52 protein-coding genes and 1 riboswitch are annotated in these 48,815 nt (G+C 36.9%); of the genes, 12 read left to right on the top strand and 40 right to left on the bottom strand.

Annotated elements, in window-relative coordinates; genetic code table 11:
* Positions 1 to 230: 230 nt before the first annotated feature.
* From K9V48_RS08725 to K9V48_RS08715, 3 genes are all read right to left on the bottom strand, one after another.
* Positions 231 to 668 (bottom strand): hypothetical protein, encoded by a 438-nt coding sequence (locus K9V48_RS08725; protein ID WP_224138384.1) that lies wholly within the window; start codon positions 666 to 668, stop codon positions 231 to 233.
* A 191-nt stretch (positions 669 to 859) separates the two neighbouring features.
* Positions 860 to 2,182 carry an ATP-binding protein gene (locus tag K9V48_RS29395; protein WP_224138383.1) on the bottom strand — a complete coding sequence of 441 codons (1,323 nt, stop codon included), beginning with the start codon at positions 2,180 to 2,182 and terminating at the stop codon, positions 860 to 862.
* Positions 2,183 to 2,587: 405 nt separating this feature from the next.
* Complete coding sequence (locus K9V48_RS08715) at positions 2,588 to 3,340, bottom strand: (S)-benzoin forming benzil reductase (protein WP_224138381.1); 753 nt, start codon at positions 3,338 to 3,340, stop codon at positions 2,588 to 2,590.
* Between the two features lie 170 nt (positions 3,341 to 3,510).
* On the opposite strand from K9V48_RS08715, the gene K9V48_RS08710 reads away from it, so the two are divergent.
* Entirely contained in the window at positions 3,511 to 3,756 is a 246-nt protein-coding gene (locus K9V48_RS08710) for a DUF2164 domain-containing protein (protein WP_224138378.1), read from the top strand.
* Positions 3,757 to 3,851: 95 nt separating this feature from the next.
* Here K9V48_RS08710 and K9V48_RS08705 read toward each other — a convergent pair whose 3' ends face one another.
* The gene (locus tag K9V48_RS08705; protein WP_224138410.1) at positions 3,852 to 4,451 is read right to left on the bottom strand and encodes a sulfite oxidase-like oxidoreductase; all 600 of its coding nucleotides are present in this window, start codon (positions 4,449 to 4,451) and stop codon (positions 3,852 to 3,854) included.
* A 110-nt stretch (positions 4,452 to 4,561) separates the two neighbouring features.
* Here K9V48_RS08705 and K9V48_RS08700 point away from each other — a divergent pair, with 110 nt between their 5' ends.
* Entirely contained in the window at positions 4,562 to 5,149 is a 588-nt protein-coding gene (locus tag K9V48_RS08700; RefSeq protein ID WP_224138376.1) for a biotin transporter BioY, read from the top strand.
* A gap of 398 nt (positions 5,150 to 5,547) precedes the next feature.
* Here K9V48_RS08700 and K9V48_RS08695 read toward each other — a convergent pair whose 3' ends face one another.
* Both K9V48_RS08695 and K9V48_RS08690 read right to left on the bottom strand, forming a co-directional pair.
* Positions 5,548 to 6,144, bottom strand: a complete 597-nt coding sequence (locus K9V48_RS08695) for a DUF6241 domain-containing protein (protein ID WP_224138375.1) — start codon at positions 6,142 to 6,144, stop codon at positions 5,548 to 5,550.
* 367 nt (positions 6,145 to 6,511) lie between these two features.
* Positions 6,512 to 8,017, bottom strand: a complete 1,506-nt coding sequence (locus K9V48_RS08690) for a leucyl aminopeptidase (RefSeq protein ID WP_285871451.1) — start codon at positions 8,015 to 8,017, stop codon at positions 6,512 to 6,514.
* Between the two features lie 485 nt (positions 8,018 to 8,502).
* On the opposite strand from K9V48_RS08690, the gene K9V48_RS08685 reads away from it, so the two are divergent.
* Together K9V48_RS08685 and K9V48_RS08680 are read left to right on the top strand one after the other, a co-directional pair.
* Entirely contained in the window at positions 8,503 to 8,982 is a 480-nt protein-coding gene (locus tag K9V48_RS08685) for a divergent PAP2 family protein (RefSeq protein ID WP_224138373.1), read from the top strand.
* A gap of 16 nt (positions 8,983 to 8,998) precedes the next feature.
* A complete protein-coding gene (locus K9V48_RS08680) occupies positions 8,999 to 9,802 on the top strand; it encodes a cobalamin-binding protein (protein WP_224138372.1) in 804 nt (267 codons plus the stop codon).
* Positions 9,803 to 9,914: 112 nt separating this feature from the next.
* Here the strand turns inward: K9V48_RS08680 and K9V48_RS08675 are convergent, their stop codons facing one another.
* The 5 genes from K9V48_RS08675 to K9V48_RS08655 form a co-directional block, all read right to left on the bottom strand.
* Positions 9,915 to 10,541 carry a GyrI-like domain-containing protein gene (locus K9V48_RS08675; protein WP_224138371.1) on the bottom strand — a complete coding sequence of 209 codons (627 nt, stop codon included), beginning with the start codon at positions 10,539 to 10,541 and terminating at the stop codon, positions 9,915 to 9,917.
* Positions 10,542 to 10,777: 236 nt separating this feature from the next.
* Positions 10,778 to 11,515 (bottom strand): stationary phase survival protein SpsC, encoded by a 738-nt coding sequence (spsC, locus tag K9V48_RS08670; RefSeq protein ID WP_224138370.1) that lies wholly within the window; start codon positions 11,513 to 11,515, stop codon positions 10,778 to 10,780.
* A gap of 391 nt (positions 11,516 to 11,906) precedes the next feature.
* Positions 11,907 to 12,227: a YuiB family protein gene (locus K9V48_RS08665; protein WP_224138369.1), complete on the bottom strand. Its 321-nt coding sequence runs from the start codon at positions 12,225 to 12,227 to the stop codon at positions 11,907 to 11,909.
* 126 nt (positions 12,228 to 12,353) lie between these two features.
* Positions 12,354 to 12,476: a YuiA family protein gene (locus K9V48_RS08660; RefSeq protein WP_224138368.1), complete on the bottom strand. Its 123-nt coding sequence runs from the start codon at positions 12,474 to 12,476 to the stop codon at positions 12,354 to 12,356.
* A 183-nt stretch (positions 12,477 to 12,659) separates the two neighbouring features.
* The gene (locus K9V48_RS08655) at positions 12,660 to 13,874 is read right to left on the bottom strand and encodes an NAD(P)/FAD-dependent oxidoreductase (protein ID WP_224138367.1); all 1,215 of its coding nucleotides are present in this window, start codon (positions 13,872 to 13,874) and stop codon (positions 12,660 to 12,662) included.
* Between the two features lie 364 nt (positions 13,875 to 14,238).
* Here K9V48_RS08655 and yumC point away from each other — a divergent pair, with 364 nt between their 5' ends.
* On the top strand, positions 14,239 to 15,231 hold the full coding sequence (yumC, locus tag K9V48_RS08650; RefSeq protein ID WP_224138366.1) for a ferredoxin--NADP reductase 2: 993 nt from the start codon (positions 14,239 to 14,241) through the stop codon (positions 15,229 to 15,231).
* 72 nt (positions 15,232 to 15,303) lie between these two features.
* On the opposite strand, the gene K9V48_RS08645 is transcribed toward yumC, so the two are convergent.
* Positions 15,304 to 15,666: a HesB/IscA family protein gene (locus K9V48_RS08645; RefSeq protein ID WP_111616765.1), complete on the bottom strand. Its 363-nt coding sequence runs from the start codon at positions 15,664 to 15,666 to the stop codon at positions 15,304 to 15,306.
* A gap of 111 nt (positions 15,667 to 15,777) precedes the next feature.
* A complete protein-coding gene (dapF, locus tag K9V48_RS08640; protein WP_224138364.1) occupies positions 15,778 to 16,638 on the bottom strand; it encodes a diaminopimelate epimerase in 861 nt (286 codons plus the stop codon).
* Positions 16,639 to 16,867: 229 nt separating this feature from the next.
* Here dapF and K9V48_RS08635 point away from each other — a divergent pair, with 229 nt between their 5' ends.
* Together K9V48_RS08635 and K9V48_RS08630 are read left to right on the top strand one after the other, a co-directional pair.
* On the top strand, positions 16,868 to 17,560 hold the full coding sequence (locus K9V48_RS08635; RefSeq protein ID WP_224138363.1) for a DUF2225 domain-containing protein: 693 nt from the start codon (positions 16,868 to 16,870) through the stop codon (positions 17,558 to 17,560).
* Between the two features lie 464 nt (positions 17,561 to 18,024).
* A complete protein-coding gene (locus K9V48_RS08630; RefSeq protein WP_224138361.1) occupies positions 18,025 to 19,089 on the top strand; it encodes an NAD(P)/FAD-dependent oxidoreductase in 1,065 nt (354 codons plus the stop codon).
* Between the two features lie 229 nt (positions 19,090 to 19,318).
* On the opposite strand, the gene K9V48_RS08625 is transcribed toward K9V48_RS08630, so the two are convergent.
* Positions 19,319 to 19,669: a YuzD family protein gene (locus K9V48_RS08625; protein ID WP_224138404.1), complete on the bottom strand. Its 351-nt coding sequence runs from the start codon at positions 19,667 to 19,669 to the stop codon at positions 19,319 to 19,321.
* A gap of 170 nt (positions 19,670 to 19,839) precedes the next feature.
* On the opposite strand from K9V48_RS08625, the gene K9V48_RS08620 reads away from it, so the two are divergent.
* Entirely contained in the window at positions 19,840 to 20,076 is a 237-nt protein-coding gene (locus tag K9V48_RS08620; RefSeq protein WP_224138359.1) for a NifU family protein, read from the top strand.
* Positions 20,077 to 20,147: 71 nt separating this feature from the next.
* On the opposite strand, the gene thrB is transcribed toward K9V48_RS08620, so the two are convergent.
* The 4 genes from thrB to yutH form a co-directional block, all read right to left on the bottom strand.
* Complete coding sequence (gene thrB, locus K9V48_RS08615) at positions 20,148 to 21,068, bottom strand: homoserine kinase (protein WP_224138358.1); 921 nt, start codon at positions 21,066 to 21,068, stop codon at positions 20,148 to 20,150.
* The gene (gene thrC / locus K9V48_RS08610; protein WP_224138401.1) at positions 21,065 to 22,123 is read right to left on the bottom strand and encodes a threonine synthase; all 1,059 of its coding nucleotides are present in this window, start codon (positions 22,121 to 22,123) and stop codon (positions 21,065 to 21,067) included. Before thrC ends, thrB begins: the two co-directional genes overlap by 4 nt.
* On the bottom strand, positions 22,123 to 23,421 hold the full coding sequence (locus K9V48_RS08605; protein ID WP_224138356.1) for a homoserine dehydrogenase: 1,299 nt from the start codon (positions 23,419 to 23,421) through the stop codon (positions 22,123 to 22,125). The genes thrC and K9V48_RS08605 overlap by 1 nt, the downstream gene beginning before the upstream one ends.
* A gap of 533 nt (positions 23,422 to 23,954) precedes the next feature.
* The gene (yutH, locus tag K9V48_RS08600) at positions 23,955 to 24,953 is read right to left on the bottom strand and encodes a spore coat putative kinase YutH (protein ID WP_224138354.1); all 999 of its coding nucleotides are present in this window, start codon (positions 24,951 to 24,953) and stop codon (positions 23,955 to 23,957) included.
* A gap of 428 nt (positions 24,954 to 25,381) precedes the next feature.
* On the opposite strand from yutH, the gene K9V48_RS08595 reads away from it, so the two are divergent.
* Positions 25,382 to 25,882, top strand: a complete 501-nt coding sequence (locus tag K9V48_RS08595) for a phosphatidylglycerophosphatase A family protein (RefSeq protein ID WP_224138352.1) — start codon at positions 25,382 to 25,384, stop codon at positions 25,880 to 25,882.
* Positions 25,883 to 26,168: 286 nt separating this feature from the next.
* Here the strand turns inward: K9V48_RS08595 and K9V48_RS08590 are convergent, their stop codons facing one another.
* The 3 genes from K9V48_RS08590 to K9V48_RS08580 all read right to left on the bottom strand — a co-directional run bounded on the left by K9V48_RS08590 (position 26,169) and on the right by K9V48_RS08580 (position 28,918).
* Positions 26,169 to 26,942, bottom strand: a complete 774-nt coding sequence (locus tag K9V48_RS08590; RefSeq protein WP_224138351.1) for a 5' nucleotidase NucF — start codon at positions 26,940 to 26,942, stop codon at positions 26,169 to 26,171.
* A gap of 343 nt (positions 26,943 to 27,285) precedes the next feature.
* The gene (locus K9V48_RS08585; RefSeq protein WP_224138350.1) at positions 27,286 to 27,732 is read right to left on the bottom strand and encodes a DUF86 domain-containing protein; all 447 of its coding nucleotides are present in this window, start codon (positions 27,730 to 27,732) and stop codon (positions 27,286 to 27,288) included.
* A 13-nt stretch (positions 27,733 to 27,745) separates the two neighbouring features.
* Positions 27,746 to 28,918, bottom strand: a complete 1,173-nt coding sequence (locus tag K9V48_RS08580) for an EAL domain-containing protein (protein WP_224138349.1) — start codon at positions 28,916 to 28,918, stop codon at positions 27,746 to 27,748.
* Positions 28,919 to 29,410: 492 nt separating this feature from the next.
* On the opposite strand from K9V48_RS08580, the gene K9V48_RS08575 reads away from it, so the two are divergent.
* Positions 29,411 to 29,677, top strand: a complete 267-nt coding sequence (locus K9V48_RS08575) for a DUF3055 domain-containing protein (RefSeq protein WP_224138348.1) — start codon at positions 29,411 to 29,413, stop codon at positions 29,675 to 29,677.
* Positions 29,678 to 29,793: 116 nt separating this feature from the next.
* On the opposite strand, the gene K9V48_RS08570 is transcribed toward K9V48_RS08575, so the two are convergent.
* Complete coding sequence (locus tag K9V48_RS08570; protein WP_224138347.1) at positions 29,794 to 30,069, bottom strand: YutD family protein; 276 nt, start codon at positions 30,067 to 30,069, stop codon at positions 29,794 to 29,796.
* Positions 30,070 to 30,178: 109 nt separating this feature from the next.
* Between K9V48_RS08570 and K9V48_RS08565 the strand changes: the two genes are divergently transcribed.
* The gene (locus K9V48_RS08565) at positions 30,179 to 30,862 is read left to right on the top strand and encodes a YhcN/YlaJ family sporulation lipoprotein (protein WP_224138400.1); all 684 of its coding nucleotides are present in this window, start codon (positions 30,179 to 30,181) and stop codon (positions 30,860 to 30,862) included.
* Positions 30,863 to 31,064: 202 nt separating this feature from the next.
* Here K9V48_RS08565 and lipA read toward each other — a convergent pair whose 3' ends face one another.
* Entirely contained in the window at positions 31,065 to 31,961 is an 897-nt protein-coding gene (lipA, locus tag K9V48_RS08560; protein WP_224138346.1) for a lipoyl synthase, read from the bottom strand.
* A 162-nt stretch (positions 31,962 to 32,123) separates the two neighbouring features.
* Here lipA and K9V48_RS08555 point away from each other — a divergent pair, with 162 nt between their 5' ends.
* A complete protein-coding gene (locus tag K9V48_RS08555) occupies positions 32,124 to 33,116 on the top strand; it encodes a M23 family metallopeptidase (RefSeq protein ID WP_438803877.1) in 993 nt (330 codons plus the stop codon).
* A gap of 92 nt (positions 33,117 to 33,208) precedes the next feature.
* On the opposite strand, the gene yunB is transcribed toward K9V48_RS08555, so the two are convergent.
* The 17 genes from yunB to gcvH all read right to left on the bottom strand — a co-directional run bounded on the left by yunB (position 33,209) and on the right by gcvH (position 48,679).
* The gene (yunB, locus tag K9V48_RS08550) at positions 33,209 to 33,946 is read right to left on the bottom strand and encodes a sporulation protein YunB (RefSeq protein WP_224138345.1); all 738 of its coding nucleotides are present in this window, start codon (positions 33,944 to 33,946) and stop codon (positions 33,209 to 33,211) included.
* A gap of 236 nt (positions 33,947 to 34,182) precedes the next feature.
* Positions 34,183 to 34,485, bottom strand: coding sequence for a YunC family protein (locus K9V48_RS08545; RefSeq protein WP_224138343.1), 303 nt, complete (start codon positions 34,483 to 34,485; stop codon positions 34,183 to 34,185).
* A gap of 80 nt (positions 34,486 to 34,565) precedes the next feature.
* Positions 34,566 to 35,957, bottom strand: coding sequence for a bifunctional metallophosphatase/5'-nucleotidase (locus K9V48_RS08540; RefSeq protein ID WP_224138341.1), 1,392 nt, complete (start codon positions 35,955 to 35,957; stop codon positions 34,566 to 34,568).
* Between the two features lie 194 nt (positions 35,958 to 36,151).
* Entirely contained in the window at positions 36,152 to 37,015 is an 864-nt protein-coding gene (locus K9V48_RS08535) for a DUF72 domain-containing protein (RefSeq protein ID WP_498043118.1), read from the bottom strand.
* 295 nt (positions 37,016 to 37,310) lie between these two features.
* Positions 37,311 to 38,708, bottom strand: coding sequence for a Fe-S cluster assembly protein SufB (sufB, locus tag K9V48_RS08530; RefSeq protein ID WP_224138339.1), 1,398 nt, complete (start codon positions 38,706 to 38,708; stop codon positions 37,311 to 37,313).
* A 48-nt stretch (positions 38,709 to 38,756) separates the two neighbouring features.
* Entirely contained in the window at positions 38,757 to 39,194 is a 438-nt protein-coding gene (gene sufU, locus K9V48_RS08525; RefSeq protein WP_111616746.1) for a Fe-S cluster assembly sulfur transfer protein SufU, read from the bottom strand.
* Entirely contained in the window at positions 39,187 to 40,404 is a 1,218-nt protein-coding gene (locus K9V48_RS08520) for a cysteine desulfurase (RefSeq protein ID WP_224138338.1), read from the bottom strand. The genes sufU and K9V48_RS08520 overlap by 8 nt, the downstream gene beginning before the upstream one ends.
* Complete coding sequence (gene sufD, locus K9V48_RS08515; RefSeq protein WP_224138336.1) at positions 40,404 to 41,705, bottom strand: Fe-S cluster assembly protein SufD; 1,302 nt, start codon at positions 41,703 to 41,705, stop codon at positions 40,404 to 40,406. Before sufD ends, K9V48_RS08520 begins: the two co-directional genes overlap by 1 nt.
* Before the next feature lie 28 nt (positions 41,706 to 41,733).
* Positions 41,734 to 42,513 carry a Fe-S cluster assembly ATPase SufC gene (gene sufC, locus K9V48_RS08510; RefSeq protein WP_224138335.1) on the bottom strand — a complete coding sequence of 260 codons (780 nt, stop codon included), beginning with the start codon at positions 42,511 to 42,513 and terminating at the stop codon, positions 41,734 to 41,736.
* An 830-nt stretch (positions 42,514 to 43,343) separates the two neighbouring features.
* A complete protein-coding gene (locus K9V48_RS08505; protein ID WP_224138334.1) occupies positions 43,344 to 44,198 on the bottom strand; it encodes a MetQ/NlpA family ABC transporter substrate-binding protein in 855 nt (284 codons plus the stop codon).
* 11 nt (positions 44,199 to 44,209) lie between these two features.
* Positions 44,210 to 44,878 carry a methionine ABC transporter permease gene (locus K9V48_RS08500; RefSeq protein WP_224138333.1) on the bottom strand — a complete coding sequence of 223 codons (669 nt, stop codon included), beginning with the start codon at positions 44,876 to 44,878 and terminating at the stop codon, positions 44,210 to 44,212.
* Positions 44,871 to 45,896, bottom strand: a complete 1,026-nt coding sequence (locus tag K9V48_RS08495; RefSeq protein WP_224138395.1) for a methionine ABC transporter ATP-binding protein — start codon at positions 45,894 to 45,896, stop codon at positions 44,871 to 44,873. The genes K9V48_RS08500 and K9V48_RS08495 overlap by 8 nt, the downstream gene beginning before the upstream one ends.
* Before the next feature lie 245 nt (positions 45,897 to 46,141).
* Positions 46,142 to 46,250, bottom strand: a riboswitch (SAM riboswitch).
* A gap of 211 nt (positions 46,251 to 46,461) precedes the next feature.
* Positions 46,462 to 46,779: an SCP2 sterol-binding domain-containing protein gene (locus K9V48_RS08490; protein WP_224138332.1), complete on the bottom strand. Its 318-nt coding sequence runs from the start codon at positions 46,777 to 46,779 to the stop codon at positions 46,462 to 46,464.
* A gap of 139 nt (positions 46,780 to 46,918) precedes the next feature.
* Complete coding sequence (locus K9V48_RS08485; RefSeq protein WP_224138331.1) at positions 46,919 to 47,224, bottom strand: thioredoxin family protein; 306 nt, start codon at positions 47,222 to 47,224, stop codon at positions 46,919 to 46,921.
* Positions 47,225 to 47,247: 23 nt separating this feature from the next.
* Positions 47,248 to 47,595 (bottom strand): toprim domain-containing protein, encoded by a 348-nt coding sequence (locus K9V48_RS08480; RefSeq protein WP_224138330.1) that lies wholly within the window; start codon positions 47,593 to 47,595, stop codon positions 47,248 to 47,250.
* 407 nt (positions 47,596 to 48,002) lie between these two features.
* Positions 48,003 to 48,275 (bottom strand): YusG family protein, encoded by a 273-nt coding sequence (locus K9V48_RS08475; protein ID WP_224138329.1) that lies wholly within the window; start codon positions 48,273 to 48,275, stop codon positions 48,003 to 48,005.
* Positions 48,276 to 48,295: 20 nt separating this feature from the next.
* Entirely contained in the window at positions 48,296 to 48,679 is a 384-nt protein-coding gene (gene gcvH, locus K9V48_RS08470) for a glycine cleavage system protein GcvH (RefSeq protein ID WP_224138328.1), read from the bottom strand.
* Positions 48,680 to 48,815: the final 136 nt, after the last annotated feature.

The following is a 48,815-nucleotide window of genomic DNA, read 5'->3' as shown; positions in this document are numbered from 1 at the left end:
TCAATCTCTACATTTGAATAGGTGAAATACATACAAAAATCCCTCGTTTTCATTTGATTTACGAGGGATTTTATCGAGATTTTCGCATTTTGTCCATAGACAATTTTGTTTTTCAACAGTATGAAAAAGAGACAAATACGTATTTGTCTCTTTTTGTCCCATTCTTAACTGGCAGTAAAACTACTAGCTCTAGATGCAAAGTAGTTAATCCTCCAATGTCGGATGTCTCTTTATGAGGTTTTTTCCTGAAGTTTTTGATTTCGCTCTTTTAATCTTGTTAACATATTGTTTAACAATTTATCAACTTTTTCTTCGTCCCCATTTTCTGCCGCAGCTTTCAACTCTCTCATTTCTTCATGCTTTTTCTGTTTGATTTTTTTCCATTGCTTTTCGTCCAAGTGTTTATGATGTCTTTGCCATTCATCTTTATCCACTTTTGATAATAAAGCGTTTCTTGTCGCAATGGCTTCCTTCCATTCGTCAAGCGTTTCAGGTGAATATTTTTCAACCATTTGGAGGATTTCCTTTTGTCTTTCCTCTCTTTTCTCCATCCAATCCATACCCGGCTTTTGTTGCTCTTCTACTGTAGGATTCTCTTCCGCTGCCGTTATAGTTGGAATCGTGAGCGTGATCAACATCAGCGCAAGCATTCCGTTTCGTATTTTCATGATTATCACTCCTTCACAATTACTTTCTCCAAAACCTTCCAATATATTAGGTTTTTTTCTAAGAAAGGCGCGAACACTTGACAAACCTAAAGCCTATCGGGATAGTTTCCCCTCCGTAAACAAGCATTAAAACTACATTATTAGAGTATTTTCATCCACGCAAAAAGAAGCTACCAAATTGATAGCCCTCTTTAAGATTTAACTGGGATTTTCACTATGAAGGTTGTTGAATTTTTGTTCGATTGAACGTCAATCTCTCCCCTATACCTGTTTACTACTTCTTTTACAATACTTAGCCCATCGCCTCTAGGTACTCCACGTCGTTCTTCTTTAGTTGAGAAACCTACATTAAATATTTTATCCTTCAATTCTTCTGGGATTGTTGGACCAATATTTTCTACCTTAAACAAATACATCGTCTGAGTAAATTTAACTTCAATATTAATAAATCGTTCTGATTCAAGTAGTAACAATGTAGCATCGAAAGCATTATCTATTAAATTAGATAATATCTTTATTAAATCAATAGATTTTATTTTTTGAAAGTGGTGATCGTCTACGAGTAAATGCATATCCACCTTATCATTCTGAGCCCGCACCCACTTAGACTGTAATAATATTAACAGTGCTGGATTCTTTACCTTTATCGGTAACTCGATTGATTCTACTTCATTCGTTAATGAATTCACATACTCAACAGCCCTGTCTTCTCTTCCGATTTTTAACAAACCCTGAATCACTTGGATATGATTAATAAAATCGTGACGAATCGATCTCATTGTCTGAAGCATAGAATGAAATTCAACTTGATAGGTTTCTTCCGTTTCTCCTACTTCTACTTTGACATCTCTACGTAACCAAAGCTGAAAGAGTAAGAAAATGCCGAATGAAAAAAGGACAAACAATCCACTAAAGACAAAAAAGGGAATACTACTTTTCATCACCTCATCTGTTATTTTATCGACTGTTGCAACACTTTCATTAACGACTAGCGAACCAATAATTTCCTTATTACTTCCTACAATAGGTACACCTGCTGTAACGTTCGTTCCACTAGAATTATTTTCAATTCTAGTAAAAAATGGCTTATTTTCCACAAAAACTTTCTTAAGTTCATTAGAAAGGATGCAGCAATCGCCGTTGTTTTCCCCCGAATCTTCCGGTCGTAAACCATCTACTATTAATTGTAGTTGATTTTCTTCATTAGCCTTAAGAATATAAGCATATTTAGCATCTGAATAATTTTTCGCGTCACTTAGTTCATAATCAAGCATCTGAAGCTTTTGTGATGATCCTTCGTCTTTCAGATATTCTTCAAAGATATGTACATCGAAATGATTTAACACAGTTTGTGCTGTTAACATTCCTTGATTCGCAATCGTTAATTCGATTGTTTTACGAGTATTATAATAGGTCGCATATAAGTTTAATGAAGAAAGTAAAATGATTATTAAAATTGTCATGGTAATGATGACTGTAAACTTTTTTTGTTTTTTCCGATTAATCTCAGTCACCTCTAACTGTATACTATGTATTAGACGTTTTTATATAAAGAACTAGACAAATTTGAGCTAAAATTCTGCCGTGCGAACAAAACAAACTTGTTCTTCCTTTATTGAAACTTAATTCGTCCAAGATTGAAATAGGTGTTAACAACATTAAAGTGAGACTTACCCTTTCTTTCACTAGCAGTTATCTCCCATATTTACTTCTCTGATGCACAAAAAGCATAGAGGTAAAATCATTACAACCAGTAAGTAAAGGTTAAATTTTTCTAGTCATTTCGTACCCATTTTCTTTATATAAATATTATTGCATCAGTTAACAATTTTTGCGAATCTTTTTTTAAGTTTTCTATTCTATTATACCATCTATCTCGCAAAATGAACTGTAGTCAATAAAAAACACATGGCTATCGTCTAGATCCATTCTTTTATATCGTATATTCGTCCATTTTCTAAAGGAGTTGCCAAAAGATCGACTAGTACTTTTGCAACAAATTCTGGTGCTCTCAATAGGCCCTTTTCATGATATTCTTTAAACTGATCTATCGAGGAAAAATCTTCTTTACCTGCAGTACGAATTGTACTTTGCATGTCCGTGTCCATAATACCAGGTGAAAATGCAATAGCCATTACTTTATTCTCATGTTCTTCTTGTTCAAGACCTATTGTTTTCGTAAACATATTTACTCCAGCCTTTGTACTTCCATATAAACTCCATCCAGCTGTAGGTCGGTTTGCAGCACCAGACGTAATATTTACAATGACAGTTTGACCCGTAAATTCTTTTGTTTCCTTTATAAAATAATCACTAAGAAGCACCGGTGCAAGTAAATTCACATGAACATTTGCGATGATGTCTTCAGCATCTGCGTTACCTACGTTTTTAATCGGATCAACCATTCCTGCATTGTTAATCAATGTAATCTTATTTGCCTGCTTAAGGTCTATCTTTAAAAATAACTTTTTCATGACGTTTCCTAATTGATGAACTTCTGAAAGATCACATTCTTCAAAGTAAAGTGGTGTATGTTTACTTGCAGCAAGTTCCTCCAAAGCTAGATTATTCGTTCTAGATACATAATAGATAACATTATTTATGTCGAACAATTCTTTGACAATCGCTTCCCCTAATCCACGGGATGCGCCTGTTATTATATAATAGTTCATATTATTTCCTCCCTTTGATTCAAAGCATTTTTAGCACAGCTTTCATTAGAATGCAAGAAATACGTTATTTTCGAAAAGATCGTCATGACTAAAAATAGATGAAGATTGTTTTATCTTCTGATTTTTTTTGTTATCGTTATGAATATGAAAACGAAATTGGAGGGACAAATATGCTTACAAAACTACCTAAAGCGTCAAGAGATGGCATGAAGGAAGAAATAAGAACCTTCTTTTATCATGAGAGAGATGAAGAAATCGGTGAGATTGCGGCAGAAGCAGTTCTTGACTTTTGTTTAGAAAAGCTCGGACCTTATTTATATAACGAAGGGATTCAAGATGCAATAAAATTGATTAACGAAAGAAATATGAATACAGAAGAGGATTTACATTCACTTATGCGATCGATTTCACGTTAATAATGGCGTTTGTTTTCCCCTCACATTCATGAGGATATAAAGGGACCTGATTCATATGTTAGATACAGTTATGAGCCAGTGTCCCTTTTGTTTAATTAATCAAAACTAAATCGCTCTTCTTTCCAAGGGTCCCCCTCCATATGATAGCCATTTCGTTCCCAGAAGCCAGGATGATTATGTTCAGTAAATTGAATGCCACGTAACCATTTTGCACTTTTCCAAAAATACAGATGTGGAAACACGCCTCTTAGTGGATACCCATGCTCCGGTGTTAAAGGTTCGTTGTTAAATGAGTATGCGAGTAGACTTGACTCTTTTAAGAAGTCCTCAATTGAGAGATTTGTTGTCCAGCCCTCCTCTGCGTGTAAGATCACATAGCGTGCATTCGGATGGATGTTTATGTCCTTCACAAGTTCCCGTGTACTTACACCTTGCCAGCTTGTATCAAGTTTTGACCAGCCTGTCACACAGTGGATATCATTTGTTCGTTCTTCTTGAGGAAACAACGACATCATCTCATCTAACGAGTAAAGCTTCGGGTGTTCAACCAAACCATATATTTGTAAATTCCATTTAGATATATTTTCATAGTAGGGAACATTTCCGGCGTGTAAGACTGGAAATGTTGTTGTAACATTTTGATTAGGTGGCACTCGATCTGATAAATTCGTCTTGCGCTTTTTTCCAAAGTACATATTAATCATAACCGCCCTTCTTTTTGTTAACTTATTATAAAAAAAGTTGACATATATTCAACCCTCGATTATTCTTTTTAATTAGAAAGCGTATTTATGGGGGGAAGAGGATGAAAAGAAAATTAAGTGCATATGATATAACCCTGGTTGGAATGTTTGCGGCATTAATGGCCATTGGTGCTAATATTACATCTTGGGCTCCATTTCTTCAAATTGCAAATGTACCTTTGTCAATGCAGCCATTTTTTTGTATTTTAGCAGGTCTTCTTTTAGGAAGCAGACTTGGAGCATTATCGATGACGATTTATGCATTGATTGGTATTGCCGGCGCACCTGTATTTGCACAGTTTAATGGTGGAATTGGCGTTATTTTTGAAAGTACTGGCGGATTTATTTTATCTTATATTGTAACTGCCTATGCTGTCGGAAAAGTCGTAGAACTAAGCAAAGCGAAAAAGCTTCCGACCTTCCTAACTGCTTCCTTTTTAGGAATTATCCTTATTTATATCATTGGCACGACCTACATGTGGCTAGCGTTAAACGTCTGGATGAATGTCCCAATGTCCTATGGAGTAGCCTGGACAGTAATGGCATGGTTTCTTTTGAAAGATGTAGTCTTCACAATTCTCGGTGCTTTCATTGCCCCTCGTATCTACCATATTGTCACAAAAGCAACGAATAATAGAATTGTAGCTTAAGAACAAAAGCGCAAGCGCCTTGATCAGACCCGACAGGCATAAGACGCTTTTGAATAGAAGGTGTTTTTTACCTTCAATTCAAAAGTGGCTTATGCCCCCGAGGGGCTAGGCGCTGGAGCTGGATGTCGTGCGCTTATCCACAGTTCAAGAATTTTATAGTTTCCTAAACAAGAACAAAAGCGCAAGGCGCCCGCTTATCGGCGACAAGCACAAGCCAATCCGGCCGGAAAGGTTGTTCTTTAACCTTTTTGGTCGGATTGGCTTGTGACCTCGAGCCGATAAGCCTGGAGCTGGACAATTCTCGAAGCCTAAACTTATAAATTCTGATATTATAAAAAATACGAAAGCGCCTTAACCTGCATATGAAAAAATGAAGAAGCAGCAGTAAGCTGTCTTCTTCATTTTATACTTCCCTTATACTTATCTAAATACTCCTGCTCCTCTTTCGGGCTCATAACTCCCGTCGCCTTACCAACAGTTCCTCCTTGCAAATTCCATATTCTATTATGGTCTTTATCCGCGTCCGAGAAGTCCTCTTTAGCCCAGCGATTCAGGATATCTAAATAGTCATCGCTATTTTCATAGTTTCCATTTTTAACCACATGTAATAAAAATTGAATGCGCTCGTTAGTCATTTCATAATAGATCCACTTTTCTTCCGCTATAACCTTTTGGTGTGACATACCATGCATAAAGTTTAAAATCTCCTCCTCTGTCAAGGTTGTGAATTGACCACCAAAGGGATTTTCAGTCGGGGTACTTACCGCTGGTTCCTGCTCTTCCGTTTTTTCCGTTTTTTCCGTTTTTTCCGTTTTTTCCTTTTTCTCCAAATTTTGTGACTCGGTAGTTGTTGCAGCTTCTTTTGCCACAACCGGCTCAGAAGAAACCGCTTTCTTATCAATCATGTCTACAAATAAGACTGCTAGAAACACTAAAAAGACTGCAAAGACGATGATGCTTGTAAAAAATAACTTGTTTTCTTTTATCCAGGTCATAGAAATCCCCTCCTAAAAATAGGATATTTTAATGATACAACGGATAAATGAACAAGGACAAGAGAAAGGATTGTCGGATTTTATCGTAATCATATCTTTTTACTATTTTTCACTAGTAAAGATCCTCTTTTTGCCCATAAAAGTCTGAAAAAGAGAAATGTGTGAGCAATAAATAGTAGAGAAGTATCCAAGTCTGATAGAGCCCATATAATATTGGAATAAAGCGAAGCTACTCATGAGAATGAAAGATAAATCATAAAGTACCACAAAATGGAAAGGATGAGTAATCAATAGATTACTCATCCTTTCCTTATGACAACTTAAATTCCCTTTAATTCAAGCTTAGTCGCTACTCTTTTCTAAAGCATTATTTACTTGCTTCAAATCGTTCTACAAACGTAGCTAATGTTCGGGCCATGACTCCAGTTGCACCTGTTGGGCCAAGATCACTTTCCTTTGATGTTGTAGCGGTACCTGCTATATCTAGATGGACCCATGGTGTCCCCTCCGCAAATTCCCCGATAAATGTTCCTGCCATAATCGCATGTCCTTCACGGCCAGGTGAATTATTTAGGTCCGCCATTTGGCTATTACGAACACGTTTTTTATCTTTTTCGGTTATCGGTAGGCGCCAAATTGGTTCTTCACATTCATGAGATGCTTGCAGCACTTGCTCAAACAGTTCTTCATTATTTGTCATCGCCCCTGTTGTTTCAGTTCCTAACGCAACAATCACTCCACCAGTTAGAGTGGCGACATCGACTAAATAATTTGCACCATGATGTTTCGCATACGTCATACCATCAGCAAGTGCTAATCGGCCCTCTGCATCAGTATTTAATACCTCAATTGTTTTCCCACTAAGAGATACAATAACATCATCAGGCTTAAATGCTCCGCCACTAATCATGTTATCTGTTGATGGAATGACAGCAACCACGTTTTGCTCTGGTTTGATTTCCCCAATGATTTCCATAGCTCCCAGCACTGCTGCTGCTCCGCCCATATCAGTTTTCATGCCGACAATTCCATCTTTCGGTTTAATGGAATAACCGCCAGTATCATAGGTAATCCCTTTGCCAATTAAACCGATGACATCAGTCCACTCTTCTAACCCTTGATATTTTAAGACGATCATTTTCGGCGGCTCATCAGATCCTTTGTTCACGGCAAGTAATGCCCCCATTCCAAGCCGCTCCATCTCATCTTTTTCAAGTATTTCGTATTCAAATTGATATTTGTTTGCTAAATCGATTGCGTATGAAGCAAGCTCTGACGCTGTTAACAAATTTGGTGGCATATTCGTTAACGTTCTTGCGCTGTTAGTCCCTTTACCAAAAGCATAGCCTACTTCTAGCCCTGATTTAATGGCACTAACCTCGTCTGTAAGTGAGATAACTCGAATCGATTCTATATTCTTTTCAGGCTCATTTGATTTTTGTTTGTAATCAATTATTTTATATGTAGATAAAGCAAATGCCTCTGCTAACGCATGTGCAGCTTCACCTTGGTCAAAACCTTCTGTAACGAACGTATCTATCGCAATCGTGACATCCTGTAACTTTGCCTCTTGAATTGTCTTAAACAACTTTCCAAACGCTAATCTTGCCGAATCAAAATCAAATTCTTTTTCTTTTCCTAATCCAACAAAGAATAATCGTTTGATTGCAAGTCTACCGAGGGTATGTATTTTCGTAATCGAGTTCTGTCTTGCAGCCAGGTCTCCACTCTTGATTAATTCTGTAATTTGCCCATCTAATTGTTGATCTACTTCTGCTGCAAGTCCTGATAGTTTACCATTTTGTTGATATAATCCAATCACAAGTAGTTCATGTTTATCAGTTAACTCTAATTGATTATGTACCATAAACAAAAGCGACACCTCCATAATATAGTTGATACCTACGCGACCTATCTTCACAAAAAGTTAGGCTAATCTCTTCTCGAACACTTTCTATACTTCGAGGATAAACGCAAAAATGAAGATTCCAGTTACATAAGAAAAGCGCAAGCGCCTTGATCAGCTTCGGGCAAATAAGACGCTTTTGAATAGAAGGCGTACTTTGCCTTCAATTCAAAAGTGACTGTAGACCCAAGAGGGGCTAGGCGCTTGCGCTGGACACGAAAACTAAGTCAAAAATTTATACTTAGCCTATAAAAAACACGAGGCTTGATACAAAAGGTCATTGTAAAAATATGCTATAATGAAAAAAACTTTTCACATAGCCAAATTACTTTATACATCGACTTTAGGGTCAACGAAAATGTATGACCTTTTGATTGTATCAAAACCATTCCATATTTTAAATAAAATGGAACTTTTTGCACCAACCTACATAGTTGAAAGGGGTTTACACTTTGGATTTACTTTTAAATATTCCGTTACTTTCCTCATTAATTGCCATATTTTTTGCACAATTTGTTAAAGTACCGATTCAATTTATTGCTACTAGAGAATGGAATTGGTCGCTTGTAACAAGTACAGGTGGAATGCCTAGTTCTCATTCAGCAGCAGTAACCGCCCTTTCAACCAGTGTGGCACTTGAACATGGACTTAACTCCTCACTTTTTGCGATTTCAGCTATTTTTGCAATTATCACCATGTTTGATGCCACAGGGGTAAGACGGCATGCAGGGGAACAGGCAACTGTATTAAATCAGCTTGTACTTGACTTTAATCGATTTGTTGAAGAAGCAAAGGTTTGGCCACAGAAAGCTGAACATGATAAACAAAAGAAATTGAAGGAACTTCTCGGACATCAGCCAATTGAAGTTTTCTTCGGAGGTTTATCTGGTATTCTGCTTTCACTTTTTATTTACTACATTTTTGTATTCTAGGAGGTTAGGGTAAAAAATGAAACTTATTTCAATATGTCCTAGCAATACTGAACTTGTCGTATACCTAGGATTAAAAGATTACCTAGTAGCACTTGATGATTTTTCTAATTGGCCGGATGATCTCTCTCATCTTCCGCGGCTTGGACCTGATCTTTCTATCAATATGAATCTTCTTGAAACATACGAACCAGACTTAGTGCTCGCATCTCTAAGTGTTCCTGGGATGGAGAAAAATATTCAAGAATTAAAAGACCGTAACATTCCTCACATTGTGTTTAATCCACAGTCTTTTCAAGATATCGCTGAAAATCTAGATACATTAGGAAAGGCAACTGGAAAAGAAAAAGAAGCGGCACTCGCAATCGAAAACTATTTAAACTTCCTTGATAAGTACCGAGCAATTGCAGCTACGATCAAACAACCTAAAACAGTCTACTTTGAATGGTGGCCAAACCCTATTTTTACGCCAGGTCAAACCAACTGGCTAACAGAACTTAGTCAATTAGCAGGTGCTAAAAATATTTTTGATGATGTTGAACTTGCTAGTGTGCAAACAACTTGGGAAGATGTGCACCGTAGAAATCCAGAGCATATTTGCTTATCCTGGGTTGGTGTAAAGCAATCAAGAATGAAGCGTGATCATGTTTTGAAAAGAAAGGATGCATCTGACTTACAAGCTGTGCAAAACGGTCATATTCACCTGCTAGAAGAATCACTATTCTGCAGACCTTCACCACGTCTGCTCTTCGGCTTACAAAAACTAGCATACCTTTTACATCCAGATTCATTTTCACCACCTAGTGCGAATGAATTGTCCTAAAACAAAAACACTTGGATAATCACATGAATCCAAGTGTTTTTTAGTATACATTAGCTGTTGACTTTTATCAGACTCAACCATCTGTTGTGCACGTAGGATTTACTCCTAAGAATTATTCTCGATCCAAGACTTTATAACGTAAAACGGTTTTTAATTTTTCAGAAGGTGTCTTCCTTGCGTCATTTAAGTAGATTTCCCGATGCCTTTTGTCGATTCGAATCAAGTTGTTTTCATCGCAAAACTCATCCATTAATGAAAAAGTTTTTGGCTCACTGTCGTAACTTCCTACATGCATACATTGAACGCAAAGTCCTTCTTCTATTTTCTCTAATTGAACAGCATTTAAATGATCTTCCGCTACTTTTTTTGCTGCTGTGCTCTTCGCTTGCCAAAATAATTCATCTGTTACAAAATCAGGTTGTCGAATCATTAGCTTATACACTAACCTGTCTTTATCCAAATTTTCCAATCGCCTGCCTTCTTCATCTAAATCCCATACTCCTTCTAATGGGAATACCGTATATTCAAAGTACCCTTCTGGTGTTATTCCTTTCTTCGGCATCATTCGAATAGTGTATGATAGTGTATATAACGTTTTAATATGCTCCTTAAACGCTTCACTATTTGGGTTTCCTTTTCCTTTTAAAGTAAAGAATTTCGTCTTAGGAACCTCTATCATTGTAGGTTTGCTTTTAGGTAGATATATTTCTTTGTCTTTCTTCCGCCATTCATACTTCATTTCATCAACTCCTATTTTTGCTAACAATCATTCAACTTCATCAAACTTGGCATCTCGAATCAAAAAAGACGAACTCTTGTTCCTTTTTAATGGTATCAAAATTCCAAAAAGAAAAAAAGTACTCCTGGCTTATCAAAAGCAAAATCAAAAAACGGGGTGATAAATCAATTATAATTTATCACCCCGTTTGGTTTATTATTTTCAATTTACTTGTACGAACACATAGAAATCGTTCATTAGCTTTTTGTTTTATTTTTAATATACTTTTGCCTAAAGACCTGCATCGATTCGTCTTCATTCAAACGATTTAATTGTTCTTCCGTTAGTTTACCGTCACCCATTTTAATGACATACACATCTACTTGCCTCTTCCCCCAATCGTTGTACACATCTTTCACTGTCTCATAATAGAGATCTAATCTATTACCTTTTATCGCTCCACCTTTATCTGCTACAACCCCGAATCCATATTCAGGGATAAACAAGATCGTTCCAAGCGGAAATACATCTAAGTCAGCTGCAACTGTTGAATATAAATCTCGCTTCACTTTTACGCCTGAATATGTAATCCCATAACTAGGATTTCCTGGTTGTTTCCCTGTTGATTCAACCCCTGCGGTATAGCCTGTAGCAACAACTTGCTTCGTTGGGTATTTTGACAAACCAATTTCATCCTCTAAAGATACATTACGATTAGCTGTTTCTACACTTGATGAAGTCATTGCTTCAATGACTGTTTCAGAATTCATTGCCTTAAAGGTTAAACCTAAAAATTTGAATGTATCTGCACTATTTTCTACTTCCTTACTATTTTCATCATCGATCTGCACACCTGCACTTGAATGATTGTGACCGTACCAATTCGATATGTCCTTAGCTTCTACACCTGTTATCACTTCAATTGTCGTAGTCAATGCACCAAAAAATAAGAAGGTCATCAATAACCTTCGACTTACTCTCTTTATACTTATCATATTTTCCCTATTCACTCTCCTCACAAATCTATTCGTTCCCAGTTCCAAGCAGGAATATTCGCAAATAGGGAAAATACATTATTTAACAATTACAAAAAAACCTTTTATTTGCCTTGCAAAATTTCATTTGGATAAAAAGATTTTAATGGGGGATCGTAATAAAATGAACAAAAGTGCAAGCACCTTGATCAGCCTCGAGTAAATAAGACGCTTTTGAATAGAAAGTGTTTTTTACCTTCAATTCAAAAGCGCCTGTAGACCCAAGAGGGGCTTGCCGCTTTCGCTGAATGTCGTGCGCTTATCCACAGTACAAGAATTTTATAAATTCCTAAGCAACAAAAAAAGCCTGTCACGATTGATTACGATGACAGACTTTCATTAAAGTCGATAATTAAAACATTTGATAGCCTCTTTTTCGAAGCATTTTAATGATGATTCCTGATAGAATGGCGCCAATAAGTCCACATGCTAGAATTAAAATATCCGCAAGTGCTAATGAAACAATTTTACTCCCTAACGCAGAAAATGAATCGAGTGGACGTTGGAAATATTCGATAAACCTCACATTATCTATAATAAAAATACAAACAATAGGATAAACAATTGCCATCACCCAGGACATGCGTAAAAGCATATTTAATAAAAATCCTATTCCAAAAAATAAAACTAAAAATAAAAGCATTGATATTAATAAAACCGGCAAGCTTAACATTTCTATCACCTCCAGTACACCAATTTAAGTGTACTTAACTAGTGATAGACAGTCAATCCATAAGCCTTTAAACGTTTTATCTCATCCTTATAATGAACCGTAAAATTCACAGCCCGAAGTACGGTTTTATGATTTCTCACCGGTCCCCTTGCAACTATTACATGTTTCAGAACCGCCAAGTATTAATTGGAAATAACCCCTTCCAAAGCAATAAGGACATTCTTTCAACTCAACCTTTGTTTTGTTCATCCATGTCTCTCCTTCGAAAATAAGTCATTTTTCATTAAGGTGCTAGTTATGATTTACTAAGAAATAGAATGATTTCACAATCGTTCAACAGAAAGCGATTACATAAAATTAGACTCCTAATAGTGGGTGTGCTTTTCATCACCCACTATTAGTTAATGAAACGTAGTTCATTTTTTGATTGCATCACAAAAATTTAAACTTGCCTTTTTTTAATACTAATGAAGGTCCACCAATCATGTATAAAGCACGGTTGTCAATCACCTTTTTCATGAAGGATGCTCTAGAACCAACTAGTTTTTTTCCGTATACTACTCCAACTGCATCACTTTCACCTAAGGAAGCTACAGAGCCCTTAATTTCAGGTTTGAAGGTCATCATCCTACCACGCTTTTGAATCGCAACTGCAACGTTATTTGCACAGACTTCTCCCTGCTGCATTGCTATTTGAGCCGTTGGAGGAAACGGCCGATTTATTTCTTCATTAATAACCAATGAGCAGTCACCGATAACGTATACATCTTCATGACCTGGAGCACGTAAAAACCTATCTACCTTCACACGTCCACGCATGTTTTCAAATCCTGCTTCTTCAACAACACTATGACCGCGAACACCCGCAGCCCATACAACTGTACCTGCTTTAATGGTTTCCGTTTGGTTGTCTTTCGTTACAATAATCCCATCTATGATGCATTCCTTAATAGCTGTACCAATTTTAAATTCTACACCTTTGTTTTGTAAATAATTCACTGCATAATTAACTAATTCAGGATCAAATCCTGGCAATGCAGTGGGTGCTGCTTCAACACAGATCAGACGTACATTTTTGAAGTCAATATCGTACTCTTTGCATAGCTCCGGAACACGATTTCCTAGCTCTCCCAAAAATTCAATTCCCGTAAATCCAGCTCCACCGACAACAATTGTTAAGCGCTCAGCTTTTTTCTGTGTTTCCGTATTATAAATGGCAAATTGATACTCAATATGCTCACGTAGATGACGTGCAGAATCAATGCTTGTAATGCCAAATGCGTATTCCTTTAAACCTTTAATACCAAATGTTTCAGGATGTGCACCTAATGAAATAACTAAATAATCATACGTTAATTCACTTCTTTTTAGCACTACTTTTTTTGTTTCTTTATTTATTGAAATAACAGTGTCTTTTATGAAATTAACAGGGGTATTTCCAATGATATCCTTAATTTGATAACGTGCTCGATCATGATGTAATGTTCCCGCAGATGCTTCATGAAGCCAGGTTGTTTCGTAGTGATAATCGTTTTTATTGACAAGTGTAATTTCCGCTTCATCAACTCCAAGTTGTTTTTGCAAGCGAGTTACGGTAATTAATCCACCATATCCAGCACCTAAAACGACAATCTTTGGCTTTCTCACGGAATTCCATCCACCTTTTCTATAAAATATTGTGAAATCATTCACTAACATATCTATACATATAGTATTTGAGTGCGGTCCAATAATATCATTAGACTCACTTTCAATTTTAGCCACTTATCATTAGTATTTCAAGAAATTTCCACATTAAAACCTTTAAATAATGAATGTGTGACAGTCAAATTATGTGGGATAAAATCCACTCTATTTCTTTATTATTATGCTTCATAGCTTTAATATATAACGAAAGTTTCTAAAACAATCTTAATTTTGAGAGATTTCCGAAAGAAGTATATGAACTTTTCGGGGCACTTGTGGTAATATTTCTACATAGCTTTTGTACATACATCAAGGAGGATTACAAATGAATGAAGATACTACGATTTACGATATAACCATCATCGGTGGGGGGCCTGTCGGTTTATTTACTGCCTTTTACGGTGGAATGAGACAAGCAAGCGTCAAAATCATTGAAAGTCTTCCACAACTTGGTGGACAGCTTTCTGCCTTATATCCTGAAAAATACATATATGATGTTGCTGGGTTCCCAAAAGTGAGAGCACAGGAACTTATTAATAATCTAAAACAACAAATGGAGCAATTTTCACCAACAATTGCATTAGAACAAGCTGTTGAACAAGTTGAAAAACAAGCTGATGGTGTCTTTAAGCTGACAACAAATAGTGAAATACACTATACAAAGACAATCATTATTACAGCTGGAAACGGGGCATTCCAACCTCGTAAGCTGGAGCTTGACACAGCAGTAAAATATGAAAACAAAAACTTACATTACTTCGTAGATGATTTAAACAAGTTTGCCGGGAAACGTGTTGCACTTTGTGGTGGAGGAGATTCTGCAGTAGACTGGGCACTTATGCTTGAACCAATCGCAGAAAGTGTAAGTCTAATTCATCGCCGTGATAAATTTAGAGCGCATGAACACAGTGTCGAACTATTAAAAAATTCAAAAGTAAATGTTGTCACACCATTTGTTCCAACTGATTTAATTGGTGAAGACAATATTGAACAGATCGTATTAGAGGAAGTCAAGGGAGAACGCAAAGAGGTCCTTGATATTGATGACTTGATCGTCAACTATGGATTTGTTTCTTCTCTAGGTCCAATTAAAAATTGGGGTCTAGAAATCGAGAAAAATTCGATTCGTGTCAATTCGAAAATGGAAACAAATATTGAAGGAATTTATGCAGCTGGTGATATTTGCACATACGAAGGTAAAGTAAAACTTATCGCAAGTGGATTTGGAGAAGCACCAACAGCTGTAAATAACGCGAAAGCTTATATGGATCCAAAAGCACGCGTTCAACCATTGCATAGTACTAGTTTGTTTAGTTAAAAAATCCTATTCCAAAACAAAAACGACTGATCTCAATCAGTCGTTTTTGTTTTCATAAGAAAGAAATTTGTTTTAGCATTCCTCAGGAGTACCTGCCACCGTCTTCGTTCTAAACGATGAACCACAGCCACATGCAGCAATTGCGTTCGGATTGTCGATGGTGAAGCCACCGCCCATCAGGGATTGCTTATAATCAATCGTCGTACCATTTAAAATAGGTGCGTCTTCCTTTTTTACAAGGAACGTCAACCCATGCTGTTCTAAAACATTGTCATCTTCACTAATTTCGTGTTCAAATCCCATTCCGTATGAAAGACCGCTACAGCCTCCCCCATTTACTGCAACACGAAGATAGGCGTTTTCTTCTTCTTGTTCTTTCATCATGTCTTTTATTTGAAAAGCAGCTGCTTCTGTAATTATGACAACATCAGTCATTTGTATTCCTCCTTAATCAGATTTAAAGGATTATATGTTTAGTATACATCTTTGTTATCATCCACTCAAATGAAATGCGTGAGTGTTCATGGTCGGGGGGATTACTGCCCGTTAATGCCGGATAAAATAGGTTCCTGTACAAATCACCTCAGCTGGTCCTGTCATTAATACAGTTCCTTCCTGAGTCCAATTAATTTGCAAGTCACCACCAGCTAAATGGACAGTTGTTGATTCTCCTTTTATTGTATGATTGTTTAGTACAGAAGAAACAACCGCTGCACAAGCACCTGTTCCACAAGCTTGCGTCACACCTGAACCTCTTTCCCACACTCTAAAATGCAGCTCGCGCTCAGAAACGACTTGGACAAATTCTACATTAACACCTTCTGGAAAGCGTTTATCCTTTTCCACAATCGGCCCTAATGTTGTGACTGGAGCTTGTTCGATGTCATCTACATAAAAAATGATATGTGGATTCCCCATCGACACAGTTGTAACCTCAAATGTTTCTCCGTTAAATTCCATTTTTTCACTAATCGTTTTTTCAGTTTGATCGCCCAACATTGGAATTTCCGACTTCACTAATCTAGGTTCTCCCATATCCACTGTAATTAATTTTACCTTATCATTCTCAAGATGCACTCTAGCTTCAACAAGTCCTGATAAAGTTTCAATCTTAAATGTTGTATCTGTTACTAATTTATGCTCAACAGCATATTTTGCAACACAACGTAAGCCGTTTCCGCAATTTTTCCCTTCAGAGCCGTCGTTATTAAAGATTCTCATTTTTACAGCTGCCTTATCTGAAGGACAAATTAAAATTAATCCATCAGAACCAATACCAGTATAAATATTCGATACTTGTCTCGCAATTTCAGGTAGTTTATCTTCTTGTAGGTGCTCCTCAAAAAGATTGACATAAATATAGTTATTGCCTAATCCGTGCATTTTTGTGAATTGAAAAGAATTCATGTTGTCCTCCAAAAAATTTAGTTTTTATAAGTATAAAATGTTAGAATTCTGAACACAATATTAATATCCCCCGTTTTATAAAAGTAAAAGTTTCCTACTATGTAGGAGGCTTTTATTTTCACTACCATTTTACCCATAAAATAATAGTCTTTTTTACTTATTTTTTGGTATAATTTACGTAAGGTTCAAATTAGAACACATCTAAATTAGTAGATTTGGAATGATTATTATGATTAAAGAACTAGAATATTTATATAATAAAATGGTTTATTGCCAAATGTGTCAGGAAACGTATACTACAAAGAAGATTTTAACTAAATACATCAGAGCTACTAAACATGATACTGATTTTTGTTCCTATTATACATCAACAAAAATAAATCCACTCCTCTACTATGTACATGTCTGCCCTGGTTGTGGTTATTCTTCTTCAGACGAGTTTTCTACCTTTTTCCCACCTACCTCGTTCGAAACGATACAGGAAAAAGTTTGTACGAATTGGAATGGAGCTAATTACTGCCATGAACGCACTGTAGAGCAGGCAATAAATACATATAAATTAGCGATCTATTGTGCAACGCTGAAAAAGGAAAGGCATATCACGCTATCTGGTCTTTATTTACGTTTGTCATGGATTTATCGAACAGAAAAGATGAATGTTAAAGAAGAAACTCGTTTTTTACGATTAGCACTGAATGAATATAGTGACTCTTATATGAATGGTGATTTTGTCCATACGCATTTAACAGAGATAAAACTGCTTTACCTCATTGGTGACATTAGTCGTAGACTCGGAAAAAATGAACAGGCTACTCGTTATTTCTCCCATGTGATTCAGATGCAAAAGGAATCAATTGAAAAAGGTATTGTTGAAATGGCTAAAGATCGTTGGGCAGAAATGAGAGCGACAAAATCAGGTTAATGAAACAAGACTTCTATCAGTAGTTATTTTCCCTATCCAGACAACTACGCCTCCTTCTTTCCCTCATAGTCGTTTACTTACTTATTAAGAAAAGCGCAAGCGCCCGTTCAGCGACGTATGAACTGGAGCACTCCGTATGAGATAAAGGAAATACGAAGAGCGAATGCGATTCGATGTTGCCTTAGCGTATAAGGAGGGTAAAGTTCATACGTCGCTGGATCTGGACACGAAAACTAAGTCAAAAAATTTATACTTTCTGATCTTTTTACAAAGAGCAACCTTGGCAAATAGCTGTTCTTTTTTCATTTCATTCGAAATTTGATTGTAAACGGTACATAAATCATCCATAATTATAATTGTCTTGTCCTGATACTTTTTACTGCGAAAGCCCACTTAGAAAGTAAGCGCTTCAGTTTTATATTGTTTACCTTACAAGACAAAATATGAGAATAGGGGAATCGAAAATGAAGAATCTAGTGATTGTTGGCGGAGGGTATGGTGGAATGCGTATTCTGCACAGACTATTACCTAACCAATTGCCAGAAAATATCCAACTAACACTTATTGATAAAAATCCTTATCATTGTCTTAAAACAGAATATTATGCTCTAGCAGCCGGGACAATTTCCGATCAGCACATCCGTGTGTCGTTTCCTGAGCACCCCAGGCTTCATATCAAATATGGAGAAGTTAGCGCCATCCATCTAGATAAAAAAGAAGTGATCGTAAATGCAGAGGCTTTTCCATATGATGAATTAATTATTGGTTTAGGTTGCGAGGACAAATACCACGATGTTCCAGGTGCAGACGAATATACCTCAAGCATTCAAACAATCGACCTAGCCCGTAATACATATAAGATGTTGAACAATTTAAATGCCGGTGCTACTGTTGCGATTGTAGGCGCTGGCTTAAGTGGTGTAGAGCTCGCTAGTGAGCTTAGAGAAAGTAGAAAGGATTTAAAGATTAAGCTATATGATCGAAGTAAGCATATCCTTTCAAGCTTCCCTGAGCGCTTAAGCAACTTTGTTGAAAAATGGTTTGTTGATCATGGGGTTGAAATCATTAATCATGCAAATATCACGAAAGTAGAACAAAATCTTATCTATAATCATGATCAACCATTTGAATGCGATGCGATTGTTTGGACCGCTGGTATTCAACCGAATAAGGTTGTTCGTGAGCTTCCAATTGAAAAGGATAGTCAAGGTCGTGTTGTATTAACCCCACAGCACTTTATTCCAAATTACGAAGATGCTTTTGTGGTTGGTGATTGTGCAAGTCTGCCACATGCACCTAGCGCTCAGCTAGCAGAAGCACAAGCGGAACAAATAGTCCAAGTATTACTAAAGAAATGGCATGGGGAACCACTACCTGATTCATTCCCTCCATTTAAACTTAAAGGTGTTCTAGGATCATTAGGTAAAAAGCAAGGATTTGGTCTTGTGAATGACCATCCATTAATCGGGCGAGTACCACGCTTGCTAAAATCCGGGTTACTTTGGGTTTATAAATATCACAATGGATAAAAAGGCTCAAGCGCCTTGTTCAGCCTCGGGCAAATAAGCCACTCAGGAATAGAAGGCGTTCTTTGCCTTCTATTCCTGAGTGGCTGTAGACCCAAGAGGGCTAGGACGCTTACGCTGGACAATTTTTGAAGCCTAAACTTATAAATTCTAATATTATAAAAAAGCTGATACTTTACTATCAGCTTTTTTCTTTTTCGTAAATCAGTCCTACTAATCAATTGAAAAAACTTTACACACTCACATACCCATGTTGTTCCATTTCTTCATAAACTCTTTTTAACCGCGGATTTCCTTCGCCAACAACTGTCCCCTCAATAACAACAAGCGGATAGAAATATTCATCGTTCATGATCTTTTCAGCCATTTTCTGCTTTTCTCGTTCATTTGGTGGCTCGTTTATATCGATGTAGGTTATTTCAAAGGGCTGATCTTGATATTTTCTTTTTAATGCAGCATCAAGCCATTCATAAGTTTCCTTCGCTGATGGCATATTAACACAGCTTGCACAAAGTACTTCCGCTCCGTAGACACAAATTTCAACTGGCTTCAATTTTGACACCTCACTATTCTTTTTCTCCATTGTATTCGAAAAGACCAAATCAATCCATCCCATTGTAAGTTAGTGGTATCCCTTTTCAAATCATCTAAATATGTTAAACTAGGAAGGTATATATTTTTTATCCAATCATACGATTAGATTTTTCGCTTCAATTCACATATAATATGTAATAAAGAAAGGAGTCGATTAGAATGACTGAAGCAACTGTAGTAGATCAAGTACAAGAAGTATTAGATAAGTTACGACCATTCTTACTTCGTGATGGAGGAGATTGTGAATTAGTAGATGTAGAAGACGGTATTGTTAAACTTCGTCTTTTAGGTGCTTGCGGTAGTTGCCCAAGCTCAACAATCACGTTAAAAGCTGGTATCGAACGCGCACTATTAGAAGAAGTACCAGGTATTATAGAGGTAGAACAAGTATTTTAATTAGCAAAAAGGACTGACAATGTCAGTCCTTTTTACTAATATCAGAATTTATAAGTTTTGGCTTTTCTAATTTAAAGTTTTTGCACTTCTTGCACTTGTTCCACTTTAGAACCATTAAAATCGATATCAAGTCGTTCAACATCATAGTTTGAAAACTCACTTGCTAGCTTTTCAGCTAAATAGTCACCTTTTCCTTTTTCAATGAAACAAATAATCGTTGGACCCGCTCCACTAAGTGCCGAACCATATGCACCAAGGTCATGGATTTTCTCTTGAACAACATTGATTTCAGGAATGAGACTACTTCTATATGGTTGATGAAACAGATCTTTGTTCATCATTTCTCCTACAAGCTCCCAATCATTTGTCAAAAGTCCAGCTACTAGCATATTACTAATTGCACTAGCTTCTACTGCTGTTTTGTATTCCAATGATTCAGGTAAAACGTTTCTTGCACTACTCGTAAGCACTTCATATTTTGGAATGATAACGACTGTATCGACATCAATATTCTTGACAACGACAACTCGAGTTTGATCTTCTTGATGCAAACCAACAACTAATCCTCCGTAAAGGGATGCCCCAACATTATCTGGATGTCCTTCTTCAGTACTTGCAATTCTTAATTTCTCTTCATTTGATAATTGGAGGTTACAGAGCTGATTAGCAAGCTCTATTCCAGCGATAATCGCTGCTGCACTACTTCCGATGCCTCTTGCCATCGGAAGTTCGCTCCATACCTTTACTTCACATGCTGGTAATTGCTTATTATGCTTAGTAGCTACCCCAATTGCAACCTTCGCAATTAAGTTATCCTCGTTTGTAGGTGTATCCTTGACATGCTCAGTCATTGGGATAAAGTGGATTCGATCTGCTTTTTTTATTTCAAGTGTTAAATATTTACCGAGTGCAAGGCCAATCGAATCAAATCCAGGTCCTAAATTGGCCGTACTTCCCGGTACCATAATTTTTAACATCTCTCCTTCTTTCATTGAACTGTTACCCCAGTTAATTGTTGTAAGAAGGCTTCCTCATCATTTGGAAGGACAATTGGTTTGATTTCAGATACATCGATTGCCGTATTTGGATCTTTTAAGCCATTTCCAGTTAAAACTGCGACAACCTTGCTACCTTCTTTAATAAGACCTGCTTTGCAATGCTTGATTAAACCAGCAATCGATGCACAAGAACCTGGTTCAGCAAACACACCTTCTTCGCGGGCAATTAATTGATAGGCTGCAACGATTTCTTCATCTGTCACAGAATCAATTTTACCATTAGACTCTTCCTTCGCTTTTACAGCTGTTTCCCAACTCGCTGGGTTCCCAATACGAATCGCTGTTGCAATTGTCTCAGGATTTTCAATCGGTTCACCACGTACAATCGCAGCTGAACCCTCTGCTTGGAAACCATGAATCTTTGGTAAGCCTGTTTGTTTCTTTTCATTATATTCTTTAAAGCCTTTCCAGTAAGCTGTGATATTACCTGCATTACCTACAGGAATAGCCAAGTAATCTGGTGCGCTTCCTAGTTGTTCGCATACTTCAAATGCCGCTGTTTTTTGCCCTTCAATTCGATATGGGTTAACTGAGTTCACCAACGTGATCGGTAATTTCTCACTAATGTTCCGGACCATTGTTAATGCATGATCAAAGTTTCCTTGAATTGCATAAATTTCTGCGCCATACATTACCGCTTGTGCAAGCTTCCCAAACGCAATCTTCCCATCTGGAATCAAGACGATACATTTCATATTTGCTCTTGCTGCATAGGCTGCTGCTGCTGCTGATGTATTACCAGTAGATGCACAAATTACCGTGTCACTACCTTCTTCTTTTGCTTTTGCTACAGCCATGACCATTCCTCTATCTTTAAATGAACCAGTAGGGTTTGTTCCTTCTGTTTTCACATACAATTCAATGCCCAATTTCTCCGATAATTTCGGTAAATGGATAAGTGGAGTATTCCCCTCTTGAAGTGTTAATTTTGGTGTTTTATCAGTTACTGGTAAAAATTCTGCAAATTCTTGAATGAGGCCCTTCCACATCATATTAATCCGTTCCCTTCTACTCGATACGTACTTTTTACTTCTTCTACTACTTCTAAGTCATTTAAGAGTTGTAATATTTCTTCAAAATCACTTTGTGCTGCTTTATGAGTGACAATGACAATGTCTGCTAAATTGCTGTTTTTTATTGGGAGCTGGAGAATTTTTTCAAAACTTACACCTCGTTCAGAGAAAAGTGAGGTAATGTTTGCGAATGCACCAACTTGGTCTTTTGCGCTAATTCTTAAGAAGTGCTGCGCATAAATATGCTCTGGACTTTTTAATTGTTTGTCAAATTGAGGAGCGATAGCACTTCTTCCATTAACATCTAAGCCCATGTTTTTCATAACGGCTACCAAATCAGAGACAACCGATGTTGCCGTAGGAAGGCTCCCTGCTCCAGGGCCGTAGAACATCGTTTCGCCAACAGCCTCTCCATACACATAAACAGCATTATATTCATCATTAACAGCTGCTAATGGGTGTGATTCAGGCAATAAAGTTGGTTCTACAGCAACTTCAATTTTCCCATTTTCCTTTTGTGCAATACCGATGAGCTTCATTGTATAACCAAGACGTTTACTGTAGCTGATATCGTCGTCTGTTACACTTGATATTCCTTTAGCTTTTACATCTTCTAGATCAACATGCATCGAAAAGCCTAATCGTGCAAGGATAGCCATTTTTCTAGCAGCATCCAAGCCTTCAACATCTGATGTTGGATCAGCTTCCGCATATCCTAGCTCCTGAGCTTCCTTTAATACATCGTCATATGCGCTGCCAAACTTCGACATTTTTGTTAAGATAAAGTTCGTTGTTCCGTTAACAATTCCCATCATTTTCGTAATATTATCTGAAGCTAATCCATCAACTAAACTACGCAAAATTGGAATTCCACCAGCTACACTTGCCTCATAGAAAAGGTCACAGCCCTTTTCTGTTGCAAGAGAGATTAATTCTGTACCGTACACTGCCATTAAATCTTTATTCGCTGTTACAACATGCTTCTTAGCTTGAAGTGCTTCAATGATATGTTTACGAGTTTCTTCTACCCCGCCCATTACTTCAATGACAACATCTATATCTGGATTCTTAATAACATCGTCTACATTTGTTGTAAGAATATCTTCATCAATGTGAACTTGACGTTCCTTATCAATATTTTTTACTAGTACCTTTTTCACTTTTACTGGACAACCTACTTGATGCATTAATTTATCCTGGTGATCTTCAATTATTTTAACTACACCACTACCAACCGTTCCAAGACCTAAAAGCCCAACATGAATTGCCTTCAAAAGTTTCCACTCCTTTATGTTCATCTAGAGAATACAAATGTACTGCCACGAAAGACATTATTTATATAACTGTCATTATAGAGTGCATAGAACTATTTTACAAGGGTGAATTTTCAGTTTTTAAAATGAAAACGTTACCTTTTTTAATTTCCGCTAATTTTTAGCTACTTTGCCATACATAGGTGATTATTTGGGCATAGACTATGTGATTTTCAGTGCTACAACATTATGTAAATCAATTAATGGGTGAATGTAGTAAAAGTCGTACCAAGTCCATTCACTAACTCTCCATGCCTTCACCGATTTTGTAACTGCTTGTCCAATTGTTTTCTTAACAACAACTTCACCAGCTAGTCAACAATATTCGATTTGTATTATACCTTATTCTACCACAAGTATAGATAGTTGTTCTTTTTAGTATGGAAAAAACCTCAAACTTTGACGAAAAAAGGGAGGGGGCAAGCCTCAGTCCGAGGAATGTCTGCCCTTCTTTCCAACGATAAAATTATTCACTACTATCTTAAGCTATTTAGCTAAGAAAGCCATTCTACTGCTGGTAACTCAATTCTTCTTGTATTGATTGATAGCATCCTTGAATAGCTTTTTAAGAAGGATTCATATTGACTTGATTCTTCGAGGATTTTGTTCAATCTTTCCTCAAAGACTGTCTTATTTTCTTCAGCTGATAAATAATAATTTTCAATACATTCGAAATAATGGACAGGAAATAGTAATCTACTATAAATAAGTCTCCATGAAAAGACTGAAAGTGGAGTGGTTCGATTATAATCATCTAAAAAGCTAAAACCATTTTTATTTATTCCTTGTTTTTCCTCAAAGAAAAGATGCCGTAAATATTCTGCAATGTCTCTACTACCATGATCGAAAACCCACTCAGTTGGTAACTTTATACACATGCTTGAATTCCATGTTGCTGAATGAAAACGATGATGGCAGATTGTACCTGAATCAATCGGCTGTGGGTCTTCATCTAATTCTGTATCAACTAAGTACTGAATTGCATTTTCTGCTATTCCTAAATAATAAGGGAAAGACTCGGCAAACATTTTTTCAAATCGATTTAGTGGTTGACTAAAAACCCTGCCATGCCAAAACGATTCTAACTGATCGATGCGCTTTTCCCAAAGAAATTTCCACTGACCAATTCGTTGGATTTTTGTTACTTGATATGGATATGTTCTTCCCTTTTGATGAAATCGCGCTAGATCTCTGCCAATCTGATGGAATCTCCCCTCTGTATATGTCGAACATTTTATGATGACGTACTTTGCCTGATCTTTCTCAAAAAATAAATTGTTGTTTTTCGTCAATACGATACTAGCGATATACGGTTCTCGTTTTTCAACCATAAATTGACTTAAATGATATAACTCATAAAGCTCATCTTCCTCAATATGTGTGACAGGAACAATCAAGAACTGCGATTGGTGTAGACGAAATGATTCATATTGGCCAAGCTTTGTCATTTCTAAAATCTTTATACCATACTCTTCATTGATTATTTTTTTCATTGAAATCCCTCCTCCACAAATCGTCTTATTCTATCGTAAGCTAGCTTTCTTAAGTTTATGATTAATTGCTGAGGGAGTATCGCTGTTTTATAGCACGTTCTAGAGATTGGCATATACTAGCGACCCAGTATAAAACAGGAATTGGTTATTCTCTAGTTTTAATTTTGGAATTGAATTAAAAATATTCCCAAAACACTATTTATTATTTTCATAAGTAGCATATAATGGCATAAAGCTAGATTTCCTACAGTGAGGGGTTTTCGTTATCCTACACTGATGGTTTGCGAAATGAACCTTAGCTTTTACAGGTAGTTCCCCCCACCTTTGCTTCTTTGTTTCACTTAATCTCGAGTGGGGGAGGAGTATTGCCCGTTAATGCGGGATACACTAAATAAATGCGCAAAACAATAAGAATTGGGTGGATGGATATGAAAGATAAGGAAAAAATGGATATTGTTGAAAAAACAGCTCGAGAATGGATGGTTAAACGTGGCGTAAAACTTGAAGACATCGCTGATCTCGTCTACTTTTTACAGGAAAAGTATCATCCTAATTTACAAATGGACGAATGTTTAGAAAATGTTGACCGTGTGCTTACGAAAAGAGAGGTTCAAAATGCTGTCATTACAGGGATCCAGCTTGATATATTAGCTGAAAAGGGGCAATTAGAGGAGCCGTTACAATCAATCATTGGCACGGATGAAAGCTTATATGGTGTAGATGAAATTCTTGCATTTTCAATCGTAAACATATACGGTTCGATTGGCTTCACTAATTATGGCTATATCGACAAGCTTAAGCCTGGCATCTTGCAATACCTCAATGATAAATCAACTGGAAAATGTCATACATTTTTAGACGATATTGTCGGCGCCATTGCTGCTGCCGCTTCTAGTCGACTCGCACACCGCTCTAGAGATGTAGAATAATAAGAAAAGCGCAAGGCGCCCGCCTATCGGCGACAAGCACAAGACGAGCCGGCCGGAAAGGTTGTTCTTTAACCTTTTTGGTCGGATTGGCTTGTGACCTCGAGCCGATGGCGCCTTGCGCTGGACAATTCTCAAAGCTTAAACTTATAAATTCTGATATAAGAACAAAAGCGCAAGCGCTGGATGTCGTGCACTTATCCAAAGTACAATAATTATAGAGTTTCCTAAAAGACGATAAAAAGCAATTGGTGTTCAAAGTTTACCAATTGCTTTTATTTCTCATTTTTCAGATAAAGCTCCTAACATAATCCTGTAATGAATCTACTGAGTATGTTGGCTGAATCTCATGATTTCCAAGATGCTCTCTTAATGTTACTCCAGTGTGTACTAATAATGTATCCAATCCACAATTTATACCTGCTTTTATATCTGTGTCGTAATTATCTCCGACCATTAACGTATCACTTTTTTCTGTTCCTAAAACTTGTATTGCCTGTTCAATGATGAGTCCTTCTGGTTTTCCGATAAAAATCGGTTGCGTATTAGTGGAGACCGCAACAACAGACGTTAGTGCCCCATTTCCAGGTAATAGACCTCGTTCTGTAGGAAAGGCGATATCCCCATTCGTTGAGATAAATGTCGCTCCATTTCTTACGGCAAGGCATGCTTTTGCAAGCTTTTCATATGTAATATCGCGATCAATCCCCATTACGACAAAATCAGGATTATGGTCTACAAGCTCAAACCCCTTATTTATTAGTGCCTGTCTTAATCCCACTTCGCCAATAACATATACACTTGCATCGCGCTTTTTATCTGCTATAAAGTTTGCGGTAGCTTGACTAGTGGTGAATACGCTTTCTTCCGTTGCAGGAATATTAAACTGGGTAAGCTTATTTGCAAAATATTCTGGTGTTTGAGAAGAATTATTTGTTACAAATAAATAAGGCAATTGATTTTTGACGAGGTGAGCGACAAACTCACTTGCTGCTTCAATTTGTTCTGTTCCCCTATACATTGTTCCGTCCAAATCAATTAAATATCCTTTATACTGTTTCACACGAATCACTTCTTTCCAAGTTTTATTGTAAGAAAAGCTCAAACGCCTTGATCAACCTCAGGCAAATAAGACACTCTTGAATAGAAGGTGTTTTTTACCTTCAATTCAAGAGTGGCTTATGATCTCTATGGGCCGGACGCTTGCGCTGGACAATTCTCGAAGCTAAAACTTATAAATTCTGATTTTGTAAAAAAGAGAACGCCCCCTATGTCACTCTAATCGAGTTAGTAAGGTTTTTATCATAGTTTTTGCGGGCAATAAAACCCCAACCTCAACATTCAAGGAGTAACAAGGAAGAGAGATTGGAGATAACTGCCCATATCGATTAAGAATAGGTCTCGCTTTACGATTGCAGTGGCTTAAATGCTGTGACTGGTCCTAGTTCGTTTTTTATGTATGTTCGAACGTTCGTCGGAAACGCTTGAAGGTTATTTTTTTGCACAGTAAATAGTTCAACCAATTCATCATGGTTTACATCTAAGTAGTCTTGAACCAACATTTTTCTTAGAAGAATCACTTCTTTAAGTCCTGTTGCTTCACCATCGTTAATGACCTTTTCATCCAAAAGGATATCAATAATATCTTCATAACTACCTGGATCCCTCATGATAAACCCATCAATGATCGCATTCCCGACATCGAGTATTGATTCTATGCTCATGTGACAGATTCTTTCGAGGGCCGACCTTTCTAAATCGTTTTTCCAACTCGTTTGATTTGTAAAAAGTTTTACCTGCTTTTCAAGAAAAGTTAGCTTTGCTTCAATTAGCTCTCGGTCAATAAAATACACGATTTTCACCATCCTATATTAATAGCACACGTTCTTTCTCCAATGTTCCAGGTTTTCCGTATAAGAATCCTTGTGCCATATCGACTTGATTTCTCATAAGTACGGCAGCTTCTTCCCTTTTCTCAATTCCTTCCGCTACAACAGTCGAACCGATTTCTTTAGCGATTAAGATCAGTCCCTTTACCATTGATTCCTTAACCCTATTCGTATCTATTCCTTGAATGACGGATCGATCGATTTTGATAATATCTGGTAGCAATTCACTGATTGTATGGAGACTCGAATAGCCTGCACCTGTATCATCTACAGCAATCCGAAACCCCATTTGGCGTAACTGTTGTATATTCTCACGGAAAAATATTAATCCCTCAATGGAATCTTGTTCTGTTACTTCAAAGATAATTTTTTTAGGCCTAATATCTAAAAAACATGTCAAAAGCTTTTCAAGCGCAGGAATAAAGCGCTTATTCCCTAAAGTAATCGGAGTAAAATTCAAAAATACATCCTCGATGCAACCAACACTTTGAATCATTTGAAATGCCTTTTCCAATACTATTAGCTCCAGGTCATAAATTAAGTTCGATTGTCTTGCAAATGAAAATAATTGTAACGGATTTTCTAATGCCGTTCCTTTAGGACCTCTTGTTAAAAATTCCCACGCATTTACTTGATTTGTTGATAATTCAATAATAGGTTGCGCTAACATTGTTATTTCACGTTTTTCAATGATCGTACGCAACTGTACTAACGTTTTTATATATCGTGTTTGGACACGCTTTTCTGCCATTGCCACTGCTTGCTGCTGTGCTATGTACACGGCATCCTGAGTCGTACGCCATTGCCTATGGATGAACATATATCCAACTTCTAATTGGTGATGAAAGTATGGATATCTCACATAAATCCATTTTTCCAACTTAGGCATCAGTATTCTTAGCATCTGCTCGATGTGGATGACATTTTGTGTATCATCATTCATTTTAAGGAAAATCGTCAAACCATCGCTATAATAATCATGAACAACGAGGACGTCATCTTTGTACTTCGAGTTTTCAAAAGTGTATTTTAACCCTTCTTTTAACTCTTTTCTAAATTTAATTAGTTGATTTTCTTCAAGTTGTTGGGAAAACTCCAGAAGGTTTGAAGCGGAGATAACAACTACAACGACTTGTTGTCCCTTCGACATAGCATGGCATATTCCCTCTAATATAGGGTCCCTTAATACAAACCTAGGCGGGTAATAACGTAATTTATGACGTGGTAAAAAAAGTTTGTTCCACTTTTTTATTCTCATGATATGCTTTTCTAAAAGTCCACTGATCATATCTACCCACCCTTCTGACAATCTCCGTTACATATTAATATTTTATCATAATTCTGTTTTTTTCGACTAATTCCACATAAATTCTTTTCCAATTCTTTACGGGCAGAGAATGATAAAAAAACATCACCATTTTTGAGAAAGGATTCTTTTTCATGGAATAAAACTTCTACTCCAAAATTAAGGGGAATCTTATTTCATCATCCTTCATATTTCTTTAAAACAAATCCAACTATTTGTTATGATGGATGTATCATCAAAATTGGAGAAATCATTTTCAGAAAGTTACTTTCAAGTAGAGTATTTAAAAAATTGATTCCTTCTAAAAAAGAATTGAGAAGAAAGAGGAGAATGCATATGTCTGAACGCTTTTTTTTATATGATGAAACAGTTGAAACAAAAACAAGATTTGTCAGCTTTATGGGTGAACATCAACGATTCGATTTAGCCATTATCCAGAGTGACCGCTATTTTGGCAAGCATCTTGTTCTCGATATCCAAAGTAATCGTTTTGCAATAATCGGGGCAGATGACCTTAAGGAACCTGGGTACTTAGAATTTGCATATAAGCTTAATGAAGAAGATGCATCAGAGCTTCGTGACTTTTTAGGTCAGCTTGTATAACTGATCTAAAAAGTTAAACACTTTCATCATTGCAAAAAACTATTGACAAAAATCAATAATTTTTTGCAATGATCGAACAATCTTGCTGAAATAGCAATAAGACCTTTTATCTGGCGTTATTTTTTAACCTTTTTCAAAACAAAATAAGCACAACCAAAATTGCAATACTCATAAATATATTCATCTAACGTACTTATCTTCGTATCGTATGAAGCTTTTTGATTTTGGTCATCAAAGAAACCACGTAATCTTAGTTGATTATATCCCCAATCTCCTACGATAAAGTCATATTTATTCAAGATATCACTATATCTTCCTTTAAACGCGTCTTCATTAAATCCATTTTTTTCATCTTTTACTATCTCAAAACATTGATTTTGAACACATATCATGTCGGTTTCACTCCATCCATATTCCTTATTCTAATCATAATCCAATTATATTCAACCATCAATTACTAAGATAGTTTCACATCACATTGGTCATCCTAAAATGAGGGAGGTGCAACTATTGATAAAAGAAAAGTTAGTTATTAGTCTTGTCGGTTTATGCCTATTAACTGCATGCCAATTTGGCGCTGGTGAGGATACTTCCCTTTTACACGAAAGTGGAAATACAATAAATGTATCTGATCGTCCAGAGCTCTACAACGGCGAAAATGTGACAAAGGTGAACAATGATAAACAAGCTGACTTTGGGTATGTGCGTCATCAAAAAAGTGGCGTCCCGGGTGATAATAGCTTTACAAATATACCCGGCTTTGACAGAGAGAAAGCTGCAGACACCATAAGCAGTTTAATTGTTCAGTTACCAAACGTAAATGACGTTGCAACGTTAGTAACAGATGAAGAAGTATTAGTGGCTTATGAAACCGATTCTGATCAGCGCTCTGCTACAGCAGACCAAGTAAAGAAAACAGCTTTATCTGTCGTTCCAAGATATTATCATGTTTACATTTCAGATAAAACAAATATGATCCAGCAAATTGAAGCATTTAGTCCTCAAAATTCCACTAGTCGCGACATTGACGAAATTTTAAACAAAACAGTTAAAGAAATGCTTGAATCTCCTCAAGGTCGTGCAATTAACAAAGGTGAAAATGCAAACGGTGAAGGCTATGGAGAGGTTAATGAGGATTTAGATGATGATATGAAGGATCGGTACGAAAAAACTCGCTATAAATAAAATGAAGAAGACTAAATTGATTGTCAAAAAGGAAGAGAACCTCTTCCTTTTTGTTCTTATATCCGAATTTATAAGTATTGGCTTCGAGAACTGTCCAGCCCCTCTTTGGTCTAAGCCACTTTTGAATTGAAGGCAAAAAACACCTTCTATTCAAAAGCGTCTTATTTGCCCGAGGCTGATCAAGGCGCTTCCGCTTTTGTTCTTATGCTTGTGCTTGTTTTTGTTTTGCTGCTGCATTCACTTGCTCATCTGCATGGTATGAAGAACGTACAAGCGGACCTGCTTCACAATGGCTAAAACCTTTGCTCATGGCAATTTCGCGTAGTTCTGCAAATTCATCTGGATGATAATATTTTTGAACTTTCAAGTGTTTTTTTGACGGTTGTAAATATTGACCAATTGTCATAATATCTACATTATTCTCTCTTAGATCATCCATCGTTTGAATGATTTGTTCTTTTGTTTCTCCTAAGCCAATCATTAAACTAGACTTTGTCGGGATTTCTGGTTGCATTTCTTTTGCACGCTTTAAGAACTCCAATGATCTTTCATACGTAGCACGTGCACGAATTCTTGGTGTAAGTTCGCGAACCGTTTCAATATTATGGTTCAAAATATCAGGTTTCGCATCCATTAACATTTTAAGGTTCTCATAATCCCCACTTAAATCTGAAGGCAATACTTCAATTGTCGTAAATGGGCTTTTACGACGAATCGCACGAACAGTTTCAGCTAATACTTTCGCTCCGCCATCCTTTAAATCGTCACGAGCTACCATCGTAATTACAGCGTGTTTCAAATTCATTAATGCAACAGAATCTGCCACTCGTTCTGGTTCTGCTAAGTCAAGCTCTGTTGGAAGACCTGTTTTAACTGCACAGAAACGACAAGCACGTGTACAAACAGAACCTAATATCATAAACGTTGCTGTTCTTCTAACTGCCCAACATTCATGAATATTCGGACATTTCGCTTCCTCGCATACAGTATGTAGGCTCTTTTCTCTCATTAGCTTTTTTAAATCTGTGTAGTTTTCATTTGTGTTTAATTTTATTTTTAACCATTCCGGCTTACGTAAATAATCTTCCTTTTTCGCCACCTGATTCATCTCCAGTATGTATTCGATAATTCCACTTTACCATACGTACACAAGAGGGACAAGAAAAAGGACTGATTAGAATTACTAATATTTTCTATAAATGAAATCCCAATTGATAACCAAACTATAGATATGGAAAACGGCTGAAAGGGGCTCATTATTGTGCGTAAATTTTTATGCTGTATCATGTTTGCGATGATTTGTATTTCAGCTCATTCAATAGCTTATGGTGCTGAAAGCAATCAAAGTGAAGAAAATCAAAAGCTAATGAGCTTATATAAAAAGGTCGAAACTGTTACAAATATTCCTTGGTATGTACTAGCTTCCATCGATCAATATGAACGAAATGTCCGCCATTCGCGAAAAGACATTCCGAAAGCCGAGGGATTAATTGAAATATATATCAAACCAGAGGTATGGGTTGGTCCACTTAATCCTAACAAAGAAGATATGAACCCTATTAGTATTGGGTTATTTGGAGGTATTGGTGAAGATGGTAATGGCGACAATAAATCTGATCCGAAAAATGATGAAGATGTCCTTTACTCCATTGCCCATTATTTGCAATCGTATGGGACTGATCTCGAAAACCTAAAGATTGGTTTATGGGACTATTATCAACGTGATAAAGCAGTAGGGCTTATTTTAGGCCATATGAAATTGTATAAAAAATATGGTCATTTAGACTTAGATACACACACCTTCCCTCTTCCACTTAACCATAATTTTAGTTATAACAACACATGGGGTGATGCTCGTGGGTGGGGTGGTCGAAGAATTCATGAAGGAACTGATATTTTCGCTAACTATGGAGTCCCTGTCCGTTCAACTTGTTTCGGAGTAATTGAAATGAAAGGGTGGAATCGTTTTGGTGGATGGAGAGTTGGAATTCGGGATATTGATAATACGTATCATTATTTTGCCCATCTAAATGGTTTTGCAGACGGAATTCATGCTGGACAAATTGTAGAACCAGGTCAACTGATCGGGTCTGTAGGAAGCTCAGGATATGGTCCACCAGGTACCGCTGGAAAATTCCCTCCGCATCTCCATTATGGCCTATATAAGGACAATGGGAGAACCGAGTGGTCATTTGATCCTTATCCACATTTAAAGGCCTGGGAAAGAAGCGACCGTAATAAAAAGAAACAATAATAAAATGAAACTACTATCAGTAGGGGAGTTTATCCTCTACTGATAGGGTAAGTTGAGCGTACTTTACGATGACACCCATGTTTTTGCAATATTTATTTGGGTAATTCAATCGCAGGGTTAGATTTTCCATTACCGTTATAATATTGTGGGACATCTCCCGGTACTGTGATGTCAATGACAGGAATCAAATTTGTTATTTTTTTGGAGTCTGTTGCAAACGGAATGATCATTTGTACGGTAACCTCTGTATATATCAATACTTCATGAGTTGCATTATTTATGCCATGTTCTATAATTTCTCTTTTAATATCCGTATGAATATCACCTATTAAATAAAATCGAACAGGAATATCTGGTCCTACGCTACTTAAAATTGCATTGCCTGTAATTTGACCTAATGGTATTTCATACGTAATTCCATCTTTTTGTTCACTATTGTCTTTATCTACATTTGCTCCCTTAAAATTGTTCTCTTCAATTGAAGACAGCTTTGCATTAATATTTTCAGTCACTCTATCTAAAGCCCCTCTAACTGTTTGAGAATCAAATGTAATCATTGTGATATTTCCTTCTTTATCTTCTGTTGTAGTAACTAAATCCTTTGCTTTATCAGGATCTACGATTTCATTCTTCACTGCTTCTTGAATAATCGTCGTTGCTATCTTCGTTGCTTCTATCTCTGCGATTTCCATTAAGGCAGGCTCTACCTGTTTGTTGACAATCCAAAAGCTACACGCTGTTAAAAATATAAAAATAACACAAGTTAGTAAAAACACATATCGAAAAGGCAAAGGTCCTTTACGTACTCTACGATGACGAAACTTAGGCAAAGTAAATCCCTCCCTTACATGCTATATTTATGCATATCGGGAGGGATGTACGCATTATTTTTTTATTTTATCGTAGATTAACGGACTGTAATACCTCACCACTTAGCGCGTATGAATCAAAGAAGCGAAAGTTCTGAGAAAGCCTGATAAGTCTCATTAACCAAAGTGGTGGAAAAAGAAAACCCTCACTATTTAAAATGAAGGATTATGAAAACGCATTTATTGCTGTATTCAATTTAAGACATCATTAATAAGGCGTCTCTCCCCTTTGTCCCAACCACAATCCCAAGTTTTTCAGCTTCATATGTGACAGATTCCAAAGGCGCCTCAAGTAATTGATCGATTGTTTTAACGCCAACTGCTCGACCAGCAATGATGCCTCTTTCTTTTAATCTTTCGTTTAACAATGCGACATCCAGAGCACCACACATAATATACCCTTTGTCATTTGTGATTGCCATGAAGTTCGTTTTCGGTAAAGCAATCGTTATTGCGGTAAATTGTTTACCTTCAATAACAATTGGATTCATATTAATCATAGCCTATCTACAAACCTTTCCTTTTATATATCTTTATGAAGAAGGAAAGGATGCGTGTAGATATTCCACCTAAATTTATGTCATATATTTTGTAATTTCCAGGCTAAAAGATCTCTTAAAAGCTCTGGCATATAAAAAGTTTTTTTCTCCGAATGACTAATTTCAGGATATAGTGGCCCCAGAGTAAACATATCAACGGTTGCCACAGCATAAGTTCGATCATAATCAATCGGCTCGCCATGCACATATACATCCGTAACATGTTGTTTGCCATCTGCAAACATCTCCGTTTTTACCTCAATCCCATCAAAAACCATTCTCCCCATTACTTTCCCCCTAAAACCTAGTCCCTTTAACAGAAGTTGTTCCATTTTTTCTTCTCTCGCTTGAACAATGACCTCTTTTAGCACATCACCCTTGATCTCGACCTTACATGGATTGATCGGATGTGGGCATATGCGGTGTAGATCTTTTTTCGTTACAGGACCTTTGTTTAAAGGTGCTAACAACATTCCGGAATTAACCATAGAAACCTCGCCGTCACACCATTCGCGGATAGCACGGACTAAAAATAAGGGAAGCGCAGAGTCATTAAACCAATCGAGTGCTAAATCGTCGTGTAAAACGCCTACGACTTCAGAAAGCATCGCATTGCTAACTGTTAAAGTTTGTTCCAACCAAGCTTCAGTTTCTTGACAAATTTCTTTTTGCTCTGTCATTGAATAGAGGCTAGCCGCACGATTCACCAATGCTTTTTGTTCACTATCGATGGTAAGCGAAATATGGCCGACATATTGTCCATACTTTCCGGCACCCGCAACTAATGTTTCGTTAATTTTCGTTCCATTTTGGAGCACATGATGTGTGTGACCACCAATGATAATATCGATATCAGGAAATTCTCTCGCAATAATCTCATCATCACTAATACCAAGATGAGAAAGCAGAACAATGATATCAGCCTTGTCCTTCACTTGATTTACTGTTTCTAATAAGCTTTGAAAAGGGTCTTTTATTTTCCAGCCGAGTAGTTCATAAAATTTCTCATAAAATACCGTTACTCCTAATATAGCCAGTTTCATCCCGTTATGTAATGTCAAAATTTGAAAAGGGGAAACCCATGAAGGCCGCTCTCCTAGCTCTGTATATAAATTTGATAGGACGACTGGAAACGTTGCATCTTCGTATAAAGTATTTAAATCTTCATGAGAAAAGGTAATGCCTTCATTATTACCGATTGTTACTGCATCATACTGAAGCTTATTCATCAATGTTACATTTGCCTTACCCTTTGTTGCTTCAGTAATTGGATGAAAGCGATCTGCATGATCACCAATATCCAATAGAACCATTTGCTCATTATTTTGTTCGTGCCATTCTTTTTTCTTTTTTAAAAATTGCACGATTTTAGGCCAATTTTCAAAATGGCTATGTAAATCATTTGTGTGATAAAGGTGGATTGTCTCTAACATGATTCACTCTCCTTGCACTTAAACATCCATTTTCCTATTTTATCATTATGAACCTCTAGAGATTAATTTTTTAGTAACCCCTAACCACTTCCCCTGTTTTACGGATTGTTCGTTAATATGCGATAACCATTTTATGAAGCAACACCAAGATCCGCTGGGATTATGAAAAATAAAATCCTCAATACTAAACCGATCTACTCGTCACTAAACAGGCTTAATTGTTTTTCTGCTAAGCCATAATAAGTAATGTCTAATAAATTCATCATCATCTTCGCATTATCGGCAGCATCGCCACCTGAATTATTATTAAATAACATATATATCGTTTCTGTTTCTTTTTGAAGAGAGCGCAAATGCTCCTTCCATTCTAGTAGCTCTTCTTGATTGTAACGATATAAGTACCTTACATCTCGCCAATTATCACCTGAAGCAGGCTTATTCCAGCCATAAACGTTTCTGCCATGCAAGCGAATAAGAGTTTTTCGAGAATCTGTAGGGTGGAGCACGGTTGGAATTGATCTTTCACCCGCTTGTGGCTCATCAACGATACTATGTATCCATTTTTCAGATTCCATAAACTGTAATGTTTTATCATGAAAATTGTTTGAGAACCACGAGCGATTGCGAAATTCAAGCGCTACCTCAGTATCGCCCATTTGTTCCCGGCACCACTTTAAATAGGTAACGTTTTCCGACGTACAAGCAAACCATGGGGGAAATTGAAATAAAACCATTGCAAGCCGCTTTTCTCTTATTAATGGTTCGATAGACTTCCTGTATGCTCTGAACATATCCCGTTTATTTTCAAATGGTGATTCTCCGCGGAGATGCCCTGTCATTCCTTGATACGCTTTTGCGATAAATTGGAATGTATCAGGAGTGTCTCGTAACCACTTCTCAAAATTACGTTCTGGCTGAATGGCATAAAAGCTTGTATCTATTTCAACTATTGGAAAATGCGCGGCATATTCTTGTAATTTATTTGTCGATTTCATTCTTAAAGGATAAAGGGATTCATGATCTCCCCAGCCTGTTAGACCAATTTGAATGGTTGTCAATCTGATCATCCTTTTGAATTAAGTAGTCATTAACATCCAATTTCTTTTTCTAATCATACTATATCACGGTATTCAATGATAGGGCATTCATGAAGGACTAAGAAAAGCGCAAGCGCCTTGTTCAGCCTCGGGCAAAGAAGACGCTCAGGAATAGAAGGTGTTCTTTGCCTTCAATTCCTGAGGGGCTGTAGACCCAAGAGGGGCTAGGCGCTTACGCTGGACAATTCTCGGAGCCAAAACTTATAAATCCTTATATTATAAAAAAGGACTGACAAGTTTGTCAGTCCTTTCTGTATTACCCGATAGACCCTTCCATTTCGAACTTAATCAAGCGGTTCATCTCAACTGCATATTCCATTGGAAGCTCTTTTGTAAATGGCTCGATAAAGCCCATTACGATCATTTCTGTCGCTTCTTCTTCTGAAATACCACGGCTCATAAGGTAGAATAATTGTTCTTCTGATACCTTCGAAACCTTCGCTTCATGTTCAAGTGAAATATTGTCATTCATGATCTCATTATAAGGGATCGTATCTGATGTTGATTGATTATCCATAATGAGTGTGTCACATTCAATATTTGATCTTGCGCCATCTGCTTTACGGCCGAAGTGGACAATTCCACGATATGTTACTTTTCCACCTTGTTTAGAGATCGATTTAGAAACAATCGTTGAAGATGTGTTTGGAGCTAAATGAATCATTTTCGCACCTGCATCTTGATGCTGACCTTTTCCTGCAATCGCAATCGAAAGGGTCAGGCCACGAGCACCCTCACCTTTAAGGATAACTGCAGGATATTTCATTGTTAGCTTCGAACCGATGTTACCATCGATCCATTCCATTGTTGCGTTTGCTTCACAAACAGCACGTTTTGTTACAAGGTTAAATACGTTGTTCGCCCAGTTTTGAATCGTTGTATAACGGCAATAGCCACCATCTTTAACGATGATTTCAACAACTGCACTATGAAGTGAGTTTGTTGTATAAACTGGTGCCGTACATCCTTCTACATAATGCACATGTGCACCTTCGTCAACGATAATAAGTGTACGCTCAAACTGCCCCATGTTTTCAGAGTTAATACGGAAATAAGCTTGTAATGGTGTATCAACTTTAATACCCTTTGGTACATAAATGAACGATCCACCAGACCAAACAGCCGAGTTTAGAGCAGAGAATTTATTATCCGTAGGTGGAATCACTTTACCGAAATGCTCACGGAAAATATCTTCATTTTCTTTTAAAGCTGTATCTGTATCTTTAAAGACGATCCCAAGATCCTCAAGATCTTCTTTCATGTTATGATAAACAACCTCTGACTCATATTGCGCAGAAACACCTGCCAAATATTTTTGTTCAGCTTCTGGAATACCAAGCTTATCAAAAGTATTCTTAATTTCTTCAGGTACTTCATCCCAAGAACGCTCTGATTTTTCAGATGGCTTTACGTAATACGTAATTTCATCGAAATTCAATGAAGCCATATCGCCACCCCATTGTGGCATTGGCATATTATAAAAATGCTCAAGTGATTTCAAACGGAAATCTAGCATCCATTGTGGTTCATCCTTCATACGAGAAATCTCTTCAACGATTTCTTTCGTTAATCCTCGTTTTGAACGGAAGATGGAAACATCTTTGTCAGCAAATCCATATTTGTAATCGCCAATTTCAGGTGCCTTTTTTGCCATCTACATTCACTCCATTCCATATAGAATTTAAGGGTTATCCCTTAATTTTTACTCGTTGTTGCTTGTTATACCCTTTTCCATCGCTTTCCAAGCTAATGTGGCACATTTAATACGTGCTGGAAACTTAGTTACACCTTGCAATGCTTCGATATCACCTAAATCAAGATCACCATCGTACTCTTTTCCTAGCATCATATTCGAAAATATTTCAGAAAGCTCTAAAGCTTTATCAAGTGTTTTCCCTTTAATTGCTTGTGTCATCATTGAAGCTGATGACATTGAAATGGAGCAGCCTTCTCCTTCAAATTTTGCGGCCTTTACCACATTATCCTCAAGATCAAGTGTTAAGCGAATACGATCGCCACATGTTGGATTATTCATATCAACTGTAAGACTGTTGTCAAGAACCCCTTTGTTTCTAGGGTTTTTGTAATGATCCATAATGACTTGTCGGTATAAGGTATCAAGATTTACATGATTAGACATTGCTGAAGTACTCCTTCGTTTTAATTAAACCTGCAACTAGTTTTTCGATTTCTTCTTCTGTGTTGTACAGGTAAAAACTAGCTCTTGCTGTTGCAGAAACCTTTAGCCATTTCATTAGCGGCTGTGCACAATGGTGGCCTGCACGTACAGCAATTCCTTCAGCATCTAAAACTGTTGCAACATCATGTGGATGGACATCCTCAATATTAAATGTTACCAATCCGGCACGATGTTTCGGTCCGTAGATTGTAATACCTTCAACTTGGTTTAGTTGCTCTAAAGCATATTGAGCTAATCGATGCTCATGCGCCTCAATATTTTCTAAGCCAATTTGTTCGAGAAAATCAATTGCCGCACCAAGTCCAATTGCTCCAGCAATGATTGGCGTTCCAGCTTCAAATTTCCAAGGAAGCTCTTTCCACGTTGATTCTTGTAATCCAACGAAATCAATCATTTCACCGCCAAATTCAACAGGCTCCATTTTTTCAAGAAGCTCCTTCTTGCCATATAAAACACCAATGCCTGTAGGAGCACACATTTTGTGACCTGAAAAAGCAAAGAAGTCACAATCTAATTCCTGAACATCGATCTTCATATGTGGAGAACTTTGCGCGCCATCAACGACCATAACAGCACCGTTGCGATGAGCAATTTTAGCGATTTCTTTAATTGGATTAATTGTACCAAGGACATTCGATACTTGAGCTACCGATACAATCTTTGTTTGCGCTGTAACGGTTTCTTCAACATCCTGTAAAGCTATTGTACCATCTTCTTGTAACGGGATATATTTTAAAGTCGCACCAGTCGCTTTTGCCACTTGCTGCCAAGGAATAATATTGGCATGATGCTCCATATAGGTGATGACAATTTCGTCACCTTCTCTAACATTAGTCAAACCATAGCTTTGTGCTACTATATTTAACGCAGTTGTCGCACCGCGGGTGAAAATAATTTCTTGTGTTGAATTTGCACCAATGAATCTTCTAACCTTTTCACGTGCTCCTTCATAACCGTCAGTTGCTTTCGTACCTAGTGTATGCACACCACGGTGAACGTTTGAATTATATTCACGATAGTACGTCGACAAAGCTTCAATTACAGCGATCGGTTTTTGAGAGGTTGCAGCACTATCTAAATAAACAAGGTCTCTACCATTGACTTGCTGATCCAAAATCGGAAAGTGACGACGAATATCAGTAATATTCATTATCGTACTTTCCTTTCAATTACCTCAACTAATTGTTTTTTCACACCTTCAATTGGAAGTTCTCTCACGACTGGCGCTAAGAATCCGTGAATAACAAGGCGTTCTGCTTCAACTTTCGGAATACCACGACTCATTAAATAATAAAGCTGAATTGGATCAACACGACCGACAGAAGCAGCATGTCCCGCTGTAACATCATCTTCGTCAATTAAGAGAATTGGGTTTGCGTCACCACGTGCTTTTTCACTTAGCATTAGCACACGAGATTCTTGCACTGCATTTGATTTCGTAGCCCCGTGCTCAATTTTTCCAATACCGTTAAAAATGGATGAAGCACTATCTTTCATGACACCATGTTTTAAGATGTAACCTTCAGAATGCTTACCAAAATGAACAACCTTTGTTGTAAAGTTTTGTTTTTGCGCTCCACGACCAACAACAACTGATTTTGTGTCGCCGAATGATCCGTCACCCATTAAATTCGTCACATTTTCAGAAACAGTATCTCCATCATTCATTAGCCCAAGCGCCCACTCAATTCGAGCATCACGTCCAGCTACTCCACGACGGTTCACATAAGTTGTAACTCCTTTTGCAAGAGTATCAACTGCACCATATGTTACTCGTGCATTTGTATTAGCAAAAACCTCTGAAATGATATTGAAGACAGCTTCTTCCACTTCTACTGTTGAAATATAGTTCTCTACATATGTTACAGAACTATTATCTTCAGCAACAACAATGACATGATTAATAAGTGTCGTATTAGCATTATCATGGACAAAAATTGCTTGTATTGGTTCAGCTACTTCTACATTTTTAGGGACATAAACGAAAACCCCACCATTAAATAAAGCAGCATGTAAAGCTGTTAAGCGATGTTCGTCAACCTTTACGCCATCTTGCATAAAGTATTTTTGAACTAATTCAGAATGCTCGCTTGCAGCAGTATGAATGTCTGTTAAAATAACACCTTTAGCTTTTAAATCATCTGATAATGATGTGAACGCAGCTGAGTTGTTTACTTGAACATACAAGTTCTTGTTTGCAGACTCAACGTCAATTAATCCTTTTACATCCTCATGTAAATCATCTAGAGAATTAAGTTTTTCACTAGTAACTGAATGTTCCTTGAAGCTAGTGAAATTCCATTTATCAATTTTTGTTTTATCCGGTCTTGGCATTGGAAGATCCTCGACTTTTGCAAGAGCTTGTAAGCGAAGATCAGTAAGCCAATCCGGTTCACCAAGCTGTTTTGAAAAGCTTGTGACATAGTCCTGATTGTAAGTTTTCGTTTCCATGTATCATTACTCCTCCCTACGCTTAAGCTTATTGCCCAACAGTTTCGTCTTCGATGCCTAGTTCTTGTTTAATCCAGTCATAACCTTCTGCTTCTAAACGTTGTGCTAGCTCAGGTCCACCTGATTTAACAACACGGCCTTGCATCATTACGTGTACTTTATCTGGTGTGATGTAATTTAATAAACGTTGATAGTGAGTAATCATTAAACAGCCAAACTCTTCATTACGCATTTTATTAATACCTTTAGCTACAACCTTTAATGCATCGATATCAAGACCGGAATCAATTTCATCAAGAATCGCAATTTTCGGCTCGATCATCATTAGTTGAAGGATTTCATTACGCTTTTTCTCCCCACCAGAGAAACCTTCATTTAGGTAACGCTGTGCCATATCAGGATCCATTTCTAGTTCTTCCATGTTAGCATCCATTTGACGAATAAATTTCATTAAAGATATTTCTTCGCCTTCTTCTCGACGTGCATTTATTGATGAACGTAAGAAATCTGCATTTGTTACACCACTAATTTCGCTTGGATATTGCATTGCTAGGAATAGACCTGCACGTGCACGCTCATCTACTTCCATTTCTAATACATCTTCGCCATCTAATGTGATGCTTCCCCCAGTTACTTCATACTTTGGGTGACCCATAATTGCTGATGATAACGTTGATTTACCTGTTCCATTAGGTCCCATAATTGCATGGAACTCTCCGCCTTTTATTTCAAGATTTACACCTTTAAGAATTTCTTTACCATCAATTTCTACGTGTAAATCCTTAATGATTAATGTAGAACCCGTCATAGCTTATACCTCCATAATATATAAAGTTTACTAATTCTCAATTTATTCTCATTCTAATATTATAACAAATCAAAAGTGAAAACAACCTTTATAGGTTAACTGCGAATGCCGTCGAGACACAAAACCTAAAATTCAGTTGTATAAAACAAATTTATTATGTATGAAGATAGAGAATTTAACCTTTTTCTACTATATAACAGATTGGCCGGTGAAGCTACCGTCAACACCTAGTTTAGTTTTTACTTTAGATTTAAAAACATTCTCCTTTCTTCGTTAGAAATAACCAACCTATAATTTAGTGATGCTATTTGTAAAAGAACTTACTATTGATTAGATCCATTACATTGTTCAAGCGTGCTTTGTTAATTCCAACAAAAAACGAATGATGTTTGCAATTTCAGTCGAATATTCGCTATATTAACTGATTTTTGTTATTTATTTTTTTACAATTCATATGGATTAATTGAGAAAATATAGACGGAATTTAAGTGTTGAATGAGAAATTGGTGATAAACCGAGATTTCTACCATCAGTATGGTTTCTTTCTCCTGTATCGATAGTTAGCGTGACTTCGCTTAATTGCTGTTATAAGCAGTCTATTCCCAGCTTCACCCACTTCTACTCCTTGTAGTCCTGAAGACTGGTTAAACAGAGCCTCGACAGGCATAAGACGCGCATGAAGTGAAGGCGTACTTTGCCTTCACTTCATGCGTGGCTAGACCTTAGAAGGGCTAGGTGCTGGATGTCTTGTGCTTAGCACATTACAAGAATTTTATCGTTTCCTATAAGACACATAAAGGCCGACAATTTAAACATTGTCAGCCAGTTTCTTATTTACTTTGTGCAGCAGAGATTACAGATCCTTGATATTTTGTCTTAATAAACTCTTGGACTTTTTCTGAACGTAATGCATCTACCAATGCCTTTATTTCTTCTCTCTCTTCGTCACCCTCACGAACAACAATTAGGTTTACATAAGGATTGTTCTCTGGCGATTCTAGGGCAATTGCATCTTCAGCTGGATTTAAGCCTTCATCTAATGCAAAGTTACCATTAATTAAAAATGCATCAGCTTCATCGTTTTTATATGCTTTTGCTACCATTGGTGCTTCAATATCAGCTTCAAATACTAGCTTTTTAGGGTTTTGATCGATATCTTCAATTGTTGCAGCCGTTTTTTCAACGCCTTCTTTAATTGTGATTAATCCTTTTTCTTCTAGCATTGAAAGCATACGACCGTGATCAGCAACTGAGTTACTCATAATGATTTTTGCACCTTCTGGAAGATCATCTAATGACTTATGACGTTTTGAATAGACACCAATCGGTTCAATGTGTATGCCTCCAGCATTAACAAACTTATAACCATTATCAGCAATTTGTCCCTCTAAATACGGCTCATGTTGGAAATAATTCGCATCCAACTCTTCCTCTGCTAATGTTTTGTTTGGTAAAACGTAATCTGTAAATTCCACAATTTCTAATTCAATGCCTTGTTCTTCTAATAAAGGTTTAGCTTCTTCTAAAATCTCAGCATGTGGTACAGGTGATGCCCCTACTTTTAATGTTGTTACTTCATCCGTAGTATCCCCGGTACCGTTAGCACCTTCCTTATCTGCTCCTCCACATGCAACAAGCACTGCTACAAAAATTGCAAAAATAATTGTTAGAAATGACTTTTTCATTATTTTTCCTCCTACCTCTTATCTATTGATTTAGTTATAATATCCCCAATAATTTGGATGATGAACACTAAGATTAAAATTATAATCGTTGCTACGAGCGTCACCTGACTATTCCCACGGTTAAAGCCTTCCAAAAATGCGAGGTTCCCTAACCCGCCAGCACCGATTACACCCGCCATCGCTGTAGAACCAATTAGGGCAATCGTCGTTACGGTAATACCTGAAACCAACGCTGGCATTGATTCTGGTAAAAGTACCTTCAAAATGATTGTGCCCGTTTTCGCTCCCATCGATTTTGCAGCTTCGATAACACCTTTATCGATTTCCCTCAAAGCAATCTCGACCATGCGTCCATAAAAAGGAGCAGCTCCAATAATTAAAGCAGGTAATGCGGCATTAGCACCTAACATTGTTCCAACAAGTACTTTCGTAAAGGGTAGTAATAATATAATTAAAATAATGAATGGAATCGATCTAAATACGTTAACAATTCCTGCTACAAGTCCATTAAGGAATCGACTTTCCCACATATTACCTTTTGATGTTAAAAATAATAATAGACCTAAAATAATCCCTAGAATAAACGTCGCCACCACAGACAAGCTTGTCATATAAATTGTTTCAAATGTGGCTTCCCACACCTTTTCCCATTTCACTTCAGGTAGAAGTTGTTCAAGCATTTGCAATCACCTCCACCTCAACATGCTGATTGTAAATAAACGCTAAAGCTCTGTTAAGTTCTTGTTCATCCCCATCTAAATGGACAATCAAACTTCCGTAAGAGCCACTTTGTGTTTGGGAAATTTTACCTTGTAGAATATTCACTTCAACTTCAAACTGTCTAATTAAATTTGTCATCAGCGGTTGTTCTGCAGCTTCTCCAACAAAAGATAATTGAATCACCTTTCCCTTTGGATAACGCTCTAATAAATGTGTCACTACTTCATCCGTTTCATTAGGCTCAGTAACCTGTTTCACAAAACGCTTCGTGATAGGTTGTTTAGGATGCTTAAATACTTCAAGAACATTCCCTTGTTCAACAACTTCGCCGTTCTCCATTACTGCTACACGATGACATATTTTCCGAATGACATGCATTTCATGAGTTATTAACACGATCGTAAGACCTAATCTTTTATTAATATCTACAAGTAAATCCAAAATGGAATCCGTTGTTTGCGGGTCCAACGCTGACGTCGCCTCATCACATAATAATACCTTAGGATTGTTAGCTAATGCTCTGGCAATCCCAACACGTTGCTTTTGACCACCACTTAATTGTGAAGGATAAGCATTTTCGCGACCTTCAAGGCCTACTAGCTTGATTAATTCATCAACACGTCTCATGCGCTCCAACTTTTTTATACCTGCAATTTCAAGTGGGAATGCAATATTCTCCCGTACTGTTCTTGACCACAATAGGTTAAAATGTTGAAAGATCATACTAATTTCTAAACGTGCCTTCCTTAATTTTGCTCCACCAATTGAACCGATTTGACTTTCTGCAACGGTAATGGAACCACTTGTTGGTTTTTCTAATCCATTTAACAATCGAATTAATGAGCTTTTCCCTGCTCCACTATAACCGATTATTCCGAAAATCTCGCCCTTATCAATTTGTAAATTTACATTATTAACAGCTGTCACATTACCAGATTTTGTATGATAAACTTTATTCACGTTTTCTAACGTAATCAAGTCGTCACCTACTTTCAAATTCCTTTATCTCACTTCATTGTTCACTTTTTTCTGAATCATTTATTAACCAAAGCGGAAGCTCCTTGATCAGCCTAAGGCAAGCATAAGAAGCTTTTGACCTCGAGGGGCCGAACACTTGCGCTGAATGTCGTGCGCTTATCCACAGTTCAAGAATTTTATAGTTAAGTTAAACTATAAAAAAATGCCCTCTGCAAAATGAACAGAAAGGCACCATAATATCCTTTCTCTCATCTTCCAAAGCAAAACAGCTTTGTGTGAATTGGCACCACTTCAACATTTGTTGATGGTTGCCGGGCTTCAAAGGGCACTTCCCTCCACCTCTCTTGATAAGAGACTTACTATATAATTAAGTAGAAAAAATTTAGTGAGTAATTAGTACGAGTGTGATTGTATCATGTGATTTAAAACCATGTCAATAAATAAGATTCTTTAATTACACGGTTTATTTCAGTAACTGTGTATTTCCAATGAATCATTGATTTCCGTAAGTTAAGGTGTGAAAATTCCGTTAATTCCAAATACCCATTCTTTGTCATTTTCAGATTTAACTCAATGTAATGATCGCTTCTAACTTTAGAAAATTACGGTACGAACCTTTTATTTTGACTTTCTCCAATGCAATTAGCTTCTTTAACCTACCGGAGTTTAATAAAACCTCCTCAAGGTCATTCCCCTCTCCTTCCATCAGAAAATCAATTGTTGTAGGAGGGGTTTGGATTAATCTTGCTCCTTGTGATGAGATTTCAATAAAGAAACTCTTTTCACGATTTGGTTTAATTTCTACTATAAGTGTTTGATTTAATAAAATTGGAGGTAAAAAGAATGCCTTATTTATATTAGAAATAAACGTTGTCATATACAAAAAAATCCCTCCGATATCAATCAAGTTATTACTAACTTCATTGCATCTCGAAGGAATCCTTTATAAACATGTCGACAATTTCTGCTCATTTAGTTACTTATTTTTGATTTCATTTCTATTTCCCAAGAAATATGTCGGATTAACGACTATACTTTTTAATTAATTCATGCAAGAAACCAACTGATTGAAAGGCATAAACCCGTTCCTTTTCCAGCCCATTTTCAAGTATAAGCAAGCAAGGGACACTCTCGATTTCAAGTTCTTTTGCTTCACTTGGAAAATAATTTAAATTTAACGAGTAAATGCTTATCGTTGGAAATAATTCCTCAACTACTGATAACATTCTTTTTGCGACTTGACATGTTCCACACATCGGCGTATATAAATACAAGTACGTAACACCTTGTTTTGGTAAATTAAACCGCTTCTCTTCCCATTCAATCATAACTAGAAAATCGCTACACCTTTCTAAAGGAATTTCGCATCCACATCAATATTGGCACTTAACAAAACAGATGCAACATGATGGTCTGGTGCAGTCGCTACTTCCCGATATGACCTGTCTATATAAATATGCGATGCCTCTGGAAATTCCCTTTTAAATTGTTTTCGTAGCCGATCACCTGCATCATCTGAGTCCACTAAGATATAAACATCTTTTTGAAATAATTCATCAATTAATTCATCCAGCTTCGTTACACTTATTGTCCCATTAGTACAGATAATTTCAATTGATTCATTTAGTACGTTTAACACTTTCTTTTTATCCGACTTTCCTTCAACAATCAATACTTTTTCAACCTCAACGAACGACATTTGCATCACCTGTTTTTATAGTAAAATTCTCTTCTATAAATTATTCGAGTTGTTGAGGTTGTTCTCCTTTTATTAATCGTTTTTTCTAAATTTTGCTGTTTTTTATGTAAGAGATCGTTAAACATTCTAGACATTTTAACTACCTTCACTTACACAAGCTTTCATTATGAAAAAACGAAGGAAAGAAACGACCACAAAGGAAATATATTCATTACCTAAGAAAAGCGCAAGCGCCTTGTTCAGCCTCAGGCATAGCACAAGACGAGCCTCACGGAAAGGTGCTCTTTACCTTTCTGGGAGGATTGGCTTGTGACCTCGAGAGGCCGGACGCTTGCGCTGGACAATTCTCGAAGCCTAGACTTATAAATTCTGATAGTATAAAAAAGCAGTGGTTAGGTCCACTGCTACTAACACCAACCGTTTTCATCTTTACAATTGACATCTTTTTGGTTTGGTTCTGACAAAATATTCGTATATTGATAAAAGCGACTATGATTAAAATCATACCCCTCTTTTAATTCATAGTTATATTCAGACACCATTTGGCCAATCTTTTCCTTTTCTAGATAAAGATTTAAATGCCCATCATCAAATTTACCTACAATTCGATTTGTAATATCTGAACGTTGATTATCTATAGACATATGGACACCCTCACTTTCTATTTGTAGGGTGTCCATAATTTAATACTTCATGCTAATTAGTCTTCATTTGTCATTTCTTCATATTGTTCAGCTGTCATTAAATTATCCATATCAGCAGCATTAGCTGGCTCAACTACAATCATCCAAGCCTTTTCGTATGGAGATTCGTTGACAAATTCAGGGCTGTCATCAAGATCTTCATTGACTTCAACAATTACCCCGCTAATTGGTGCATAAAGTTCAGATACAGTTTTAACTGATTCTACGCTTCCGAATGGCTCGTCCGCTTTGATTTCGTCACCGACTGATGGTAACTCAACGAATACGATATCGCCAAGCTCAGATTGAGCAAAATCAGTAATTCCAATACGAACTTTATCTCCTTCTACTTTTACCCATTCATGTTCTTCAGAATAGCGAAGTTCTTTTGGTGTGTTCATTTTTTATTACCTCCAGTAATCATATCTTTTTTGATTATCTTTCCCTTGGGTTAAACAACTAATCTTTTCCCAAGTTTTACACAACTAGATAGTCAATATTGTTTTACCAGTTTGTAGCAAACTATGCAAGAATTAT

The organism is Metabacillus rhizolycopersici, assembly GCF_020075705.1.
This window is presented reverse-complemented; position numbering and strand designations above follow the sequence as displayed.

Coding starts and splice junctions, on each gene's coding strand:
- K9V48_RS08725 (WP_224138384.1), bottom strand. CDS start 668: ATGAAAATACGAAACGGAATGCTTGCGCTGATGTTGATCACGCTCACG.
- K9V48_RS08715 (WP_224138381.1), bottom strand. CDS start 3,340: ATGAACTATTATATAATAACAGGCGCATCCCGTGGATTAGGGGAAGCG.
- K9V48_RS08710 (WP_224138378.1), top strand. CDS start 3,511: ATGCTTACAAAACTACCTAAAGCGTCAAGAGATGGCATGAAGGAAGAA.
- K9V48_RS08705 (WP_224138410.1), bottom strand. CDS start 4,451: ATGTACTTTGGAAAAAAGCGCAAGACGAATTTATCAGATCGAGTGCCA.
- K9V48_RS08700 (WP_224138376.1), top strand. CDS start 4,562: ATGAAAAGAAAATTAAGTGCATATGATATAACCCTGGTTGGAATGTTT.
- K9V48_RS08695 (WP_224138375.1), bottom strand. CDS start 6,144: ATGACCTGGATAAAAGAAAACAAGTTATTTTTTACAAGCATCATCGTC.
- K9V48_RS08680 (WP_224138372.1), top strand. CDS start 8,999: ATGAAACTTATTTCAATATGTCCTAGCAATACTGAACTTGTCGTATAC.
- K9V48_RS08675 (WP_224138371.1), bottom strand. CDS start 10,541: ATGAAGTATGAATGGCGGAAGAAAGACAAAGAAATATATCTACCTAAA.
- spsC (WP_224138370.1), bottom strand. CDS start 11,515: ATGATAAGTATAAAGAGAGTAAGTCGAAGGTTATTGATGACCTTCTTA.
- K9V48_RS08665 (WP_224138369.1), bottom strand. CDS start 12,227: ATGTTAAGCTTGCCGGTTTTATTAATATCAATGCTTTTATTTTTAGTT.
- K9V48_RS08660 (WP_224138368.1), bottom strand. CDS start 12,476: ATGAACAAAACAAAGGTTGAGTTGAAAGAATGTCCTTATTGCTTTGGA.
- yumC (WP_224138366.1), top strand. CDS start 14,239: ATGAATGAAGATACTACGATTTACGATATAACCATCATCGGTGGGGGG.
- K9V48_RS08645 (WP_111616765.1), bottom strand. CDS start 15,666: ATGACTGATGTTGTCATAATTACAGAAGCAGCTGCTTTTCAAATAAAA.
- dapF (WP_224138364.1), bottom strand. CDS start 16,638: ATGAATTCTTTTCAATTCACAAAAATGCACGGATTAGGCAATAACTAT.
- K9V48_RS08635 (WP_224138363.1), top strand. CDS start 16,868: ATGATTAAAGAACTAGAATATTTATATAATAAAATGGTTTATTGCCAA.
- K9V48_RS08630 (WP_224138361.1), top strand. CDS start 18,025: ATGAAGAATCTAGTGATTGTTGGCGGAGGGTATGGTGGAATGCGTATT.
- K9V48_RS08625 (WP_224138404.1), bottom strand. CDS start 19,669: ATGGAGAAAAAGAATAGTGAGGTGTCAAAATTGAAGCCAGTTGAAATT.
- K9V48_RS08620 (WP_224138359.1), top strand. CDS start 19,840: ATGACTGAAGCAACTGTAGTAGATCAAGTACAAGAAGTATTAGATAAG.
- thrB (WP_224138358.1), bottom strand. CDS start 21,068: ATGAAAGAAGGAGAGATGTTAAAAATTATGGTACCGGGAAGTACGGCC.
- thrC (WP_224138401.1), bottom strand. CDS start 22,123: ATGTGGAAGGGCCTCATTCAAGAATTTGCAGAATTTTTACCAGTAACT.
- yutH (WP_224138354.1), bottom strand. CDS start 24,953: ATGAAAAAAATAATCAATGAAGAGTATGGTATAAAGATTTTAGAAATG.
- K9V48_RS08595 (WP_224138352.1), top strand. CDS start 25,382: ATGAAAGATAAGGAAAAAATGGATATTGTTGAAAAAACAGCTCGAGAA.
- K9V48_RS08580 (WP_224138349.1), bottom strand. CDS start 28,918: ATGTCGAAGGGACAACAAGTCGTTGTAGTTGTTATCTCCGCTTCAAAC.
- K9V48_RS08575 (WP_224138348.1), top strand. CDS start 29,411: ATGTCTGAACGCTTTTTTTTATATGATGAAACAGTTGAAACAAAAACA.
- K9V48_RS08570 (WP_224138347.1), bottom strand. CDS start 30,069: ATGATATGTGTTCAAAATCAATGTTTTGAGATAGTAAAAGATGAAAAA.
- K9V48_RS08545 (WP_224138343.1), bottom strand. CDS start 34,485: ATGATTAATATGAATCCAATTGTTATTGAAGGTAAACAATTTACCGCA.
- K9V48_RS08540 (WP_224138341.1), bottom strand. CDS start 35,957: ATGTTAGAGACAATCCACCTTTATCACACAAATGATTTACATAGCCAT.
- sufB (WP_224138339.1), bottom strand. CDS start 38,708: ATGGCAAAAAAGGCACCTGAAATTGGCGATTACAAATATGGATTTGCT.
- sufU (WP_111616746.1), bottom strand. CDS start 39,194: ATGTCTAATCATGTAAATCTTGATACCTTATACCGACAAGTCATTATG.
- K9V48_RS08520 (WP_224138338.1), bottom strand. CDS start 40,404: ATGAATATTACTGATATTCGTCGTCACTTTCCGATTTTGGATCAGCAA.
- sufD (WP_224138336.1), bottom strand. CDS start 41,705: ATGGAAACGAAAACTTACAATCAGGACTATGTCACAAGCTTTTCAAAA.
- sufC (WP_224138335.1), bottom strand. CDS start 42,513: ATGACGGGTTCTACATTAATCATTAAGGATTTACACGTAGAAATTGAT.
- K9V48_RS08505 (WP_224138334.1), bottom strand. CDS start 44,198: ATGAAAAAGTCATTTCTAACAATTATTTTTGCAATTTTTGTAGCAGTG.
- K9V48_RS08500 (WP_224138333.1), bottom strand. CDS start 44,878: ATGCTTGAACAACTTCTACCTGAAGTGAAATGGGAAAAGGTGTGGGAA.
- K9V48_RS08485 (WP_224138331.1), bottom strand. CDS start 47,224: ATGATTGAATGGGAAGAGAAGCGGTTTAATTTACCAAAACAAGGTGTT.
- K9V48_RS08480 (WP_224138330.1), bottom strand. CDS start 47,595: ATGTCGTTCGTTGAGGTTGAAAAAGTATTGATTGTTGAAGGAAAGTCG.
- K9V48_RS08475 (WP_224138329.1), bottom strand. CDS start 48,275: ATGGACACCCTACAAATAGAAAGTGAGGGTGTCCATATGTCTATAGAT.
- gcvH (WP_224138328.1), bottom strand. CDS start 48,679: ATGAACACACCAAAAGAACTTCGCTATTCTGAAGAACATGAATGGGTA.